Origin of the sequence: Streptomyces sp. NBC_00637, assembly GCF_045161545.1 — a bacterium.
In the GTDB taxonomy this organism is placed as follows: domain Bacteria; phylum Actinomycetota; class Actinomycetes; order Streptomycetales; family Streptomycetaceae; genus Streptomyces.
In genome coordinates this window covers 1-57,671 of record NZ_CP109046.1, presented here as the reverse complement: position 1 = coordinate 57,671, position 57,671 = coordinate 1, and the positions used below count along the sequence as shown (strand labels likewise).

The 57,671-nt window shown below is 72.9% G+C and carries 44 protein-coding genes and 1 pseudogene (1 of these 45 running past the window's edge); 27 read left to right on the top strand and 18 right to left on the bottom strand.

What is annotated here, in order from left to right; genetic code table 11:
- From OG440_RS00225 to OG440_RS00215, 3 genes are all read right to left on the bottom strand, one after another.
- A protein-coding gene (locus OG440_RS00225; protein WP_406004766.1) for an FAD-dependent monooxygenase crosses the window boundary here: on the bottom strand, nucleotides 1-359 show its beginning. It extends 901 nt beyond the left edge of the window; 359 of the gene's 1,260 nt are visible here — the first part of the coding sequence; its start codon is at nucleotides 357-359; its stop codon lies beyond the left edge, outside the window.
- A 129-nt stretch (nucleotides 360-488) separates the two neighbouring features.
- Nucleotides 489-2,006: an FAD-binding oxidoreductase gene (locus OG440_RS00220; RefSeq protein ID WP_406004765.1), complete on the bottom strand. Its 1,518-nt coding sequence runs from the start codon at nucleotides 2,004-2,006 to the stop codon at nucleotides 489-491.
- An 840-nt stretch (nucleotides 2,007-2,846) separates the two neighbouring features.
- Nucleotides 2,847-4,367, bottom strand: a complete 1,521-nt coding sequence (locus OG440_RS00215; protein WP_406004764.1) for an MFS transporter — start codon at nucleotides 4,365-4,367, stop codon at nucleotides 2,847-2,849.
- Between the two features lie 903 nt (nucleotides 4,368-5,270).
- On the opposite strand from OG440_RS00215, the gene OG440_RS00210 reads away from it, so the two are divergent.
- Nucleotides 5,271-7,385 carry an MMPL family transporter gene (locus OG440_RS00210; RefSeq protein ID WP_406004763.1) on the top strand — a complete coding sequence of 705 codons (2,115 nt, stop codon included), beginning with the start codon at nucleotides 5,271-5,273 and terminating at the stop codon, nucleotides 7,383-7,385.
- A gap of 79 nt (nucleotides 7,386-7,464) precedes the next feature.
- On the opposite strand, the gene OG440_RS00205 is transcribed toward OG440_RS00210, so the two are convergent.
- From OG440_RS00205 to OG440_RS00190, 4 genes are all read right to left on the bottom strand, one after another.
- Nucleotides 7,465-8,580 (bottom strand): BTAD domain-containing putative transcriptional regulator, encoded by a 1,116-nt coding sequence (locus tag OG440_RS00205; RefSeq protein WP_406004762.1) that lies wholly within the window; start codon nucleotides 8,578-8,580, stop codon nucleotides 7,465-7,467.
- Between the two features lie 831 nt (nucleotides 8,581-9,411).
- Nucleotides 9,412-10,503 carry a polyprenyl synthetase family protein gene (locus OG440_RS00200; RefSeq protein ID WP_406004761.1) on the bottom strand — a complete coding sequence of 364 codons (1,092 nt, stop codon included), beginning with the start codon at nucleotides 10,501-10,503 and terminating at the stop codon, nucleotides 9,412-9,414.
- 488 nt (nucleotides 10,504-10,991) lie between these two features.
- The gene (locus tag OG440_RS00195; protein WP_406004760.1) at nucleotides 10,992-12,041 is read right to left on the bottom strand and encodes a BTAD domain-containing putative transcriptional regulator; all 1,050 of its coding nucleotides are present in this window, start codon (nucleotides 12,039-12,041) and stop codon (nucleotides 10,992-10,994) included.
- A gap of 547 nt (nucleotides 12,042-12,588) precedes the next feature.
- Nucleotides 12,589-13,539 carry a sigma-70 family RNA polymerase sigma factor gene (locus OG440_RS00190; protein ID WP_406004759.1) on the bottom strand — a complete coding sequence of 317 codons (951 nt, stop codon included), beginning with the start codon at nucleotides 13,537-13,539 and terminating at the stop codon, nucleotides 12,589-12,591.
- A 1,279-nt stretch (nucleotides 13,540-14,818) separates the two neighbouring features.
- Between OG440_RS00190 and OG440_RS00185 the strand changes: the two genes are divergently transcribed.
- The 9 genes from OG440_RS00185 (at nucleotide 14,819) to OG440_RS00145 (ending at nucleotide 24,833) form a co-directional block, all read left to right on the top strand.
- Complete coding sequence (locus tag OG440_RS00185; RefSeq protein WP_406004758.1) at nucleotides 14,819-15,886, top strand: type III polyketide synthase; 1,068 nt, start codon at nucleotides 14,819-14,821, stop codon at nucleotides 15,884-15,886.
- Between the two features lie 31 nt (nucleotides 15,887-15,917).
- Nucleotides 15,918-16,490: a cupin domain-containing protein gene (locus OG440_RS00180; protein ID WP_406004757.1), complete on the top strand. Its 573-nt coding sequence runs from the start codon at nucleotides 15,918-15,920 to the stop codon at nucleotides 16,488-16,490.
- A 5-nt stretch (nucleotides 16,491-16,495) separates the two neighbouring features.
- Nucleotides 16,496-17,650 (top strand): DegT/DnrJ/EryC1/StrS family aminotransferase, encoded by a 1,155-nt coding sequence (locus tag OG440_RS00175; protein WP_406004756.1) that lies wholly within the window; start codon nucleotides 16,496-16,498, stop codon nucleotides 17,648-17,650.
- Nucleotides 17,647-18,642 (top strand): methyltransferase dimerization domain-containing protein, encoded by a 996-nt coding sequence (locus OG440_RS00170; RefSeq protein ID WP_406004755.1) that lies wholly within the window; start codon nucleotides 17,647-17,649, stop codon nucleotides 18,640-18,642. Before OG440_RS00175 ends, OG440_RS00170 begins: the two co-directional genes overlap by 4 nt.
- Before the next feature lie 13 nt (nucleotides 18,643-18,655).
- Nucleotides 18,656-19,276, top strand: coding sequence for an NAD(P)H:quinone oxidoreductase (gene wrbA / locus OG440_RS00165; RefSeq protein ID WP_406004754.1), 621 nt, complete (start codon nucleotides 18,656-18,658; stop codon nucleotides 19,274-19,276).
- Nucleotides 19,277-19,572: 296 nt separating this feature from the next.
- The gene (locus OG440_RS00160) at nucleotides 19,573-21,156 is read left to right on the top strand and encodes a class I adenylate-forming enzyme family protein (RefSeq protein ID WP_406004753.1); all 1,584 of its coding nucleotides are present in this window, start codon (nucleotides 19,573-19,575) and stop codon (nucleotides 21,154-21,156) included.
- 173 nt (nucleotides 21,157-21,329) lie between these two features.
- Nucleotides 21,330-22,553 (top strand): methionine adenosyltransferase, encoded by a 1,224-nt coding sequence (metK, locus tag OG440_RS00155; RefSeq protein ID WP_406004752.1) that lies wholly within the window; start codon nucleotides 21,330-21,332, stop codon nucleotides 22,551-22,553.
- 112 nt (nucleotides 22,554-22,665) lie between these two features.
- Complete coding sequence (locus tag OG440_RS00150; RefSeq protein ID WP_406004751.1) at nucleotides 22,666-23,646, top strand: carbohydrate kinase family protein; 981 nt, start codon at nucleotides 22,666-22,668, stop codon at nucleotides 23,644-23,646.
- A 176-nt stretch (nucleotides 23,647-23,822) separates the two neighbouring features.
- Nucleotides 23,823-24,833, top strand: a complete 1,011-nt coding sequence (locus tag OG440_RS00145; protein ID WP_406004750.1) for a methyltransferase — start codon at nucleotides 23,823-23,825, stop codon at nucleotides 24,831-24,833.
- 140 nt (nucleotides 24,834-24,973) lie between these two features.
- On the opposite strand, the gene OG440_RS00140 is transcribed toward OG440_RS00145, so the two are convergent.
- Together OG440_RS00140 and OG440_RS00135 are read right to left on the bottom strand one after the other, a co-directional pair.
- Nucleotides 24,974-25,999 carry a cytochrome d ubiquinol oxidase subunit II gene (locus OG440_RS00140; RefSeq protein WP_406004749.1) on the bottom strand — a complete coding sequence of 342 codons (1,026 nt, stop codon included), beginning with the start codon at nucleotides 25,997-25,999 and terminating at the stop codon, nucleotides 24,974-24,976.
- Between the two features lie 31 nt (nucleotides 26,000-26,030).
- A complete protein-coding gene (locus OG440_RS00135; protein ID WP_406004748.1) occupies nucleotides 26,031-27,332 on the bottom strand; it encodes a cytochrome ubiquinol oxidase subunit I in 1,302 nt (433 codons plus the stop codon).
- Nucleotides 27,333-27,516: 184 nt separating this feature from the next.
- Here OG440_RS00135 and OG440_RS00130 point away from each other — a divergent pair, with 184 nt between their 5' ends.
- Together OG440_RS00130 and OG440_RS00125 are read left to right on the top strand one after the other, a co-directional pair.
- Complete coding sequence (locus OG440_RS00130) at nucleotides 27,517-28,515, top strand: LysR family transcriptional regulator (RefSeq protein WP_406004747.1); 999 nt, start codon at nucleotides 27,517-27,519, stop codon at nucleotides 28,513-28,515.
- A 202-nt stretch (nucleotides 28,516-28,717) separates the two neighbouring features.
- Nucleotides 28,718-29,614, top strand: a complete 897-nt coding sequence (locus OG440_RS00125) for an aromatic prenyltransferase (RefSeq protein WP_406004746.1) — start codon at nucleotides 28,718-28,720, stop codon at nucleotides 29,612-29,614.
- A 90-nt stretch (nucleotides 29,615-29,704) separates the two neighbouring features.
- Here OG440_RS00125 and OG440_RS00120 read toward each other — a convergent pair whose 3' ends face one another.
- Nucleotides 29,705-31,729, bottom strand: coding sequence for a hypothetical protein (locus OG440_RS00120; protein WP_406004745.1), 2,025 nt, complete (start codon nucleotides 31,727-31,729; stop codon nucleotides 29,705-29,707).
- Between the two features lie 593 nt (nucleotides 31,730-32,322).
- Here OG440_RS00120 and OG440_RS00115 point away from each other — a divergent pair.
- On the top strand, nucleotides 32,323-32,796 hold the full coding sequence (locus OG440_RS00115) for a carboxymuconolactone decarboxylase family protein (RefSeq protein WP_406004744.1): 474 nt from the start codon (nucleotides 32,323-32,325) through the stop codon (nucleotides 32,794-32,796).
- 231 nt (nucleotides 32,797-33,027) lie between these two features.
- On the opposite strand, the gene OG440_RS00110 is transcribed toward OG440_RS00115, so the two are convergent.
- From OG440_RS00110 to OG440_RS00090, 5 genes are all read right to left on the bottom strand, one after another.
- Complete coding sequence (locus OG440_RS00110; RefSeq protein WP_406004743.1) at nucleotides 33,028-33,570, bottom strand: DUF1707 domain-containing protein; 543 nt, start codon at nucleotides 33,568-33,570, stop codon at nucleotides 33,028-33,030.
- A gap of 137 nt (nucleotides 33,571-33,707) precedes the next feature.
- Nucleotides 33,708-34,844, bottom strand: a complete 1,137-nt coding sequence (locus tag OG440_RS00105) for an NlpC/P60 family protein (protein WP_406004742.1) — start codon at nucleotides 34,842-34,844, stop codon at nucleotides 33,708-33,710.
- A 262-nt stretch (nucleotides 34,845-35,106) separates the two neighbouring features.
- On the bottom strand, nucleotides 35,107-35,787 hold the full coding sequence (locus tag OG440_RS00100) for a M15 family metallopeptidase (RefSeq protein WP_406004741.1): 681 nt from the start codon (nucleotides 35,785-35,787) through the stop codon (nucleotides 35,107-35,109).
- 249 nt (nucleotides 35,788-36,036) lie between these two features.
- Complete coding sequence (locus tag OG440_RS00095) at nucleotides 36,037-39,222, bottom strand: AfsR/SARP family transcriptional regulator (RefSeq protein ID WP_406004740.1); 3,186 nt, start codon at nucleotides 39,220-39,222, stop codon at nucleotides 36,037-36,039.
- A 290-nt stretch (nucleotides 39,223-39,512) separates the two neighbouring features.
- Nucleotides 39,513-40,193, bottom strand: a complete 681-nt coding sequence (locus OG440_RS00090; RefSeq protein WP_406004739.1) for a class I SAM-dependent methyltransferase — start codon at nucleotides 40,191-40,193, stop codon at nucleotides 39,513-39,515.
- Nucleotides 40,194-40,441: 248 nt separating this feature from the next.
- On the opposite strand from OG440_RS00090, the gene OG440_RS00085 reads away from it, so the two are divergent.
- From OG440_RS00085 to OG440_RS00065, 5 genes are read left to right on the top strand one after another with little or no spacing between them, the layout of a single operon-like run.
- Nucleotides 40,442-40,990 carry an RNA polymerase sigma factor gene (locus OG440_RS00085; RefSeq protein WP_406004738.1) on the top strand — a complete coding sequence of 183 codons (549 nt, stop codon included), beginning with the start codon at nucleotides 40,442-40,444 and terminating at the stop codon, nucleotides 40,988-40,990.
- Nucleotides 40,987-41,787: a zf-HC2 domain-containing protein gene (locus OG440_RS00080; RefSeq protein ID WP_406004737.1), complete on the top strand. Its 801-nt coding sequence runs from the start codon at nucleotides 40,987-40,989 to the stop codon at nucleotides 41,785-41,787. The genes OG440_RS00085 and OG440_RS00080 overlap by 4 nt, the downstream gene beginning before the upstream one ends.
- A 24-nt stretch (nucleotides 41,788-41,811) precedes the next feature.
- On the top strand, nucleotides 41,812-42,606 hold the full coding sequence (locus tag OG440_RS00075; protein ID WP_406004736.1) for an ATP-binding cassette domain-containing protein: 795 nt from the start codon (nucleotides 41,812-41,814) through the stop codon (nucleotides 42,604-42,606).
- Nucleotides 42,603-43,913 carry a hypothetical protein gene (locus tag OG440_RS00070; RefSeq protein WP_406004735.1) on the top strand — a complete coding sequence of 437 codons (1,311 nt, stop codon included), beginning with the start codon at nucleotides 42,603-42,605 and terminating at the stop codon, nucleotides 43,911-43,913. Before OG440_RS00075 ends, OG440_RS00070 begins: the two co-directional genes overlap by 4 nt.
- Complete coding sequence (locus OG440_RS00065; protein ID WP_406004734.1) at nucleotides 43,910-44,506, top strand: hypothetical protein; 597 nt, start codon at nucleotides 43,910-43,912, stop codon at nucleotides 44,504-44,506. The genes OG440_RS00070 and OG440_RS00065 overlap by 4 nt, the downstream gene beginning before the upstream one ends.
- 68 nt (nucleotides 44,507-44,574) lie before the next feature.
- On the opposite strand, the gene OG440_RS00060 is transcribed toward OG440_RS00065, so the two are convergent.
- A complete protein-coding gene (locus tag OG440_RS00060) occupies nucleotides 44,575-44,994 on the bottom strand; it encodes an FKBP-type peptidyl-prolyl cis-trans isomerase (protein WP_406004733.1) in 420 nt (139 codons plus the stop codon).
- A gap of 295 nt (nucleotides 44,995-45,289) precedes the next feature.
- Between OG440_RS00060 and OG440_RS00055 the strand changes: the two genes are divergently transcribed.
- From OG440_RS00055 to OG440_RS00045, 3 genes are all read left to right on the top strand, one after another.
- On the top strand, nucleotides 45,290-45,685 hold the full coding sequence (locus OG440_RS00055; RefSeq protein ID WP_406004732.1) for a PPOX class F420-dependent oxidoreductase: 396 nt from the start codon (nucleotides 45,290-45,292) through the stop codon (nucleotides 45,683-45,685).
- Nucleotides 45,686-45,733: 48 nt separating this feature from the next.
- On the top strand, nucleotides 45,734-46,231 hold the full coding sequence (locus tag OG440_RS00050; protein WP_406004731.1) for a GNAT family N-acetyltransferase: 498 nt from the start codon (nucleotides 45,734-45,736) through the stop codon (nucleotides 46,229-46,231).
- A gap of 731 nt (nucleotides 46,232-46,962) precedes the next feature.
- Complete coding sequence (locus OG440_RS00045) at nucleotides 46,963-48,177, top strand: MFS transporter (protein WP_406004730.1); 1,215 nt, start codon at nucleotides 46,963-46,965, stop codon at nucleotides 48,175-48,177.
- Nucleotides 48,178-48,263: 86 nt separating this feature from the next.
- On the opposite strand, the gene OG440_RS00040 is transcribed toward OG440_RS00045, so the two are convergent.
- A complete protein-coding gene (locus OG440_RS00040) occupies nucleotides 48,264-48,629 on the bottom strand; it encodes an STAS domain-containing protein (protein WP_406004729.1) in 366 nt (121 codons plus the stop codon).
- A 170-nt stretch (nucleotides 48,630-48,799) separates the two neighbouring features.
- Between OG440_RS00040 and OG440_RS00035 the strand changes: the two genes are divergently transcribed.
- The 3 genes from OG440_RS00035 to OG440_RS00025 all read left to right on the top strand — a co-directional run bounded on the left by OG440_RS00035 (nucleotide 48,800) and on the right by OG440_RS00025 (nucleotide 51,144).
- Nucleotides 48,800-49,285, top strand: coding sequence for an ATP-binding protein (locus OG440_RS00035; protein WP_406004728.1), 486 nt, complete (start codon nucleotides 48,800-48,802; stop codon nucleotides 49,283-49,285).
- Between the two features lie 637 nt (nucleotides 49,286-49,922).
- Complete coding sequence (locus tag OG440_RS00030; RefSeq protein WP_406004727.1) at nucleotides 49,923-50,255, top strand: MerR family transcriptional regulator; 333 nt, start codon at nucleotides 49,923-49,925, stop codon at nucleotides 50,253-50,255.
- Between the two features lie 64 nt (nucleotides 50,256-50,319).
- Entirely contained in the window at nucleotides 50,320-51,144 is an 825-nt protein-coding gene (locus OG440_RS00025) for a hemolysin III family protein (RefSeq protein ID WP_406004726.1), read from the top strand.
- Nucleotides 51,145-51,257: 113 nt separating this feature from the next.
- On the opposite strand, the gene OG440_RS00020 is transcribed toward OG440_RS00025, so the two are convergent.
- Complete coding sequence (locus OG440_RS00020) at nucleotides 51,258-51,488, bottom strand: hypothetical protein (RefSeq protein ID WP_406004725.1); 231 nt, start codon at nucleotides 51,486-51,488, stop codon at nucleotides 51,258-51,260.
- Between the two features lie 165 nt (nucleotides 51,489-51,653).
- Here OG440_RS00020 and OG440_RS00015 point away from each other — a divergent pair.
- The 3 genes and pseudogenes from OG440_RS00015 (at nucleotide 51,654) to OG440_RS00005 (ending at nucleotide 57,137) form a co-directional block, all read left to right on the top strand.
- Nucleotides 51,654-53,589, top strand: a pseudogene (locus OG440_RS00015) (SMI1/KNR4 family protein).
- A 551-nt stretch (nucleotides 53,590-54,140) separates the two neighbouring features.
- Entirely contained in the window at nucleotides 54,141-55,748 is a 1,608-nt protein-coding gene (locus OG440_RS00010) for a S8 family peptidase (protein ID WP_406004724.1), read from the top strand.
- Nucleotides 55,749-55,766: 18 nt separating this feature from the next.
- A complete protein-coding gene (locus tag OG440_RS00005) occupies nucleotides 55,767-57,137 on the top strand; it encodes a hypothetical protein (protein WP_406004723.1) in 1,371 nt (456 codons plus the stop codon).
- The last annotated feature ends 534 nt before the right edge of the window (nucleotides 57,138-57,671 follow it).

Here is a 57,671-nt window from a genome sequence, read left to right as displayed (position 1 = left end):
TCGCGGACCCGCTCGAGCAGCAGCTGCTGCAACTCACCGCGGTGGATGGAGTACTGCGGCCAGTGGTAGCCCACGGACTTCCCCCGAGGCTCGGTGAAGAGCCGCTCGCCCGCGCTGTCGCAGAACACGTGCTCGGCCGTGGCCACGCCGAGGGCGGCGAGGTCGTCGCCGAGGCCGAGTTCGATCAGCTCGCGGACCCCGTGCGGCAGCAGGTTCATCCCGACGCCGAGCGGGCGGATGTCGCGGGAGCTCTCCAGCACGACCGCGTCGATGCCCGCGGCGTGCAGGCTCAGCGCCGCCGTCAGTCCGCCGATCCCGGCGCCGGCTATGAGAACAGGCGCCTTGGTCATGTCGTTCATTTCGCCCCCAGGGGTCGGGAATGGCTCAGGCCGGATCCGGCGACGGCACGGGCCTCCCGGGCACGCGGGGATTCTTCGGTGTCCCGCCATGCTCCGGGAGGCCCTGCTCGCAGCCCTGTTACGTGCGGATCACCGCACGCTCTGCGCGTGGCTGAACAGGTTGTGCGGGTCGTACTTGTCCTTGATCTGCATCAGTCGGGGATAGTTCTCGGCGTAGTAGGACCTCTCCCAGTTCGGGTCGCGCGGGTCGTAGAAGTTCAGATAGGTCTCGCCGTTGGAATAGGGGTCGATCACCTCGAAGCCGGTGTCGGCGAACCGTTCCGCGGAGGCCACGCTCTCCTCGGGAACGGGCCCCGTGTAGTTCGCGGCGAGGAAGGCGATCGAGAAGATGGTGTCGCGGTGCACGAACGCGGTGGCGTCGCGCGGCACGGTGTTGGCCTTGCCGCCCATGGTGACGAGCTGCAACTGGCGCATCTGCCCGGGATGCCGTTCGTTGTCGAAGACCGAGAGCACCTTCGACCATCCCTCGTGCGGCAGCGGCTCGCTGAACAGGCGGCTGCGCCAGATCCCGTACTCCATCCTGGGGACCAGGCCGCCGGGCACCGTGCCCGTGCGGTGGCACTCGTCGACCGTCTTGTCGTCGCACTGGTAGAAGCCCATCATGACCTGCTGATACGGCGCCTTGAGCGGCTTGCGCGACGCCGGGGGGCGGCCGACCAGGGAGATGAGCCGCTCGACCTCGCCGGCCAGGATGCCGCTGGTGTCCACGGAGCCCATGAAGACGGACACCACCGGCACCTTGCCGGGCGCTGCGTCCATGAGCGTGATGAGCAGCGCGCTGCCGATCGCCCACGGCGCGTCGGCCTGCCACTTCGACCAGCCGTCGAACAGCTCCAGCGCCTGGTCGTAGGGCCACAGCAGGGTGCAGGTGTCGAGGTCGGTGAGAGGTTCCGGAGTGATCGTGTACGAGGTCACGACACCGAAGTTGCCGCCGCCGCCACCGCGTACGGCCCAGTAGAGGTCGCTGTGCTCGTGCGGCGAGGCGGTGACGACCCTGCCGTCGGCGAGCACCACCTGTGCCTTGGTCACACTGTCCGTGGCCATGCCCATGGCCCGGGTGAACGGGCCCGCGCCGCCGCCCTGGAGGAATCCGCCGGCCGCGACGGTCGGACAGTAGCCGTCGGCGATCGTCAGCCCGGCCCGGCCGAGCCGGTCGGTGATGTCGACGAGTTGCGCCCCGGGGCCGAGCCTCGCGGACTCGGGGCCGAGGGAGATGCCGTTCATCTTGGACACGTCGATGACGAGAGCGTCCGGCTTCGTGGAGTAGCCGCCCGCGCAGTTGCCGCCGCTGCGCACGGCGATGGGCACGCCGTGATGCTCGGCGAAACCGAGGCACAGCGCCACGTCGGCGGGCGAGGTGCAGTAGGCGATCGCCTGGGGGTGGATGTCGTCGAACTGGGCGAGGTACAGCTGCTTGGCGGTCGGATAGGCCGCGTTCGACGGCAGTACCAGCCGCCCCCGCAGGTGGTGGCGCAGCCGGTGCCACTTGCTCCCGGGCGAGGAGCGGGCGAACGCGGGGCCGGAGACCCCGGCCACGGCCAGCGCCGCCCCGCCCGCGCCGACGAGGAAGGATCGCCGATTGACCATGCGCTGTTCCTTTCATGGGGGGATGTCTCGGGCCGGGGCACGCCGGCTTGGCGCATCGTGCCGGTGAACCGCCCGGCCGCCGCGGGGCCGCGTGCGGGCACATGACATACGCCCTGCGCGGACCCCGTTGATACCGTCGAGAGCGTAGGGGCACCGGCTTGGCGGCGACTTGGTCCAGGCCCGGACGCCGCCCGGACGGCCACGGGGACCCACGCCGCCCGGCCGACCCCGCATCGGACGCCCCCCCCCGAGCCCCCCGAGCGCGCGCCCCCGAGCGCACTACCAGGAGCGGGCCCCAGGACCAGGCCGGGACCAGGCCGGGAGCAGGCCCCCGGGAGCAGACCCCCCGAGCGTGGCCGCGCCCCGGCCCGGGCTCCCGCCACGCGTCGCACCGCGGGCAGCCCCCGCCCGCAGGACCCGCTCCTTGCGGGCACCGACGCGCAGACGCCGTCGTACGGGACGTACGCCCGCAGTGGCCGGGGAGGGCGCGGTCCGGGGGAGGCCGAGGCGGTTGGGGTGAGGGGGAGGGCACGGCCGGGGGAGGGGGCGGCGGGTACGGCTGCCGGGCTTCGCTCACGGCGGCCGGCGCCGCGGCGCGGGACGAAGACGACCGGGGCCCCGGTCGCGGGCGACGACCGGGGCGGGTCGCCGTCCGCGACCGGAGCCCCGGTCGGGTGTGTTGCCGCCTTCGCCGGCGGCCGGCCGGCAAAAGGCGGGTCAGAAGAGCCGGTAGGAGCCGACGGGGGTCAGCTGCTCCATGGTCAGCGGCTCGGCGATCCAGTCGTTGTCGCCGGTGCACGGGACGGGGACTGCTCGCCGGGCGGGCCGGCGGCGTAGGGGTCAGGCCCGGGCCGCCTCGGGCTCCGACGGTTTCCCGGCGGGCGCGGCGGCGGGCGCCTGCAGCGGGCCGCGGCGCATCAGCGTGCCGCAGACGACGGCGCCGACCGTGAAGATGCCGGCGCACCACCAGAACGCCGTGGTGTAGCCGTGGACCGTCGCGAGGTGGATCAGCGGCAGCGTCGGCCGGCCCTGGGCGTGGTCCTCGACGTAGTGGGTCGTGGAGCTGGTCGCCATCGTGTTGAGCAGCGCGAGACCGATCGCGCCGCCGATCTGCTGTCCGGTCTGGATGCTCGCCGAGGCGATCCCCGCGTCGTACGGCGCCACCCCGGAGGTGCCGGTGCGGAACGCCGAGGCGAAGATGAGGCCCATGCCGCCACCGGCGATCATGAGCGGGCCCAGCAGGGCGGACGCGTAACCGGAATCGACGTCGATCCCCGTCAGCCAGACCATGCCGGCCGCGCCGAGCAGCAGCCCGACGGTGACCAGCGGCTTGGGCCCGAACCGCGGCATCAGCTTGATGTTGCCCACGTTGGCCCCCACCGCGGTGACCGCCACCATCGGCAGCAGGGCGACACCCGAGCGGATCGCCGAATACCCCAGGGTGCTCTGCATGTAGTAGATGACGAACAGGAAGATGCCGTACATCGCGGCGCCGACGATCAGCATGGTCAGGTACGCGGCGCCCCGGTTGCGGTCCAGGACGATGCGCGGCGGCAGCAGCGGATGCGCGGCACGGGTCTGCCAGCCCGCGAAGACGGCCAGCAGCACGGCCCCGGCGATCAGGAAGCCCCACGTCGAGGGGGTGCCCCAGCGGTGCGTGGAGGCGTTGGAGAAGCCGTAGACCAGGCAGAACATTCCGCTCGACACCAAGACCACGCCGGGAACGTCCAGGCGGGCGCCCGGCGTCTTGGGCTGCTTCTCCATCAGCAGCGCGCTCCCGACCACCGCGATGACGACGAACACCAGGTTGATGTACATGCACCAGCGCCAGGACAGCGAGGAGGTCAGCGAACCGCCGAGGATGAGGCCGAGGCCGCCGCCGCTGGCCGCGACCGCGCTGAAGGCGCCGAACGCCTTGCCGCGTTCCTGCGGATCGGTGAACGTCGTGACCAGCAGCGCCAGGGCGGCCGGCGCCAGCAGCGCGGCGAAGAACCCCTGGCAGGCGCGCGACGCCGCCAGCATCCCGAAGTTGGTCGCGGCGCCGCCGACGGCGGAGGCGCCCGCGAAGCCGATCAGCCCGATGAGGAAGGTCTTCTTACGGCCGATCAGGTCGACCAGGCGCCCGCAGAACAGCAGCAGGCTCCCGAAGGCCAGCAGGTACGCGGTCACGACCCACTGCCGGTCGGCGTTCGTGAACCCCAGGTCCTCCTGCGCGGACGGCAGCGCGAGGTTCATCACCGTCCCGTCGAGGACGACCATGAGCTGCGCGACGCAGATGACGGCGAGGATGAGCCACCGCCGGGGATTCCTCCCCTCGGTTCCGGCCGCCTCGGTAGCGGAGGCTGCGCTCTGTGCTGCCACGGTCTTCTCCTTCTCATCTCGGACCGACGTGAGGTGTCCCTGGTAAGACAGACGGGGCGAGCGGAATGTGACACGGCCCCGGCGGGTGCGGCCCGACCGCGGCGGCCGGCCGGCCCGGAGACCGCCTCCCGGCAGCCACCCGCCCACGTCCGGGACCTCCCGCGCGGCCCTCGCGGCCTGCCGCGGACGCACCCCACCGCCCTCCCGGCCGACCCGGACCGGCCGGGAGGGCCGGGCGGGGCGGGCCCGGGGCGCGGCGCGGTACACGTCGGACACCGGCCCGCGCGGCGGCGGCAGAACACCGCCGGCCGCCGGCCGGAACAGCGCCCCTCGGGTCAGGGCGAGGTACGCGCCGCTCCACCGCCGGCCGGCAGCCCGTGTTCCGGCGGTGCCGCACACGGGTGCGGAGCCACAGCGTCACCCCTGCGCCTTGGCCGGGACTGTACGGCTGGTTGGCGCCGGCTTGACGGCCGACCGCTCGGGGTGATGTACGCCACACCGGGCGGGATCGGTGTCACATTTGCGGGTTCCGGACGGGTCTCCCTTCGCCACGCATCGGCAAAGGAGAGGCCCGCAGATGTCCCACCGCCCGTCACAGGCAAGGACGGCCCCGCCCCGGGGCAGCCCCCGAGAGGCGGCGTCGAATCCGCGGCAAGGGCTGCGACGACGACGTTCACCGGCCACCGCGACCTGCTCTCGTCCACCGTCCGCACCCTGCTCGCCGACGTCACCGACGCCCAGGACGAAGCGCGAGGAGACCTCGCTGTCGTCGACGGCCCGCAACCGGCCACCGCACGCGCAGCCGATCCACCTCACCTCGGACAGCCGTCAGGGGTGCGGGATCCGCAGCGTCGCCCGTCCCGACCGGCCATCCCCCATCGAGTGATCACTCAGGAGTGACACATGTTCCGCACCATGGCTTCCCTGCCCAGCGGCAGGGTGGCGAAATGGGTCGTCCTCGCCCTCTGGGTGGCCCTGCTGGTCCCGGCCCTGATGCTCGCCGGCAAGCTCGGCGACGTCCAGAAGAACGACAGCTCGGCCTGGCTGCCCGCGAACGCGGAGTCGACCAAGGTCGTCGAACGGTCCGAGAAGTTCCAGCGCTCCGACACCATGCCCGCGATCGTCATCTACGACCGGCCCGAAGGCATCACCCCCGCCGACATGGCCAAGGCCCGAGCGGACGCCGACGCCTTCGCGGACAGCGAGAACGTCGCGGGCCGGCCACAGGGCCCGGTGAAGTCCCAGGACGGCAAGGCCATCCAGACCGTGGTCCAGGTACAGAAGGACAAGACGGGCTGGAACGGCATCAGCGAGGTCGTCACCGCACTGACCGACATCGGCGAGAAGAACGCCGACGGCCTCGGATTCCACGTCACCGGCCCAGCCGGGCACGCCTCCGACTCGGTCGAGGCCTTCGGCGGCGGAGGCAGCCTGACGGCCATCACCGCGCTGGTCGTGGTCGTCATCCTGCTGCTCACCTACCGCAGCCCGACCCTGCCGCTGGTGCCCCTGCTGACCGCGGGCGTCGCCCTGTCCGCCTCGGAAGCGGTGATCTACCTCCTGGCGAAGAACGCCGGACTCACCGTCAACTCGCAGACCAGCTTCATCCTGACCGTCCTGGTGTTCGGCGCCGCCACCGACTACGCGCTCCTGCTCACCTCGCGCTACCGAGAAGAACTGCGGCTGCACGAGGACCGGCACGAGGCGATGGCGCAGGCGCTGCGCCGCTGCAGCCCGGCGATCATCGCCAGCGCCGCGACCGTCGCGGTCAGCCTGACCCTGCTGATGCTCGCCACCCTGCGCTCCACCCAGGGGCTCGGACCGGCCTGCGCCATCGGCATCGTCGTCGGACTGCTCGCCATGATCACCCTGATGCCCGCGCTCCTGGTCATCTTCGGCCGCTGGATCTTCTGGCCCGTCAAGCCGGCCTACGCGGCGCCCCAGGCGGCCACGGAAGGCATCTGGACCCGGGTCGGCACCGCCATCTCCGGCCGGCCGCGCACGGTGTGGATCGGGACCGCGGTCATTCTGGGTGCCATGGCCGTCGCCGTGGTCGGGCTCAAGGCCGACGGGCTCTCCAGCAAGGACCAGTTCACCGACAAACCGCAGATGGCCGTCGGCCAGGAAATCCAGGCCAGGCACTTCCCGGCCGGCTCGGGCGACCCCATCTACGTCGTCACCACCGCCGACGCGGCCCAGCGGGTGAGCGCGGCACTGGCCGACATTCCGGGGATCGCCGACGTCTCACCACCGGTGATCAAGGGCGGCGACGCCCTCCTGGCCGGAGAACTCGAGGACGCCCCCAGCAGCTCGGCCGCCCTGGACACCGTCGAGCAGGCCAGAACCGCCGTCCACGACATCGAGGCGGCACACGCCCAGGTCGGCGGCAACGCGGCGATCACTCTCGACACACGGGACGCGGCCACCCGCGACTCCAAGGTGATCATCCCCATCGTGCTCCTCGTGGTCTTCCTCATCCTCATGCTGCTGCTCCGGGCGGTCGTCGCCCCCCTGCTGCTGATGGCGACCGTGGTGCTGTCGTTCGCCGCGGCCCTCGGCGTGAGCAGCCTGGTGTTCAACCACGTGTTCCACTTCGCCGGGGCGGACGCCTCCTTCCCGCTGCTGTCGTTCGTGTTCCTCGTCGCCCTGGGCGTCGACTACAACATCTTCCTGGTCACCCGGGTACGCGAGATCACCGAACAGCACGGCACCCGGCGCGGCGCCCTGGAGGGCCTGTCCGCCACCGGCGGCGTGATCACCTCGGCGGGCCTGGTACTGGCCGGCACCTTCGCGGCGATGGCCTCGCTGCCGCTGCTGTTCGCGGCCGAACTCGGCTTCACGGTGGCCTTCGGCGTGCTGCTGGACACCCTGATCGTCCGCTCGGTGCTGGTCACCGCACTGACCCTGGACCTGGGCCGGTGGATGTGGTGGCCCGGCAAACTGTTCGCACGACACGACGACACCCCCACCACACCGGCCGCCGAACCCGACCTCGAACCCGCGCTCGACGGCAGGTGAGCACCCCGCACGCGGGCCCTGCGGCATCCGCCGACAGGCCCCCCGCCAAGGACGACACCACCCGGACCCCGCCCCGGCCTCAGCCCAACGCCGGGGCCTGGCGCAGGATCTCACCCTCGAGGTGCTGAAGCGCCGGACTCGGGTCGATGCCCAGCTCCTGCGCCATCCGCCGGTGATGAGTGCGCAGCACCGCCAGGGCATCGGCCTGCCGTCCGGCCCGGTACAACGCCAGACTCAGCAGCTCACAACCGTATTCGCGCAGCGGATGGGCGCGCGTGAAGGCCGCCAGCTCGGACACGGCGACCTCATGCGCGCCCACGGAGATCAGCGCCGCGCAGCGGCCCTCGGTGGCCGACAACCGCAACTCCTCCAGCCGGACCCGCTCCGGAGCCACCTGCGCGGTATCGGCCACCTCCGCGTAGGCCTGCCCGCGCCACAACGCCAGCCCCGCCTCGAACGCGCTCAGAGCCCGCCGCGGATCACCCCCGTCCAGTGCCTGCCACCCGGCGGTCGCCCGCTCACCGAAGCGGCGGGCGTCGACCTCCGCGACACGGCCGTCCAGCAGATACCCCCGGCCGTGCGTACGCAGCACCGTCGCCGGCTTGCGCGGTGCCCGCCCAGGCTCCAGCACCCTGCGCAGATTGGCCACGTACGCGTGCAACGACGTCACCGCCGACTGCGGCGGCCGCCCCTCCCACAGCTCTTCCAGCATCACATCGACCGACACCGGCCGGCCCACCTGGCTGACCAGCAGCGCCAGCGCGGCACGCTGCTTGGGCGCTCCCAGATCCACCGCCCGCCCGCCGACAGCCGCCTCCATCGGACCCAGCACCCGGAACTCCACCCCGGCCCCGGCCACCCCCGCGGCCTCCGGCGGCCGCCCCCCACCCCGTCCCGGGGCGTCGGGCGGCGCGCCCCGGGAAGCGGCATCGACCTGAGCACCCACACGGTGGCCCTGCGCCTCGCGGACCGCGCCGCAGACCGGCAGGTCGAGGTCGAGAGCCTTCGCGACATACCTCTTCAGCGTCTCGTTCACCCGCCGCAGTTCCCGCACTTCGCGCTCCAGCTCGGCGATACGGCGCGCCTGACCGGGACCGCCCGCCGGCCGCCGCCCGGGAATCACGTACACCCCCGGCCCGCCGCCCGCCGTGCGGCGGTCGGATTCCTCGTCCGTCAGCTCTGGGCCTTTCAGCATGTCACTCCTCTGATCACGAAGCCGGGGCCGACCCGACGCCAAGCCGGCGGCAAGCGGGACACGGGATATTGGGCCACCGGCACAGACCGCGCGGGCAGCAGCGGACTCCCCGCACGGAGGGGAAAGCCTCGAAGCACGCCGACACCGGGCACGACACCGGGCACGACACCGGGCACGACGTCGGCGAGCGGGCCGAACGGTGTCCAGAAGAGCCGGAGACTCTGGTGCGCGGCGCGGGCGCGTGCGCGGCTGATCGGCGTCACGGCGCGCCACGGCGGCCGATTCGGCATGCGGTGGTTTGCGCCCGAGCGGCACGGCGGGGCGTCGGCGCTCTCGCGGACGGCCGTGAACAGGCGGCGTACGGCGGCTCGTTCGGCGTAGGGCGGTGTTCCGCGCCGAGAGCGGCACGAGCGTCGGGGGCCGGAGCGCATCCCGCGCTCCTCGGGTGGACCGGCGGCCCCCGCACCTCCCGCCGGCGTACAGCCGATTGTGGGCAGGGGAGGCGTGCCCGCAGTGTGACACGGCCGTCATCACCGCGCCAAGGGTCCCCGCCAGGTGACCTGGCCCACGCCGGCCGGCGACGCGCCGGCGTCGGCGCCGGTCACCACGGCACGCCGGCACCCACCATCACCCGTCTCCTCACCGCGGCTCAACGGCCATGTCAGACAGCCGTGTTGGGCATGCGCCGGGGTGCCACGCGCTGACGCCTGGGTGCGGGCCACGACCCGTCGCGCCGAAACCCGGCGGCCGGGGGCGGGGGACAACCGCCGCAGGAGGGCGGCGGCCCCGACTCCACCGAGCCGGGGACCGGCGCCGGGCCGACCGCATGGTTCATGAGGTTCGTTGGGTGGCGTGGACGGCCATGGTGGTGAGTTGTTGTTTGGCGTGGTCGGTGGCGGTGCTGGCGTGCAGGGTGGCCAGGGCGCGTCGGGTGCGGCGGGTGATGTCGGCTTCGACGTGGTCGACGGCTCCGGTGCTGGTGATGAGGGTGCGCAGGGTGGTGAGTTCGTCGTCGTCGAGGGGGTGGCCGATGCCGGCGCGCAGGAGGGTGGCGGTGTGGGGGTCGTGTGTGTCGGCGTGGGTGAGGGCGGCGGCGAGCAGGACGGTGCGTTTGCCCTGGACGAGGTCGCCGCCGGAGGGTTTGCCGGTTTCCTCGGGGGTGCCGAAGACGCCGAGGAGGTCGTCGCGCAGTTGGAAGGCGATGCCGATGTCGCGTCCGAAGGCGCGGTAGGCGGTGATGAGGTTGTCGTCGGCGCCGGCGATCGCGGCGCCGAGGTGCAGGGGCCGCTCGACGGTGTAGGAGGCGGTCTTGTACCGGTTGACGCGTCGGGGGGTGTCGAGGTCTTCGGCGCCGGCGGCTTCGGCGGTGATGTCGAGGAGTTGTCCGCACAGGACTTCGGTGCGCAGTGCGGACCAGACGGGGGTGATGCGGGCGTGGGCCGCGGCGGGCAGGCCGCAGCGGCGTACGAGGTCGTCGGCCCAGCCCTGGGCGAGGTCGCCGGCCAGGATCGCGGTGCCGGTGCCGAACAGCTCGGGCTCGCCGTTCCAGCCCCGTTCACGGTGACGGTCGGCGAACAGCACATGCGCGGCCGGCGCCCCCCGGCGCGTCGGAGACGCGTCGATGACGTCGTCGTGGATGAGGCCGTACGCGTGGAACAGCTCCAGTGCGGCCCCGATGTGGACCACGGCTTCTGCGGTGGGGCCGTCCTCGTCGCCGCCGGCGCCGAGCCAGCCCAGCCAGGCGAAGGTGGGGCGTACGCGTTTGCCGCCGCGCAGCACGTAGTTCTCCAGGTCGTCGACCACGTCGGCGCAAGGAGCGCCGATCCCCTCGGCCTCGGTGCGGCGCTCGGCGAAGAAGCGGCGCAGCGCCTCCTCGACGGCCTGCCCGGGACTGATGCGGGTGCGGGTGCGGATGCTGGTCATGAGGTCAACTTCCCTGGTCGTCATCGACAGCGGCATAACGGCATAGCGGCATCCGCCCCACCAGCCCCAAGTGTTCGGGCCGCACGAGCGGCCCGGACGGTCGGCCCAAGTGGATGGCCCGGATTGACACTTCGGGGGAACGGCATGGGGATCGGTGTCTTCCGGGAGCGCAAAGCGCTGTTCGGCATCACCCGGGCAGTGGCCCCGCCACCCCGGCACGGAGCGGACCTCGCCCCGCGAGCAGGGAGTTTCCGCACAGCCCGGACGATCCTGCGAAGGCCGGGCGGCACTTTGCCGACTCGGCGTTTTTCGAGGTTCCGGCTTGCGTGGGCCCGCGCCGTCCCGGAGACCGAGTATCGGCCGACAGACTCGAGGTCCGGTCGAGCCCGGCCCCCGCGCCGTCACCCCGTGCACCGCCCGGCCGCGAACGCGCGGGCTCCGCCGACAAGGGACGGGCCGCCGCCCCCTGTTCGCCGACTCGGCTGACGTCAGGCGGACTTCGCGACCGTCCGGGGATGCGGCCGCCAGTCCAGTGACGGTGCCTGGTTGAGTATCCGGCGCTCCAGCAGTTGCAGCGCCGGCCGCGGATCGACCCCCAGCTCGTCCGCCAGCCGCTTCTTGTTCGTGCGCAGTACCGCCAGCGCGCCGGCCTGCCGGCCCGCCCGGTAGAGGGCCAGGCTCAGCAGCTCGCAGCCGTATTCGCGCAAGGGGTGGGCCTGGATGAACGCCTCGAGTTCGGCCACCGCGATCTCGTGGGCGCCGGCCGCGAGCAGGGCCGCGCAGCGCCCCTCGACCACGGACAGCCGCAGCTCCTCCAGCCGTGCCACGTCCGGCCGCACACAGCCGGTGTCGGCCACCTCGGCGTAGGCCTGCCCGCGCCACAGCGCCAGCGCCGCCTCGAACTCCTCGACCGCGCACTGCGGATCGCCCCAGTCCAGCGCCTGCCAGCCGGCGACCGCCCGCTCGCTGAAGCGGTGCACGTCGACCTCGACGACCCCGCTGTCCAGCAGATAGCCGCGTCCATAGGTGCGCAGCACCGCCGGCGGGGTCCGGGGGGCGCGGCCGGGCTCCAACACCCGCCGCAGGTTGGCGACATACGCCTGGAGCGAGGCGATCGCCGACGGCGGCGGCTTCCCGGCCCACAGCTCCTCGACGATCACGTCCACGGCCACCGGCTCGCCCACCCTGCTGACCAGCAGCGCCAGCAGGGCGCGCTGCTTGGGTGCTCCCAGGTCGACACGGCGGCCGCCGACGACGGCCTCGATCGGGCCCAGCGCGCGGAACCCGACCAGGGGACGGGCCGCTTCGGGGATCAGCGGTGACCGCTGCGGCGCCCACCGGGCGTCCTGCGCGTGCCCGGCCGGCGTGGCCGTGACGCGGCCGGCGCCGTGCGGGACGTCCTCGGTGACGCCGCGCGGGAGTTCGGGCTCTCTGGCCGCATATCCGCGCAGTGCCTCGTTGGTGCGGCGCAGGTCCCGCACCTCGCGCTCCAACTCCGCGATGCGCCACGCATCCGGATACCCGGGCTCGTTCGCCATCCGTGAACTCCCCATGTCATGGCCTGGTGTGGTCGCCCGGCCGCACCGGACGGGCGCCCGGCCGACTGCCGGGCTGCGGCCCTGCCGAGGCCTTGTTCAGGCCGTGTCCGGTCACCGAACGCCCCTGGTGAGACGACTCTTTCGAACCGCCCGCCGGTATCTCCTGCACGGCGTCGGGCAGACAGTGCCTCAGTCACTGAGCGCGACCCTACGAGCCGAAGGACCGCGGGCCAAGCGGCCACCATGCGGGACCGAGCCATCGCCCATCGATCCTCCAGCCACCCTCAGGGGCGCGGCGGCACCGGAGCGCGGCGACGCCGCCACCCAGGGCAGGACAGGAGCAGGAGCAGGAGCAGGGGAGGGGAGGGGAAAGAGGAAAGGGAGGGGGGGGTCCCGTGCGGGACCGCCCCCTACGCGCTGCCGGGTACCTGCCCCGGCGGTTCGGTGTGATCCACCTCCGAGCCCGGCCCTCCGAGCCCGGCCCTCCGAGCCCGGCCCTCCGAGTCCGGCCCTCCGAGCCCGGCCCTTCGGGGCCGGGCCAGGATGGCTACAGGACGATGACGTCCAGTCCGGTCAGGTCGGCCTGCAGGTCGATGCCGGTGATCAGGCCGCCGGCGACGTGGAAGCGGAACACTCCCTGCGGCACGCCGTCCAGGACGTAGGCCAGCCCGGCGGACCCGTTGATGAGGGCGGGCACCGGGGCCAGGGTGAAGCTGGTGAAGGCGCGGCTGACGGCGTCGGCGCCGCGGATCTCCGCGGGCACGGCCCTGCCCGTGGCCAGGCCCATCTGCACGGCCGCCCGGTCGGCGCGCACCACGATGTCCGGGGCGAGCACGGCCAGCAGCGCCTCGAAGTCGCCCTGGCGCGAGGCGGTGAGGAAGGCGCGGATGGAATCGGCCTTGTCGGCCTGGGCGGTGTCGGCGCCCTCGTCCTGGACCGGAACGTCCCGCGGGCCGGTGCCGGGAGAGTGCGGGGCGGTGTCCCGATCCTGCGGGGCGACGCCCTGCCGCTGGAAGCGCCGGCGGGCGCGGCTGGCCAGCTGCCGGGCCGCGGCCGGAGTGCGGTCCACGATCGGCGCGATCTCCTCGAAGGGCACCGCGAACATGTCGTGCAGGACGAACGCCAGCCGCTCGGCGGGCGTGAGCGTGTCGAGGATGAGGAACATCGCGGCCCCGACCGACTCGGCGAGCAACGCCTCCTGCTCCGGGTCGGCGGCCGTGCCCAGGCGGTGCGAGCCGTCGTCCTCGGGGGCGTCCACCAGGTCCTCGCGGCGCGACTTGCGCGACTGGAGCATGTTCAGCGACACGCGGGCCACGATGGTGGTGAGCCAGCCGCTCATGTTCTCCACCGCGTCGGCGTCGGAGCGGGTGACCCGCAGCCAGGCCTCCTGCACGGCGTCGTCCGCCTCGGTCAGCGAGCCGAGCACCCGGTATGCCACCGCCCGCAGACGGGGGCGGTCGGTCTCGAATCGAGCCGCCAGCCATTCGTTCTCGTTCATCGGGTCACACCCTCCCACCAGTGCCTCGCGTGTCTGACAGACCAAAGCCGGCGAATGTGACAGACGGGGGACCGGCAACGGGACGTGCCCGGGCGGGCCCGGCGTCCTTCCCGGGTGCCGCGCCCGGCAGGGCGGACCCGGGGCGGCCGGGTCCTGACCGGCTCCCCGTGAACGGCCGGCCGGCGCCTACCGTCACGGCGCCGAGACGGTAGGCCTCGCGGCACGCTACCAGGGCCGTGCCCGCCCCCGGCCGCCCGCCCGCCGGTGAAGAGGCCACCGGAGCAGGCCGGTTGGGGGCTTCGCACCACAGGTGGGCGTGCGGGGCGCCCGGCGGGGCCGTGCGTCCGGACCGGCCCCTGGCGGGCGGTCGCCCGGGCGGGGCGCCCCGGCCCGCGTGCGCCGGGTACTTCGCCGTGCCGGGCGGAAAACGGCCCACCAGGCCTGTGACTTGGGTCACTTGGGGAAGCGCTTGGCGGGGGTCCGCTGCCTGTGTCACGATTCCGGCATCTATCCCCTGCCCAAAAACAGCCGCGAGGCCATGGGTTGAGCGCTGTCCGCCGGTTCGCGCAGGCGAGACCGGGGCGCTCTGGGATCCGGTGAAGCCGGAGAAACCCCGGCGGGCCCCGTCAACTCCCGGCACATCCGGGCAGCTTCCGGCGGATCCCGTCGAACGGCCGCCTTCGGCCCGAAGGCCGTCGGCACGGTCCCGGCGTACGTCGGACCGGCCGGGCCGGGCAGGGTGACGGACCCGCCGCCGGCCACGTGGAGCGCGAACGCGCCGTGTGTGTGCGTCGCGTGGGGCGTGAGCGGTGCTGCCGAGGCCGGCCGTGAGACGCGGACAGCCCCGCCCTCGCCGGCCCGTGTGTGCGGGCGGCCCCACCACCCGCCGGTCCGACGGTTCACCGCGGGCCCCGCCCGGCCCCGCCCGGCCCCGCGTACCTCGCCGTCCCGGCAGTCCCGCAAGGGCGCCGCCGGGGGAGCCCGGTGGGAGCCGGGGGCCGGACCGTCCTCGGGCCCGGACCATTCACCGGGCCCGTCACGCCGTCCGCCGTCGCGGCCGCCTTCCGTGCCGATCCGCCAACCGGCAACCGGCCGACCCCGCAGCCCGCCAACCGGCCGCCCCGCCAGCCGGCCGTACCGCCGAGGAGGGCGGCGCGGCCCGGTGCCACCCGCCCCGGCCGCGCGTCAACGCGCCGACCGGCCAGCGATGGTGACCCTTCGTCAGCTCGACGTCCTACTGCCCTTGCTGTCGAGACTCCAAGAGAAGTGGATTCCGGATATGCCCAGGCTATGCAAACCGGCGATGAGCGCGCCGGAATATGTCATCACGGTGGAAGAGACTCTGGAATTTGCGGAAAAAGCGCATGCCGGCAAGCCGCAGCTTCCCTTGGCCCTCCGCCTGATCCGCAACACCGGCGTGAAGAAGCGGCACATCGTCCAGCCCATCGAGCAGACGCTCCGCCACCCGGGCTTCGAAGAGCGCAACCGCATCTACGAGATCGAGTCGAAGAAGCGCACCCCCCAGGTCATCGAGGAGGCCCTGGCCAACGCCGAGCTGACGGCCCCCTACATCGACGCGATCATCTACGTGTCGTGCACCGGCTTCCTGATGCCGTCGCTGACGGCCTGGCTGATCAACAAGATGGGCTTCCGCTCGGACACCCGGCAGATACCCATCTCCCAGCTGGGCTGCGCGGCGGGCGGAGCGGCGATCAACCGGGCCCACGACTTCTGCGTGGCCCACCCCGGCAGCAACGTCCTGATCGTCTCCTGCGAGCTGTGCTCCCTGTGCTACCAGCCCGAGGCCGACGACATCGGCTCGCTGCTGTCCGACGGCCTGTTCGGTGACGCGGTCGCCGCCGCCGTCGTACGCGGCGCCGGCGGCACCGGCATCGAGCTGGAGCGCAACGCCTCCTACCTCATCCCCGACACCGAGGACTGGATCTCCTACGCCGTCAAGGACACGGGCTTCCACTTCCAGCTGGACCGCCGCGTGCCCGGCACGATGGAGCCGCTCGCCCCGGTCCTGCGCGAGCTGGCCAAGGACCACAGCTGGGACGCCGGCAAGCTCGACTTCTACATCATCCACGCCGGCGGACCGCGCATCCTCGACGACCTCGCCAAGTTCCTCGACGTCGACCGCGACGTGTTCCGGCACAGCTGGTCGACCCTGAGCGAGTACGGGAACATCGCCAGCGCCGTCGTACTCGAAGCCGCCCGCCGGCTGTTCGAGGAGGACACCCCGACCCCCGGCGCCACCGGTCTGATCGCGGGTTTCGGCCCCGGCATCACCGCCGAGATGGCGCTCGGCACCTGGGCCGCCGACGTCCCCCAGACCGTGGCCTGAGCCCCGTGCACGGACGAAGGAAGCGAAGCCCATGACCGACCTCATCCTCCCGGCGGGTGCCGGGCGCAAGCTGATCACCCCGGCGCAGGAGGTGACGTTCAAGGCCACGAAGGAGATGGGATCCGCCCTGTCGGTGTTCGAGGTGGTCGTCCCGCCCGGCTTCGATGTCGGGGCCCATGTGCACGAACGAGGCCAGGAGTTCTTCTACGTCCTGGAAGGCGAGCTGGACCTGCTGTGCTTCGAGCCGACCGAGCGCACCAAGGACACCTGGCACCACTGGGAGTCCGCCACGGGCGACCGCGTCGTCCGCGCGGGGGAGGGCAGCTGCATGTTCGTGCCGCCCGGCACCCCGCACGCGTTCCGCAACGCCACGGACAAGCCGGTGAAGATGCTCTTCCAGAGCTTCCCCTCGCCCGATCACGAGGACTACTTCGAGGAGATCGCGCAGATCTGGTCGCGCGGCGGCGCGGTGGACCCCGCGGCCGTGGCGGAGATGCGCCGGCGCTACGACGTCAGCCAGCTCACCCCGCTGCGCTACGAACCACCCGCCACCGCCGTCCCCGCCGCCGGCCGGCACACACACGCGCAGCAGAGGGGGAGGTGACCTCGATGGAACCGATATCGCTGGTCCACGCGAGTCTGGGCGAACGCGAACTGGCCGCCGTCGCCGAGGTGTTCGCCTCCGGCTGGCCCGCCGGCCAGGGCCCCCAGGGCAAGGCGCTGGAGACCGAACTGGCCGAGAGGTACGGCGTCGGCGACGCCGTCGCGGTCAGCAACTGCGGCGCCGCGCTGCACCTGGCCATGCTCGCGCTCGGCGTCGGGCCGGGCGACGAGGTGATCGTCGCCGACTACGGGTTCCCCGCGCCCGCACAGGCCGCGCTCTACGTCGGCGCCACCCCCGTCTTCGCCGACGTACGCCCCGACACCTACACCATCGACCCGCAGGCGGTGGCCGACCTGGTCACCGCGCGCACCGTCGGGATCGTCGCGGTGGACACGGTCGGCATGCCCGCCGACTACACCGAACTGCAGGCGATCGCCGACCGCCACGGCCTGTTCCTCGTCGAGGACGCCGCCTGCGCGGTCGGCGCGACCTACCAGGGCCGCCAGGCCGGCGCGCTCGCCGAGGTGGGCTGTCTGTCCTTCCACGGACGCAAGGGCGCCTCCAGCGGGGAGGGCGGCGCGCTCCTCGCCCGCGACCCGCGCATCGGCAAGGACGCGCGGCTGCGCTCCTCCTTCGGCATCGGCAGCATCTTCGACATGGGCAACGTCGTCGGCCTGCCCATCCCGACGTTCACCGGCATCGGCTACAACTTCAAGCTCTCCGACATCGCCGCGGCGATCCTGCGCGTGCAGCTCGGCCGGATCGGTGAACTCCTCGAACGCCGCAGCGCCATCGCCGCGCAGTACGGCGAACTCCTGGCCGGCGAGGAGCTCCTGACGGTCCCGTCCGTCCCGCGGGACCGCACCCACGCCTGGCAGACCTACATGGTGACGCTGGACGCGGGCGTGGACCGCGCCGCGGTCGCCGCCGAACTGCGCGGCCAGGGCATCGGCTGCGGACACGGCACGTTCGCCGCCCACGTGCAGCCGGTGTTCGAGGCACAGCAGAAGTGCCCGGTCTCGGCGGACCTCTTCGCACGCCAGCTCGCCGTCCCCATGCACGCGGAACTCGCACCGCACCAGGTCGAACGGGTCGTGGACGCCCTGCGCGGCGCGGTACGCACCCACGCCACCACCCGGGTCCTCGGAGGAACAGCATGACGAACGACCGCCCCTCGCCCGTCGGCATCATGCGGCTGATCAACGGCTACTGGGCCACCGCGGTCCTCGCCGCGGCCGCCACCCACTCGCTCTTCACCCACCTCGACGACGGCGCCGGCTCGGCCGCCGAGATCGCCGGGCGCGCCGCCATCTCCGAGCGGGGCGCCCAGACCCTCCTCGACGGGCTCGTCAGCGTCGGCCTGGTCGAACTCGACGGGGGCCGCTACCGCAACACCCCCGAGACGTCCGCCTACCTGGTCGACGACACCCCCGTCTCCCTGGCCCCCTTCGCCCGGCTCAAGCTCACGCACATGAGCGCCCTGAGCGACCTGGCCGAAGTGGTCCGCGTCGGCGGACCGGTCAAGGACGTGGTGGTCGAGGTCGCCAACAACCCGCACTGGGAAGGCATCGTCACGGCCATCGCCGCGCAGTCGGTGCCCGCCGCCTCGATCGCCGCCGAGGTCCTCGGCCTCGCCGGCGCCGGCGAGATCTCCATCCTCGACGTGGGCGGCGGCTCGGGCATCTACTCGGGCATCTGGCTTCAGGCCAACCCCGCCGCCCGCGCCGTGCAGCTCGACTGGGCGCCCATCAACGAGATCGCCCGCCGGCTGCTGGACGAACGCGGCGTCGGAGACCGCTTCACCACCCTCGACGGCGACTTCCACACCACCGACTTCGGCACCGCGCGGTACGACGTCGCCGTCTACTCCCACATCGCCCACCAGGAGGGCCCGGAGAGCAACATCGAGGTCTTCACCAGACTGCGCCAGGCCCTCAAACCCGGCGGCACCCTGGTCGTCAACGACTACGTCGTCGACGACGACCGCGGCGGCCCGGCCTTCCCCCTCATCTTCGCCTCGGAGATGCTGCTCAAGACCCGGCAGGGCAGCACCTGGCGGCGCGGCGACTACCGCGACTGGCTCCTCAAGGCCGGCTTCGAGGACGTCTCGTTCCACACCGCCGAGCCCGCCACCCTGGTCGTCGCCCGGTAGCGAGGAAACCCCCATGGCATCCGTGAACGTCTGCGTCATCTACTACAGCGCCACCGGAAACCTGCACACCATGGCGCTGGCCGCGGCCGAGGGCGCGCACCGGGCCGGCGCGAGCGTACGCGTGCGCAAGGTCCGCGAGCTGGCCCCGCCGGAGGCGGTCGAATCCGTCCCGGCCTGGGCCCGCCACCTCCAGGACACCGCCGACATCGAGGAGGCCGCCCTGGACGACCTGAGCTGGGCGGACGCGCTGCTGTTCGGCACCCCCACCCGCTTCGGCAACGTGTGCAGCCAGCTCAAGGCCTTCATCGACACCACGGGCGGCCTGTGGCAGGCCGGCGCCCTGGCCGACAAGGTCGTCTCTGCGTTCACCGCCACCGGCACCGCCCACGGCGGCCAGGAGTCCACCATCCTGGCGCTGAGCAACACCTTCTACCACTGGGGCGCCATCATCGTCCCGCCGGGCTACACCGACCCGGTCCAGTTCCGCACGGGCAACCCGTACGGCACCTCGCACGTCACCGGCGTCGGCGGCAGCGCCGGCGGCCCCACCGAGACGGTGCTCCAGGCGGCCCGCCACCAGGCCCGCCGTGTCACCGAGACGGCGGCGGCGCTCAAAGCCGGCCGCGCGGCCTGACAACCCTCCAAAGCGAGCGCACCCCGCACGACACGAGCGCGGCGCCCGCGCACGATACGAGCGCGGTGCCCGCGCGCCACCGACGCGGTGCCCGCGCGCCACCGACACGCCGCGCGGCCCGCACCGTCCCCACCGGCCGGCCACCGCACCCGCCCGCGTGCGCAAACCCCTCGGCCCGCGACAGACGGACCTCGACCCGCCCCCCGGGCGGGGTCCGCCGTGCGCGTCCCGGCATCCCGCACCGAGCCGGCGAACAGCCCGAACACCCATCGCCCACCGTAAAGGAGACAGACCCGATGAAGGGCTCTGTGGCCTATCAATCGATACAGAAGCGCGGTCTTCACATCGGCCTGCTGCCGGCCATGGCCGCGGCCGTCAACGCGTCCACGCCGATCACCCTCGACCACGATCTGGACGTCCTGCCCGAAGCCGGCCGGCACCTGACGACGGCCCACCTCGCCGACCTCGTGGACGACCTCGCGGCCCGGCTGTGGGCGGCGGGTGTACGGCCCGACGAGCACATCGTGCTCCACAAGAGGGCCAACGCCGATGTGTGGATGCTGGCCTGCGCCGCTTCCCGGATCGGCGCGGTGCCGGTGATGCTCTCGCCCGGCCTGGACGCCAGGACGGTGGGCGCCCTGCTCGAACGCATCGACCGGCCCAACCTGCTCACCGACACACACAAGCTCGACGTGCTGGCCGAGGTACCGGTCGCGCGACTGACCCGGCGGGTGCTCATCGTCTGCGGCGAGCGGGCGGACGCGGTGTCGCTCGGCGCCCTCGCCGGCGCGCCGCGGGTGCGGCCGGTGGTGCGGCCCCTCGACGAGGCCGCCGTGATCACCCACACCTCCGGCACCACCGGACTGCCCAAGCTGGTCGTGCACACCCCCCGCACCCAGGGCATCCGCCTCAGGCCGCAGTGGCGCCTGCTGTCGCTCATGCGGAAGAAGGAGACCGCCGCGATCGCCATCCCCTTCGTGCACTCCCGCAACGTCGCGGCGATGGCCCTGGCCCTCCTCAAGGAGATGCCGGTGGTGCTCGTGAACGAGTCGGACCCGGACGCGGTCGCCGAGGTGTTCCTCGAGAACCGGCCCGGACTCGTCGAGGCGCTGCCCAACGCGCTGATGGCGTGGGAGACACTGGCCGACGACCCCCGCCGGCCCTTCGCCTCGGTGAAGTACTTCAGCAGCACCTTCGACGCGATCCACCCCGCGACGATGAGCCGGCTGCTGAAGTCCTCCCGGCGGCGCGGCGCGCTGTTCTTCCAGATCTACGGGCAGAGCGAGGTCGGACCCGCCGTCGGACGCGCCTACTTCCCCCGCACCGCCCACAAGGCCAACGGCCGCTGCGTCGGCTGGCAGATGCCCCTGGGATCGGCGAAGGTCCGCGTCGTCAGCCGCGACGGCAAGCGGCCCACCGCGCACCACCCCGGCCGCATCGAGGTCGCCTGGCCGGGCCTGGCCAAGACCTACTTCGCCGAGCAGGACCGCTACGACGACAACCGCGACGGCCCGTGGTGGGGTACCGGCGACGTCGGCTACTTCACCAGGTTCGGCTGCCTGCACATGCTCGACCGCGAGGTCGACATGATCCCCGGCGTGCGCAGCTCCCTCGAGGTCGAGGACACCGTCCTGGCCGAACTGCACGAACTGAGCGAGCTGGTCGTCGTCCAGGGCCCCCACGCCGAAGCGGTCCCGGTGGTCTGCACCCACGGCGACGAGCCGCTGGACCCCGCCCGCTGGCGCGCCGCCGTGGCCGGCTTCCCGCAGCTGGCCGACCCCATCCAGATCCCCGAGGCCGAACTGCCGCGCACCGCCACGCTGAAGGTGCAGCGCCTCGCGCTCGCCGCCCGGCTCAAGGACCGGCTGGCGAACCCCTAGGCCGTCTCCGCGAAGTCCCGCCTGGCTCGCGGCGGACACGACCTGGCGGACGCGGCCGGCCGGGCGCCGCCCCTCGGCCGGCCGCGAGGGGCGAGCCGGGCCGGCCCGCCGCCCGGCCGGCCGCGTCCGCGTTCGCCGCCCCTGTCCGCCCACCCACCGCCCCCTGGAGCGCCATGTCCCGCCGCCTGTTCACCTCGGAGTCCGTGACCGAGGGACATCCCGACAAGATCGCCGACCAGATCAGCGACACCGTCCTGGACGCCCTGCTGCGCCAGGACCCCGCCTCCCGCGTCGCGGTCGAAACCCTCATCACCACCGGTCAGGTGCACATCGCGGGCGAGGTGACCACCTCCGCCTACGCCGACATCGCCTCGCTGGTACGGGAGAAGATCCTCGAGATCGGCTACGACTCCTCGGCCAAGGGCTTCGACGGCGCCTCCTGCGGCGTCTCGGTGTCCATCGGCGCGCAGTCCCCCGACATCGCCCAGGGCGTCGACACCGCCTACGAGTCCCGCGTCCGGCCGGCCGCAGCCGCGGCAGCGGACGAACTGGACCGGCAGGGCGCGGGCGACCAGGGCCTGATGTTCGGCTACGCGAGCGACGAGACGCCCACCTTGATGCCGCTGCCGATCGAAGTGGCCCACCGCCTCGCGCGCCGCCTGACCGAGGTCCGCAAGGACGGCACGGTCGCCTACCTGCGCCCGGACGGCAAGACCCAGGTCACCATCGAGTACGACGGCGACAAGGCCGTCCGTCTCGACACGGTCGTCGTCTCCTCGCAGCACGCGAGCGACATCGACCTGGACTCCCTGCTCACCCCCGACATCCGCCGCCACGTCGTCGAACCCGTCCTCGACCGGCTCGCCGACGACGGCATCAAACTGGAGACCGGGGACCACCGCCTCCTGGTCAACCCGACCGGACGCTTCGAGATCGGCGGTCCGATGGGTGACGCCGGCCTGACCGGCCGCAAGATCATCATCGACACCTACGGCGGCATGGCCCGCCACGGCGGCGGCGCCTTCTCCGGCAAGGACCCCTCCAAGGTCGACCGCAGCGCGGCCTACGCGATGCGCTGGGTCGCCAAGAACGTCGTCGCCGCCGGCCTCGCCTCCCGCTGCGAGGTGCAGGTGGCGTACGCGATCGGCAAGGCCGAACCGGTCGGCCTGTTCGTGGAGACCTTCGCCACCCACACCGTCGCCGTCGAGCGGATCGAAGCCGCCATCACCGACGTCTTCGACCTGCGCCCGGCCGCGATCATCCGCGACCTCGACCTGCTGCGCCCGATCTACGCCCCGACCGCCGCCTACGGCCACTTCGGCCGGGAGCTGCCCGACTTCACCTGGGAGCGCACCGACCGCGTCGACGCCCTGCGCAGGGCGGCCGGCGCGAACTGACCGCCACCGGCCGAGAACCCCGACACGGCGGCGCCCCCTCTTCCCGCCACCCCGGCCCTTCCCCCGGCCGCCGCCCGGACCGCCCCGACCCCAGGCACAAGGAGCACTTCTCGTGCGTATCGCCGTGACCGGATCGATAGCCACCGACCATCTGATGGTGTTCCCCGGCCGCTTCGCCGAGCAGCTGATCGCCGGGCAGCTGGAGCGGATCTCCCTGTCCTTCCTCACCGACCGGCTCGAAGTGCGCCGCGGCGGCGTCGCCGCCAACATCGCCTTCGGCCTCGGCCTGCTGGGACTCGACCCGGTCCTGGTCGGCGCGGCGGGCGCGGACTTCGCCGACTACGGCGCCTGGCTGCGGGCGAACGGCGTCGACACGTCCGCGGTGCGGGTCAGCGACACCCTGCACACCGCGCGTTTCGTCTGCACCACCGACCAGGACCACCACCAGATCGCCACCTTCTACGCCGGCGCCATGGCCGAGGCCCCCCGCATCGACCTGGCCGAGATCGCCGGCCGCACCGGCGGCCTGCGCCTGGTCCTGGTCGGCGCCGACGACCCGGCGGCCATGCTGCGCCACACCGCCACCGCCCACCGCCTCGGCATCCCCGTGGCGGCCGACCCCTCCCAGCAACTCGCCCGCCTCGGCCGCGCACAGGCCCGCCGGCTGGTCGAGGGGGCGAGGTGGCTGTTCACCAACGCGTACGAGGCCGCCCTGCTGATGAAGCGCACCGGCTGGAGCGAGGACGAAGTCCTCGGCCGGGTCGGCACCTGGATCACCACGCGGGGCGCGGACGGAGTGGTGCTGACCCGCCGCGGCGCCGACCGGCTGACCGTCCCGGCCGTGCCCACCGACAAGATCGCCGACCCCACCGGCGCGGGCGACGCCTTCCGGTCCGGTTTCCTCGCCGGCCTCGCCCGGCAGTGGCCGCCGCAGCAGGCCGCCCGCCTGGGCTGCGCGCTGGCCGCCACCGCGCTGGAGACGGTCGGCACCCAGGAGTACCAGCTGCTCCCGGCGGACCTGACCGCCCGCATCGCCCGGACGTACGGCGCCGACGCGGCCCGCTGCATCGAGCTCCGCCCGGCAGACGCGTGACGAGCACACCACAGACCCCCGGACCCCGGACCCCGGCCCCCCGCACCTGCCCCGGCGCCCCCGGCGGCACGGCCACGACCCGCGCCACCCCCGCTACGGAAAAGAGGTCAGCTGCAATGACACCGGAAGCGACACTCCGCCGGTTTCGCGACTACATGGTCGGACCCTCCCGCTTCATGACCTTGCTGTCGTGCTTCGAGCTGGGCATCATCGACGCGCTGCGCGACAGGCCGGGCCTGACGGCGGCCGAGCTGGGCGAGAGGGCCGGCGTCAGGCCGGACGCCGTCGAACAGCTCCTGCTGCTGCCGGTCAAGGAGGGCTTCGTCGCCCACGACGAGGCCGGCGGCGGCTACCGCCTGGACGGCCTCGCGGGCGTCTCCGACACACTGCTCGAGCAGGCGCTCGCCGACCTGAACATGATCAAGGCGGTCACGCTGCGGCAGCTGTTCTACCTCACCGAGAGCGTGCGCACCGGCACGGTCGCCGGCCTGAAGGAACTGTACGGCTACGACGGTGACCTCTACGGCGCGCTGGGCGAGCTGCCCGAACTGCGCAAGCCGTGGGCCACGTTGATGAACACCGTCACCGCCCACGTCGACCCCTGGTTCTTCGCCAACGTCGACATCCCGGCCGGCGCCAACGTCCTCGACCTCGCCGGGAACACCGGCCTGGGAGCTGTCAACACCCTCCGGCTGAAGGGCTCGCCCGGCCTGCGGGTGACCAACTTCGACCTGCCCGAGAAGGAGAAGGAGAGCCTGGACAACTTCCGCGCCCACGGCGTCCAGGACCAGTGCGCGTTCATCGGCGGTGACGTCTTCGAGGAAGTCCCCAAGGGCTTCGACGTCGTACTGATCAAGCACTTCCTGCCCATGTTCGACAAGAGCGACGTGCTGCGGATCCTCCAAGGCGTCCACGACTCCCTCGAAGCCGGCGCACAGGTCCACGTGCTGGTTCCGGTGTTCCCCGAGGACCTCACCGACACCGACAACTACACCGTCGACTTCTACCCCAGCTTCTTCATCGGCTGCACCATGGGACAGGGCGGCCCGCAGAAGCTCTCGACGTGGCGGAAGTGGCTCGAGGAAGCCGGCTTCCAGGTCACCAAGGCGATCACCGACGACCCGGCCAATCTGCCCCCGCACGCCCTCACCGTGGAGGCGGTGCTGTCCGCGACGAAGACCGCCTGACCCACCGGTCCACCCCACCCACCGCCCGCCCCCGCACGACCGACGGCCCTGGTCCCCAGGGCCGTCCTTTCGCATGTGCGCCCCCTGCGCAAGAGGGCCGCGCCGCACGCCGAGTGCGCCGGCGGCGGCGGTCGCGCCGCTCAGAAGTAGCCGGTGTGACGGCGTCCCGTGCGCCCCCTGAAGGCCCACCAGCTCCATGCCTGGTAGGCGAGGATCGTGGGGACGACGAGGACGCCGAACACGCCGAGGATCCTCAGCGTGGCGTCGTCCGCGGCGGCGTGCTCGATGTCCAGGCCGCGGCCCGCCGAGCTGATCAGCAGGTAGGGGTAGTGGCCCGCGCCCACCAGCGCCACGGGCAGCGCGCTCGCCACACCGGTGGCCGCGAACGCCCGGGCGTGGTGCCCGGCGCGCAAGAACCACCAGGCGGCACCGAACGCGGCGGCCAGTACCACGGCGACGGCCGCCGCGGCCGCACGGTTGGTCATCGAGGCGCCCGCGCCGGACAGGGTGAGCACCAGCGCCACCGCGGCGGCCGCCCCGCTCGCGGCGATCAGCGTGGCGCCCGCCCGCCGCGCCCGCCCGGCCGGCCCGGGCGCGCTGCGCAGGGCGACGAAACCCGCGCCGTGCGCCGCGAACAGCAGCACCGTGGCGGCACCGCAGGCCAGGACGAACGGCGCGAACACCTCGCCGGCACCGATGTGGAAGCTTCCGTCGGCGCGGCGGGGTACCCCGTGCAGCAGCAGGCCCACCACGAGCCCCCAGCCCACGGCGGGCACCGCGCCACCGGTCACGATCAGCACGTCCCACACCGCCCGCCCGCGCCCGCCGCGGGCACGCCGGCGCAGCTGCACGGCGGCGTTGCCCAGGACCACAGCGGCGACGATCGCCACGATCAGCGGGTACAGGCCGGGCAGCAGGGTGCCCTCCAGATGCGGAAAGGCCCCGAACAGCACACCCGCGAAGGCGACCAGCCAGACCTCGTTGCCGAGGAAGAACGGCGCGATGGCCTCCAGCGCGGCGTCGCGGCCGCCGGGTTCGGCCTCCCGCTCCTCGCGGCCGCCGAGGAAGGGGTGCAGCATCTGCGCGCCGTAGTCGTAACCGCCGAGCACGAAGTACCCGGCGAGCAGCAGACCGAGCAGGGCCAGCCAGGCCGTCTCCAGACTCACGTCGATCAACTCCCGTCGTTCGAAAAGCGGTTCAGTAGGCCGGGGCGGACCGCCGGTCGCCGGCGCCGCCCGCGGGCTCCTCCGGCGGGCCGTCGGGCAGCGGCTCGCTCACGCCGAGCTGCGCGGCCCGCGGGCCGCGCACGGCGAAGCGCGCGATCAGGGTCCAGTTCGTCACCGCCAGGGCCAGCAGGATCGTCACGAACAGGGCGCACGAGACGGCCAGCGAGGTCCTGCCGACCCGTGAGACGGCGTCCTCGACCGTCAACTCGCCGTACACCAGCCAGGGCTGACGTCCCATCTCCCGCACCACCCAGCCGCCGACGGAGGCGACGAAGGTGAACGGGATCATCGCGGTCATCACATAGGCCGGCGCACGCCGGCGCACCAGCCGGTCCTTCCACAGCAGGACGACGGCGACCAGGGTGAGGGTGGAGACGGCGTTGCCGATGACCGTCATCGCGTTCATCGACAGATGGATCCACCCCTGGGGCGGCACGTAGTCGCCGGGCCCGTACTGCTCGGCCAGCCGGCGCCGCGCCTCGGCGACGCCGGAGCCCTCCAGCACGGCGTGCTTCATCGGCTGGGTCCGTTCGATGACCGGCCTTTGCATCTCGCCGACGACGATGACGAAGAACGAGGAGAGCATCGCCACCCACGCGCCCAGCCGCAGCGAACCGCGCAGCAGCGCGCTCTCCTCGGTGCCCCGGGCCAGGTGCCACGCGCTGACGCCGAGCAGGAAGACACCGCCGGTGGTGAGCGCGGCCAGCGTGAGGTGAGCGAAGGCCATCAGCGCGCCGGAATTGGTCAGCAGCGCCCCGAAGTCGGTCAAGTAGGCGACCCCGTCGCGGACTTCGTAGCCGACGGGATGCTGCATGAAGCCGTTGGCGACGAGGATCCAGTAACCCGAGGCGTAGGCGGTCAGCGCGACCAGCCAGATCAGCGTGACGTGCACACCGCGGCGCAGCCGGCCCCAGCCGAAGATCCACATGCCGAGAAAGGTGGACTCGGCGAAGAAGGCGACGAGGGTCTCCAGCGCCAGCGGGGCGCCGAAGACGTTGCCCGCGAACCTGCTCAGCCCGCTCCAGCTGAGCCCGAACTGGAACTCCATGACCAGACCCGTGACGATGCCGACCGCGTAGTTGATGACGTACAGCTGACCCCAGAAGCGGGTCACGCGCTCGCGCACCACCTTCTCGGCGGGGTCGCGGGTGTACGCGGCCCGGGTGTGCAGCAACGCCACGAGCGGCACGAGCCCCATGGTGAGGATCACGAACAGCCAGTGGATACCGGTGGTGGCCGCGAACTGGAGCCGGGCCAGATCCACAGCGCTCACGGCGGGACCTTCCTTGCAGGACGGATACGCGGAGCCCCGCTGCGCACGTACGGACACCGGGCACCACGGCCCGCCACCCGTGCGGTGACCCCCTGACCGAGACCGTAGAGACAAACACTCATGCAGTTCCAAGACCGGTTCTGCCATGTGATGATGACCCGCCGGGCATGAGTGAAGGTGGAGCGTGGATCTGCTGCAGTTGCGTTACTTCCAGACCGTCGCCCGTTTCGAGCACATCAGCCGCGCCGCGGAGGAACTGGGCATCGCCCAGCCCTCGCTCAGCCGCACCATCGCGCGCCTGGAGGCCGAACTCGGCTCCCCCCTGTTCGAGCGGCGCGGGCGCGGCATCAGACTCAACGAGTACGGGGCGAAGTTCCTGCGCCACGTCGACCGCACCCTCAGCGAGCTGGACGACGGCATCAGATCCGTACGCGAGGCGGGCGACCTGGGGCTCGGCCGGCTCGCCATCGCCTGCGAGACCCTGCTGACCATCACCACCGTCCTGGGCGGCTTCCGCACCGTCCAACCCCGCGCCGACGTACGGCTCTACCAGTCCAACGCCGAGGAGATGCACCGCCAACTGCGCGTCGGCGAAGTCGACTTCTGTGTCGCCTCACAGCCGCTGAGCGGCCCGCACCTGGAATCGGCCGAACTCGTCCGCGAAGAGGTGCTGCTCGCCGTACCGCGCGGCCACCGCCTGGACGGGCGCGAGAGCGTGACGATCCCCGAACTCGCCGACGAGCCCTTCGTCACCACCCGCAAGGGCCACTGGCAACGCGCCCTCCTGGACCGCCTGTTCGCGGCCGAGGGACTCACCCCCCTGCTGTCCTGCGAGGGCGACGAGCCGGGCGCGAGCCAGATCCTGATCAGCGCCGGCCTCGGCATCGGTCTGATCCCGGCGATGTCCCGCGAGGCCGGCACCGGGACACGTGTCCCGGTGGCCTGGGTGCACCTGGAGGCCCCGGCCTGCCACCGGATCCTCACCCTCGTCTGGCGCCGCGACGCCTACCTGTCCGAAGCCGCCCTGAAATTCCGGGAGTTCATCACCACCGGCCCCTTCATGGCCCACCGACTGCCCACCCCGCCCGGCCCGGGCACCCAGCACCCGCCCGACTCACCGCCCGACTCACCGCCCGACTCACCGCCCGACTCCTCGGCCGGCCCCGCTGCCGCAGCAGGCTGACCGAAGACGAGGAACACCCGACCCACCCCCGGCCCCGCCGAACGGCGCAGCTGATCCCCCCGTCCCACCCGGCCCGCGCCCGCCGCCCCGGCAGGCCGCCAAGTCGGCGCCAACTCGCCGTTCAGCCCCGGCCAAGCCCCCCGGCCCATGCTCTGCCCCACGAGCGGCGAGCAGACGTGCCATATCGACACCTGGGGGACCGATGTCCGGAAAAGCTGATACGGAACGCCTGTACGCGGCCGCCGCGAAAGCGGCCGGGCTGCTGGACATGGCCGGCTCCCGCGACCGGATGCGGCCGGTGCTGACCGCCTTCCAGGACGTGCTCACCGACCCCGTCGTCTTCAACATGGTGACCAAGGGCGGCCGGATCGCGGACCTCTCCTTCGACTTCACCCTGCCCGCGAGCGCCGGCGACCCCTACGAGATCGCCCTGGCACACGGCCTCGTCGAAGAAACCGACCACCCCGTGCGCACCCTCTTCTCCGACCTGCACGCGCGGCTGCCCGTCCAGGGCTACGGCGTCGACTACGGCCTCGGCGCCGGCTTCAACAAGACCTACGCCTTCTTCCCGCTCGGCGACCTGCGCTCTCTGGCCGAACTCGCCGCCCTGCCCTCCATGCCGCCCGGCCTGTCCGCACACCTGCACTCCTTCACCGACCACGGCCTGGACGGCAAGGTGTCGGCCATCGCGATCGACTACGCGCACCGGACGTGGAACGTGTACTTCAACGGACTGCCCGCCGAGTCCGTCCGGCGCGAGGCCGTCCTGCCGATGCTGCACGCCTTCGGGCTGCCGGAACCGAGCGGACACCTGCTCGACTTCATCGCTACCTCGTCGGCGCTGTACCCCACCTTCGGCTGGGACTCCTCGAAGATCGAGCGGATCAGCTTCTCCACGAGGACCACGGACCCCCAGGCCCTGCCCGCCCATATCGAGCCCAGGCTCGGGGAATTCGCCCGAAACGCGCCCTACGCCTACGAGGGCGAGCGGGTACTCGTCTACGCGGGCGCGCTGTCACCCGGCGAGGAGTACTACAAACTCGCCACCTACTACCGGATGACCTCCGCGGCACACGACCGGGTCCGCTCCGCGAGCTGACCCCCTGCCGCGGACACACCGACACGCCGGCCCGCCCTCGCCCCGCCCCCCGGAGGCGAAGGCGGGCCGGCGGACGGCGTGGGGACCGGCTCAGGAGGCGGTGCCCAAACGGTGGATGGTGATGGGGACCTTGGTGCGGTTGCCGGTGGTGTCGATGCCGAAACGGCCGGTGGCGGCGGGCACCGCGCCGTCGGTCAGCGCGTAGAGGTGGTTGAGGACGGCGTAACGGTTGGGACGCGTGAGGGAGGGCGTGGTGGCGTTGCGGATGGCGGTGGTGGCGGTGAGAACCGCGTCGTGGGCGAGGACGGGCCAGTAACCGCGCGTGGCGTGTGCGGCGGGGAACTTCCGCCCGTGATGGTCGCCCGCGAAGGCGTCCACGAACTTGCCGTACAGGGCGTGGTCGCTGTTGCCGGGACCCCGCAGCGCCGTGGCGTCGGGCAGGGACGCGTACCGGACGGCGATGGGCGCCTCGCCCTCCTGGTTCACGGCGGTGAGGGTCTTGGGGTCCAGGGCCGCCGTGTCGGATCCGGAGACGACGGTGATGGGCCGGCGGTGGCAGCTGCGCCGGCTGAGCGCGTCGAGGAAGTCGGGCAGGTACTTCTCCCGGGCCGCGAAGTACACGGTGTCGACGGGATGCCCGGTGCCGCCGCACAGGTTCTGGCCGATGGTGTCCAGGATCGACGCCGCCCCGCCGCGGGGGTCGAAGAAGAAGTCCGCCGCGGGGTCGAGATGCTTCTTCAGCCCGCTCACCGTGCGGAAGCCCTGGTAGAGGGAGTCGGTGTAGAAGTCGCGGGTTCCGTTCGGCGTCACGTCGGTGCGCACCAGCGCGGCGGTGCGGGTGTCGCCCTCGAGTTCCTCGCCGAGCGCCTCCAGCTGGGCCGCGTTGGTCAGGGTGACGCGGACCAGCCCGTTGATGCGCTGCGCTGACGCCTTCGGGCTGTCGATGGCGCCGGTGGTGTCGAAGCCGTCGGCGGTGATGAGGTCGGCGACCATGGGGATGTCCTTCTCGCTGAGCGCCCGGGCGGCCTCGACGGACTCCTGCTGGCTCAGCCCCATCCCGGTGACGGCGACCAGGTTCTCGACCCTGTCCAGCGCGCCGACGGCGTCCTTCCAGTGCAGTTCGCCGCTGCCCATGTTGGCCAGGACCAGGCGGATCTTCAGCGGGCCCTCGTCGGTGTTGGCCCGTTCGACGGCCGTGTAGGCGCCCTCGACCTCCCCGACGAACTGTTCGAGCGTCAGGTCCTTGGTCTTGCCGGCCTTGCCCACCGAGGTCAGCGGCGCCAGGAACGCGATGGTGACGTACTGGCCGTCGCGCGTGGCCCGGTGGTTCTCCGCGCCGATGGCCGTCAGCACGGGCTCCAGAGCGGAACCGAACACCGCGGAACCGTCGCCCCCGTCGGTCACCCCCGTGCACTCCCCGCCGGCCCGGGTCACCAGCGCCGGGTTCAGCGTCCCGCAGTGCGCCTCGCGGAACTCCGCCAGCCGCCGGCGTTCGTCGTCCACCGCCTTGGCGCGCCGCACGTTCTGATCGTGCTGGTCGACGGCGTACACGCCGGCCGCCGCCGCGACCGCGAGGGAGGCACAGACCGCCACGGCGGCACGGTGCCGTACCAGAGCGGCCCGCCATGCCCCCCGGCGGCCGCCGTCCGCGGGCGGGGTGACGGCCGGTGGCTCCTCCGGCGCCTTGCCGGGAGGCACCGGAGGCGGGGAGGGAGCCGGAGGCGGCCCGGCGGCCGGGGCAGGGGAGGGATCCGGGGGAGGGGGCGCGGCTGCCGCCCCGGCAGGAACGGGGGCGGGGGCCGGGGGCATCGCGGCCACCTCCTGCCAGGCCTGCCGCCAGGGCCCGCGCTGCGCCTCGCTCAGACCGCACGCGGCCAGGAAATCGGCGACGAACTCCCACTCCGGGAGCCGGTCGCGCGACAGCACATCGGACACGGTGGCCGGCGCAAGCCCCCTGCCCCGCCCCTGGCCGGCCCGCTCGAGCTGGGTGAGCGACACACCGAGCCCGGTGCGCAGCCGCGTCAGTTCCTCACGGAACTGCTGCCGGCTGCCGATCCGCGGCGGCACGGTGTCGTGCTCGGCCTGACGGCTGCCGGGCACCTGGTCCCACGTCATCCCACACCCCCCGCGACGGCGGCACCGGCGGCCGTCACGATGCCGGACACGCCGGCCGGGGACCGCCGCCCCGAGCGAAAGCTGTATCGATGCGGCATGAACGAATTCCCGTCTTCCTGGGCGCGGCGCCCATACGCCGCCCGGAGCACCCCGTGTCCGGCCACCGGCCGGAACACGAGACGTGGTGGAGTTTCCCGGTCCTTCGGGCGAGACGTTCCGCGGCAAGGCTGGTATGCGGGCGGAACTCGACGGGCAGCGGGGTAACTCCTGCCGCGTCAGGATTCCGCTTTTCCGTTTACCGGCTGACGGGTACTCCGATTTATTTCCGAAGTCTTCGCTCCGTGCCGCATCCTGAACGGCTTCTTACCGCCGCCGCCGGCACACCCGGCCGCAGCCCCGACCCCCAGCCCCGGCCTGCACCACGACGACCTGCATGAACGGCGTTCCGTAACGCCGCTCGCCCGTTCCGAAGGCGCCCGAAGAGGCCCTTCTGCGCGCGCGGAGACACGGTTCGCGGGCGGCCGTGTCACACGGTGCCGGGCTGTCTCGTCCCCAGAGGTACAGCCACCCGACACCGCATCGAGGAGCACACCATGGACGCGCGCCTGAACTACTTCGCCGACCCGACCGCCGCCAAAGCCCTCAAGCACCTCATGGCGGCGGGCAGGACGCTCAAGGAATCGCCGCTGCCCGCCGCGACACAAGAACTCGTGGCCCTGCGCGTGAGCCAGATCAACGGCTGCGCCGTCTGCGTCGACATGCACACCAAGGAGGCCGCCGCGGCCGGCGAGACCTCGGTACGGCTGCACCTGGTGGCGGCGTGGCGGGAGGCCACCGTCTTCACCGGCGCCGAGCGCGCCGCGCTGGAGCTGGCGGAGCAGGCGACCCGGGTCGCGGACGCGGCCGGCGGGGTCGACGACGAGGTCTGGGCACGCGCCGCACAGCACTACGACGAGGAGCAGCTCACCGCCCTGGCCCTTCTGATCTGCTTCATGAACACGGCGAACCGGATGAACATCATCGCCCGGCAGCCCGCCGGCGACTACGAGGCCGGCCAGTTCCACTGACCGGCCGTCAACCACCCCCCGGGGCCCTGCCGCAGGCCCCGGGCACGCAGACGCCGCCCGGCCCGGAGGCACCCGGAGCGGCGGGAGCGGCGGGGGAGCGGTCGGGGTGGCAGGAGAACGGCGACGCCGTTCCTCCCGCCGTTCCTCCCGCCGCGACGCCCGCCGCGAAAAGGAGGCCGACGACCCCGTGGGCCGGGTCCCGCGAGATTCCTCAGGTTCCCGCAGGAGGCCTCAGCGCCGCGCGTGGCGGATCTTCAACCGTCCGAACCCCATGGTCCCGCCGATCCGGATCGTCGGGGCGCCGGGGCGCACGCTGCGCGGTGCCTTGTAGCGCGTGTCCTTCCATCCGGTGTGCAGACCCTCGTAGTCGACGATCGCGTCCCGCGGCACGGTGATCCGGGCCCCGCCGGTGCCGAGTTGCAGCTCGACGTCGACCACCGGATGCTCGATGACCGCCCGGGACAGATCCAGACGCACCCTCGCGAACGCGGACTCGACCTTGAGGAACCGAGGCACCCGCCATGCGCCGCCCCGCCGAATCCGCCCGCCGGCGGCGGCGATCGTGGACGAGGTGGCGGCGTTCTCCGCCGGGAGCGAGGCCAGAGCCGACGCGAGCTCGCCGCGCGTCGTGACGGTGAGCACCCGGTGGAGGCGTTCGTCCAGTTCCCCGTGCGAGAGGTGACCTTCGGCGTACGCCTCCCGCAGACGCCGCACGGCCGCGTCGCGGTCGTCCTCGCCGATCGGCGGCGGCCGGTCCTCCGGCAGAGCGGTCACCTGTGCAGCCTACCGCCGTGCCGCCGGCACGCCCCCCAACGCCCGTACCGGGCAGGGCGTCCGCCGGGCAGGGGCCGGCAACGACGGACCCCTGCGGCGGACGCCCCGCCCGGCGTGACGCACGCGCGGGGGCTGGTTCAGCAGGTGGGGACGCCGGGCAACCAGGCCGGCCCTTTGAGGTAGATGTTGGTCAGCCAGGAGCCGTCGGTCAGCCGGGACCAGGCGTCGTTGGTGTAGCCCTCCGCGGTCACCTCCTGGGCGTGGGCCTGGCACACCACGTTGACCGTGGTCGGCTGCGCGAAGTAGCCGACCACCGCGGCGTTCACGCTCGGCTCGCCGTGCGTGCGCACACCGGTGCCCCACGTCTGGTGCGCCGTGCTGCCGGCGGCCGGCGGCGGGACGTCGGTGCCGCCGCAGTCCGCGACCCCGGGCAGCCAGGCCGGGCCCTTGACGTAGATGTTCGTCAGCCAGGAGCCGTCGGCCAGCCGGGACCAGACGTCGTTGGTGTAGCCCTCGGCGGACACCGATTCCGCGTGCTCCTGGCACTGGACCGACACCTGGGTCGGACCGGCGAAGGTGTCCACCACCGAAGCGCGCACACTCGGCGCCGAACGGGTCCGCACGCCGGTGCCCCAGGTCTCGAACGTCGCACCGCCGCCCGCGGGCGGGGGAGTCGGGGTGCCGGAGCCGTCGACCCGGATCGCTCCCGCGTAGTCGCCGCCGGTGCGCACCGGCGCCACCCGGATACGGGTACCCGACTCGTACGCCTCGACCATCTGCCCGTCGCCCAGGTACAGGGCGACATGGTGGATGTGCCCGCTGCCCCAGAACATCAGGTCGCCCGGCAGCAGCGGTCCGGTGCCCTGCGCGGCGGAGAACCGGGCGGAGGACTGCGAGCTGTGGAACTGGTCGTCGGACGTGCCGTTGAGCAGGTCCTTGCCGGTCGCCTGGTAGTACGCGTGACGCACCAGGCCGGAGCAGTCGAAGCCCATGCGCTCGTCGTCGTGCAGGCTGTCCGGGTCCGAGCCGTCGTAGTAGCCGTAGGTGGCGCCCGGGGTGGCCCCGTGGCCGCCGCCCCAGCTGTACCAGACGCCGATCTGGGCGCAGGCCGCGGACACGGCGGCCTGCGCGGTGGCCGAGGCGCCCGGCGCGAGTGCGGCGCAGGAGGCGTCCGGCGCGGCGTGGGCGGGCACGCCGCACCACGCGGACAGGGCCAGCACACCGGCGCCCAGGAGCGCGCCGCCCGTCCGGCGGCGCGTACGGATGTTCTTCAAGGGACTCTTCCTTCGTCGACGTGAGGTCACCGCAACACCGGTGACGTGACGGCCATGACGGCCATGACGGCCTGAACGCACGGACCCGGGTCGCACCCCACCCCCGTGGAGGTGCGACACCGTTCAGTGGGTGAACGCGGCCGGGTCACCGGCGCGGTGCGGGCGGCGGTCCGTCAGCGCCCGGCATCGTTCGCGCGGCCCGGGCCGGCCGGTCCCGAAGGACGTGTTGCCGATCTGCACTTCTTCCCCCTCGGTTCAGCGGTCAGGCCGTCGGGCGGGTCAGGCCGTCGGGCGGGGCGGCGGGGCCGTAGCGGGCGGCCGGAGCCTTGCGCAGCAGGGCCCAGTACCGGTCGCCGTACGACCAGTGCCACCACTCGGTCGGGTAGTTGACGAAACCGGCCGCCGTCAGAGCCCAGGCCATCAGCGCCCGGTTCGCCCGCGCCTCGGCGCCGATGTTGCCCGCCCCGGTACGGCAGGCACCCCTGCTCTCCTGCGGGGTCGCGTTGACCTCCGTGCCCAGCGGCAGCTCGCGGCCGTCCTGGTTGCACAGCGTCAGGTCGACCGCTCCGCCGCTCACGTGCGGGGCGACCTCCGGCGGGGAGATGTAGGCACTGGCCAGCTCCCGTATCCGCTCGGGTGTCGCGTCCGGATGCGCCCGCCGCATCGTCGCCGCGTACTGCTCGAAATAGCGCCGCTGCAGGCCCGGCGGCCGGTACCCCTCCACCACCAGGAACCGCACACCGGCCGGCAGCAGGCGCTGCGCCCGCACCAGCCGGCGCAGCGCGCCCGACCTCAGATGGGCGTAGCTGCCGTCGTCGTCGGCCTGCCGGTGGTCGAGCCACACGGAGCCGCACCCGCGCAGATCGGCCAGGGGCTCACCGCATTCGTCCTGCGCGACGGCGGCGACCCTGGGGTCCGAGAGCGTGATGATGTCGTCTGTCACGGCAACAGCGTCACCGGCCCCTCTGCAAATGCTCTGCAGGTTGCCTGCAAGCAGCCGCCCGCCCGCGCGCCCCGGTGCCCGGGCTTCCACGCGCGGCGGCCGCGTCGCGGACGGCGCACGCGCGAGGGCGCACGGCTGTCCACGAGGGCGGAACCGGCCCCGCCGAGCGCTCTCCAGGGCTACCTCGCACGCTCGCGCAGCCCGCCGTGCTCGCGCCCCCGCCACGCACGCGCACCCCGCCTCGGGCTATCACCCGTCCCCGTCCCCGTCCCCGTCTCCCTCCCCTTCCTGCGCCTCCCGGCAGCCCAACTCCGCGAAGACGGCGGCCGCTTCCTCCCGGGCCGCCCGCGCCCGGGCCCGGTCCCCGTCCGCCGCCCACACCTGGGCCAGGTCCCGGACCGTACGTGCCCGCCACAGCGGCAGCCGCAGCGCCTCCCAGCCCGCCAGCGCCGCCTCCAGCGGCTCGCGGGCCCCACCCGGCTCACCGGCCGCCAGATGCCACTCGCCCCAGGTGCGCAGGACCAGCGCTTCCCCGAACCGGTCCTGGCGCTCGCGGGCCACCTCCAGGCACCGGCGCAGCCGGCCGGCCGCCTCCTCCAGCCGGCCCTCCCGCAGCTCCACCTTGGCCAGCGACTGCTCGGTGTACATCACGCCGAACGTGTCGCCGAGACCGGCGAAGATCCGCAGCGCGTCGTGCAGCAGCCGCCCGGCCTGCGCCCGCGCGCCCTCCGCCCGGTGGCACAGGGCCAGCGACCGCAGCGTGAGCGCCTCGCCGTGCCGGTCGGCCTCCGCCCGGTACAGCTCGAGCGCCCGCCCCAGAGCCTCCGCTGCCTGCTCACCGCGCCCCTGCTCCCGGTGCACGTACCCGATGCCGTACAGCACGCGGGCCCGGGCGCCGCGGTCGGCGCGGGGCCCGAACCGCTCCAGCGCCGCGTCGAGCAGCCGGAGCGCCTCGGCGTAGCGGGCCTGCTCGCGCCGGGCCGTGCCCATCCCCGCCAGCGCCGTCGCCGCCCCCGCCGCGGGGCCCCCGCGCTCCTCGAACAGCCGCAGGGCGTCACCGAACCGGGCGTAGGACTCCTCGAACTCGTCCTGTTCGTAGCGCAGTTGGCCCAGACCGGCGAGCAGCCACGCCTCACCCTCACCGTCCCGGCCGCGCCGCACCGCCGCCATGGCCGCGGCATGCGAACGCGACCAGGCGTCGAACTGGTTGTACAGCGCGGCCGAACCGGCCATCAGCGCCCCGGCGAGATCCCGGGCGGGCCGTTCCATGCCGTGTCCGGCGCAGTACTCCACCGCCGCCAGCAGGCACCCCTGTTCGGCGGCGAACCAGGCCGCCGGGCGCTCCAGCAGCGCCTCCTCGGTCGGGACGCCGAGGGGGCGTACGCAGGCCGGCTCCGGGAAGTACCTGGCCGCACCGCCCGGACCCCGGGCGGCGGCCTTCTGGGCGAGCCCCAGCCAGCAGGCCACCAACCGCAGCACAGCCGCCTCGCGTTGCTCGATGCTCTCCTCCGACAGGCAGCGCTCACGGGCGTGTTCGCGGGCCAGGTCGTGGATGCGGTAGCGGTTGCGGCCGGTGTCGTCCACGCCGATCACGTCGACGAAGTGGCAGTCCGCCAGGCGTTCGACCGCCTCCTCGGCCTCCTCGCCGTCGATGTCCAGCAAGGGGGCGGCGATCCAGCCCGCGAAGTCGGGCAGGTCGAGCAGCGCCAGCCGGCGCAGCGCCCGGCGCTCCTGCGGATCGAGGTCGGCGTAGCCGAGCTCCAGACTGGTGCGCAACTCCAGGTCCCCGGCGCGCAGTTCGTTGAGCCGGCGGCGTTCGTCGCGCAGCCGGCGCGCGAGCTGCCCCGGCGCCCAGTGCGGGCGGGCCGCCAGCCGCGCCCCGGCGATCCGCACGGCCAGCGGCAGCCGTCCGCACAGCGCGACGATCTCGGCCGCCCGCTCCGGTTCCGCGCCCGTACGGTCCCCGCCCGCCACGCGCCGCAGCAGCTCCAGCGCCTCCTCCCCGCCCGGCACGGCCAGATCCAGATGGACGGCCCCCTCCAGTGCCACCAGCCGGCGGCGGCTGGTCACCAGCACCGCCGAGCCGGGACCGGGCGGCAGCAGCGGCCGTACGTGCGCCTCCCCGGCCGCGTTGTCGAGGATCAGCAGGACGCGCCGGTGCCCGATGTGCGTGCGGTACAGCCCCGTCAGCTCCTCGACGGAGCCGGGCAGCGTCTCGGGATCGGCCCCCATCGCGCGCAGCAGCCGGGCCAGCGCGTCGGCCGGCTGGAGCGGCGCGGTGTCGGCGGCCCGCAGATCCACGAACAGGCGGCCGTCGGGGAAGAGCGCGGCGCTGCGGTGACCGACATGCACGGCCAGCGCCGTCTTGCCGGTCCCCGAACGCCCGGAGATCACCCCGATCGGCGGCGCGGTACGGCCGGCCTCGCCGGCCCCGTGCAGCAGCGCGGTGGCCCAGCCGATCTGTTCCGCGCGGCCCACGAAGTCGGCGATGTCGGGCGGCACATGGGACGGCGCGGGGCCCGCCCGCACCCCCGCCCGCGGTCCGGCCTGCGCCCCTGTCCGCGCCGTCGTTCCCGTCCGGGTCCCCGGTCCGGTCCCGAAGGCCGGTGCGGCACCGCCGGCGGCCTCCCGCACCCCGCCGGCGGCGTCCGGTGCCGGGGGCGGCGGCGGGGGGTCCACGCCCAGCAGCGCGGTGTCGCCGGTCAGCACCGCCCGGTGCAGCGCCCGCAGTTCGGGGCCGGCGTCGATGCCCAGTTCGTCGCGCAGGGCCGTGCGCCCCTGCTGATACGTGCGCAGGGCGTCGGAGACCCTGCCCGTGCGGAACAGGGCGGTCATCAGCAGCCCGCACGGCCGTTCCCTGAGCGGATGGGCGGCCACGTGCGCGAGCAGCGGCGCGATCGTACGGTCCGCGCGACCGAGCTCCAGCTCGAGACCGAAGCGCTCCTCCTGGGTGATCAGCCGCAGCTCCGCCAGCCGCGCCGCCTCGATCCGGGCGAACGACTGGCCGAGCCCTTCGAGGGCCTGCTGGCCCCGCCACAGGCCCAGCGCCGTGGCCAGCAGGTCGGTGGCCTCCTGCGGGCGCCCGCGCCCGGCCGAGGCCCGGCCCGCCGCGAGCAGCTGCTCGAAGCGGCGGGCGTCGACCTGGCAGGGGTCGAGTTCGGCGAGGTAGCCGGGCGGCCGGGTCCGGATCGCCCCGGCCCCGCCGACGCGGGCCAGCGCCCGGCGTACGGCGGAGACATGGGTGGCGACCAGGGCGCCGGCGGTCGCGGGAACCTGTTCGTCCCAGACGAAGTCCACGAGACGCTCGGTGGAGAGCACCTGGCCGAGATGGACGACCAGCGCGGACAGCACGGCCAGGGGCCTGACCCCACCGAGCGGCGCCCGCCGGTCCCCTTCCCACACCTCGACCGGACCGAGCAGACGCACCTCGAGCATGAGTCCCCGATCGCTGTACCGTTCCCGCACCCCGGAGCGCGACAACGATATCGGCGGGCGCCGCCCGCGCGACGCCGCCGAGCGGCCCGCCTGGCCGGATCCCACCGGTGCCCCGGCCCGGACACACCCGCCCCCGCACGCCCGCCCCGGCCCCGCCTGCCGCCCGCACGGCCACGCCCTCCCGCGCACCTGGCCGGATCCCGGCGGCGGGACGGGGGACGGGCCCGCCCGAGAACCGCGCACGCGCGACACCCCCACGCGCGACACCCGCACGCGGTACCGGCCCTCGGTCAGCGCAGCCGGCGCACGCGCAGCACCAGGTCGTCGGTGTGGTGCGCGCCGGCGCCACCGTCCGGTGCCACGCGGGGCCGTTGCTCGTCCACCTCCACCTCCCAGCCGTCGTCGAGACGGTCGGCGACCATCGAGGGCCAGACGTAGTCGGCCGGGTCGAAGCCGCTGTCGTGCGCCTGCCGGGTGTCCATCCCCGCGTGGTGCACGAGCAGCAGCACACCGCCGGGCGCCACGGCCGCGAGCAGCGCTCGCTCGGCCGCGGCGTCGGGGGTGCGCAGCAGGGCCGGGTACTGCGCGGACACCAGGTCGAAGGAGGCCGGCGGGAGCGCCGCCTCGGTGAGTTCGGCGTGTACCCAGCGAACGGCGAGGCCGGCGTCGCGGGCGTGGGCGGCCGCGCGCTCCAGCGCCACGCCCGAGACCTCGAGCGCGGTCACGTCCCAGCCGCCGCCCGCGAGCCAGAGGGCGTCCGCGCCCTCGCCGCAGCCGACGTCGAGCACCCGGCCGGGCGTGAGCCCGGCGACCTCGGCCACGAGCGCGCCGTTGGGCCGGCCGCTCCACAACTGCTGCCGTTCGGCGTACCGGTTGTCCCACTGCGCCCGCACCGCGGGGTCGCCGGCGTATCCGCCGGCGGGCGAGGGGATGGCGGACGCGGGCGGTTGCGCTGCGATGTTGTCGGTCACCGGCCCACCGTCGCCCACCGCGTCCCGGCCTGCCACTTTTGTTGCCGGTCCGGCAAACGGCACCGTGCCGCCGCTCCCGCCCCTCCCACCCCGCCCGGCCGACCGGCGCACGAAGCGCCAGGATCCACCGTCCGGCGTGATCGGCGTGGCCCGACCTGATCAATCGCCGGATGCGGGCCGGCCGGTGGTGAAGCCCGCCGCCGGACCGCTCGAGAACCTGAATCGAGACTCGCGTCGTCTTCCTGAGCGTGAAAGGCAAGACAGACCTCGACGAGGCAGAACTCGTGCGCCGTGTCGCCGGCGGCGACCGGGCGGCGTTCGACGAGCTGTACCGGCGTACCTCGCCGTGGTTGGCGGTGCGCCTGCGCCGCCGCTGCGCTGACGACGACGTCGTCGCCGACGTGCTCCAGGACACCGACCTGGCCGTCTGGCGGGCAGCCGGCAGCTACGCCGGCTCCGCGACCGACGGCAGCGCGGTCGGCTGGCTCTGGACGATCGCCGCGAACCGTCTCGTCGACGCGTTCCGCCGGCGCGACCGCCAGGAGCGGGTGCCGGCCGCCGCCCCGCCGGAGACGACCGCGCCGGCCGCCGAGGACGAGGTGATGGCCCACCGCGTCGACCAGAACCTCGAACAGGCGCTGCTGGGCCTGCCACCGGAGTTGCGGCAGGTGCTGCAGGCGATGGTCCTCGACGACCTGTCGGTCCGTCAGACGGCGGTGCTGCTCAGCCTGCCGGAGGGCACGGTGAAGACCCGCGCACGGCGGGCCCGGATCGCGCTGCGGGAGGCACTGTCATGACGCACCCCACCACCACGCTCCTGGCCCGCTACGCGGACGGCGGACACGGGCTCGACGACGCCGCGCTCTGGTCGATCGAAGTCCACCTCGACACGTGCGCCGGCTGCCGCGGGCAACTCGCCGCACACGCCACCCCCGCCACGACGGACCTCCTCGACCGCGTCGCCGCCTCGCTCGACCGGGCGATCGGCACGAGCCCGCCACCGGCCCGGCACCGCACCCGGGCCGCGGCCGTGCACCGGCGCTGGCTCGCCTGGACGCTGCTGCCCTGGCTCGCGGTGACCGTCACGGTGCTGGGCTGCGGCGTGCTCCTCGACGTCGCCGAACCCAGCCTGCCCTCACTCGTGCTGCTGCTGGCCCCGGTGGCTCCGCTGCCCGGTGTGGCGGTGGCCTGGAGCCGGCGGATCGACCCGGCATGGGAACAGATCGCCACCACCCCCGCGGCCGGCCTGGCCATGGTGCTGCGGCGCACGCTCGCCGTACTCGCCGTCGTGCTTCCGGCGTTGCTGGTGGCGGGCGCGAGCACCGGAACCTCACTGGCCCTCACCCTGCTGCCGTGCCTGGTGTTCACCGCCGCCACCCTCGCGCTCGGCGCCCGCATCGGCGTACGGCGCGCGGCGATCGCCCTCGCCGTGGCCTGGTCCGCGGCCGTCCTGCTGCCGAGCGTGGCCACCCGGTCGCTGTCCCCGGTACTGCAGCCGGGCAGCACCGCAGTGTGGGCGGTCGCCGCCGTGGCCCTCGCCGCGCTCACCCCGCTCACCGCCCCCTCCTTGCGCCGCCTGACCAGCGGCAACTGACCCCCTATCCACAGGAGAGACCCCATGCGAGCGGTGCGTGCTGCCGAAACGGCCCCCACCCTTCATCCCTGGCTCGTCCACGCGGAGGAACTGCGTGTCCGGGCCGGCCGGCACCTGGCCGTCGACGGCCTCGACCTGGCCCTGAAAGCCGGCGTCCACGGCTTGCTCGGCCCCAACGGCGCCGGCAAGACCACGCTGATACGCGCACTTTCCACCGCCGTCACACCCGCCGGCGGCTCGCTGACACTGCTCGGCACCCAGGCCGACGGCCGCACCGACCTGCGCACGGTGCGCCGCAAACTGGGCTACCTGCCGCAGCAGTTCGGCTTCTATCCGCGGTTCACCGTCCGCGAGTTCGTCGCCTACATGGCCTGGCTCAGGGAAATGCCCGAAACCGCGGTACCCGACGCCGTCCAACGCGCGATCGACCGGGTGGGCCTGACCACCCAGGCCGACACCAGGATGAAGACGCTCTCCGGAGGCATGCTGCGCCGGGCCGGCATCGCGCAGGCCATCGTGAACGACCCCGAACTGCTGCTGCTCGACGAGCCCACCGTCGGCCTCGACCCCGAACAGCGCCTCGACTTCCGCGACCTGCTGCGTGACCTCGGCGCCGGCACCTGTGTGCTGGTCTGCACCCATCTCGTCGAGGACGTCGTGGCCGCCTGCACCGATGTCCTCGTCATCAACGAAGGCCGGCTCCTCTTCCAGGGCACCCCCGACGATCTCATCGCCCGCGGCGGACAGGGCGACGCGGGCGACAGCCCGGCCGAGCGCGGCTACTCCGCACTCCTGCGCCGGCACCGGAGCAACGCGTGAACCGCATCCTCGCCATCGAACTGCGGCGGTCGGCCGCTCTCGGCGCCGCGCTCGTGATCGCCGCCGCCGGCACCCTCGTGCTCCACGCCACCGCCGGACGATGGTCCGGCGGCTGGATGGCACTGGTCATGACCCAGCGCGAATACCTCGCGGTCCTCTCGCCCCTCGCGATGGCCGCCGGCGCCTGGCAGTCCTACCGCGAACACCGGGCGAACGTCGCCGAACTCTTCGCCGGCACGCCCCGCCCGCGACCGCAGCGCATCGTGCCGATCCTGGTCACGACCGGCCTGACCGTTCTCGCCGCCTACCTGCTCACACTCCTCGCGGCGGCGCCACGGATCGCCGACACGGCACGCTACCTGCCGCCGGCGGCGGGTGCCGTCGTGGCCGTCGGACTCATCGCGATGATCGCCTCGGTCTGGCTCGGCCTGGCCGTCGGACGCCTGATACCGGCACTCGCCACCGCCCCCGCACTGGCCGTGACCGGCTTCGTACTGCTCGTCCTGGCGCCGCACACCCTGCCGGACGGCGGAGTCACGGCGGCGTTCTCCCCGGCCATGGGGATGAGCATGTTCAGCGACTACGACACCGTCGACGGCGAAGTCAGCCTCGCCCAGGCGCTCTGGACGGCCGCCGTCGCGGCGGCCGGCGTCGTACTCCTGGCCGTCCGACACCGCAGGTCCGCGTTCGCCGCGCTGGTGCCGCTGGCCCTCGGGGCGACGGCCACCCTCCTGGTCGTGCCGACCGGCGACGCCTACGCCCGAGGGACGCTCGACCCGGCCGCCCAGGAACTGGTGTGCACCCACGACGCCCCACGGGTCTGCGTCAGCCGGGCGCACGAAGGGCTGCTGCCCGAGGTGACCCCCAAAGCCCGCCACGCACTGGAACTGCTGTCGAACACCTCGCTCGTCACGGCACACGAGGACACCACCACGTTCTCCCCTCCCACCGCACCGAGGCCGCGGGCCGACACCGCGCTGATGAGGATCACGGTCGACCGGCACGGCCGCCTCGCCCACCCGGGCCGCCTCGAACCGGCGATGCTCACCGCCGTGTTCACCGGCCCTCCCGGCTGCGCGGACACCTGGAACTTCCAGGTCGCCACCGCCGCCGCCTACTGGCTGCTCGACCGCGAGCCGGCCACCGGCCCCGAGGGCCTCGAATCCGACGACCCCGAGGCCGCCAAGCTCTGGAGGCAACTGAAGACATTGCCACCGGCCGAGGCCGGCGCCCGGGTGCGCGCCGTCTACCAGGCCGCCCGCACCTGCCAGGACACCACCGACCTCCTGACCAGGAGCGCCCGATGAGAGCACTGACGCTCTACGCCCGCTCGCGCCGGGTGCCGGCGGCGCTCGGCGCGGCGGCCGCGGCCACCGCCCTCGCGCGGCTGACGGCGCCGGCCCTCGGCGACAGCGGCGAGACGGGCGCCACCGTCCCCGTCCTGACGGTGCTCCTCCTCGTGACCGTCGTCTCCGCCACGCTCGGCGGCCCGGACGACACCCTGGACCGCACGGCGGCGAGGCCGTGGGGATGGCTGCGGATGTCCCACCTGGCCACGGCCCTGGCCTGCGTGCTGGTGCTCCTGCTGGCCACGTCGGCGACCGGCACGCGGTTGGGGCCGTTCGGCTGCGTCGTCCGCGACGCGGCCGGCCTCCTGGGCCTGACCGCCGCGGGAACGGCCGCGGCCGGCACGGCCCGTTCGTGGTTCCTGCCTCTGGGATGGACGCTCGGCGCGGTGACACTCCCCGCCACGGGCATGGCCGGGGAGGCGCTGACCTGGCAGGCCCAGACACCCGACAGCCGCCCCGCGGCCGTGGTCGCCGCCGTGCTCGCCGCCGCCGGGACCGCCGCCTACGTCAGCCGGGGCCCACGCCCGCGAACGTCGTCGGAGAACATCTGAGCCGCCTGCGCCGGCAGGGCAGGACACCACGATGGTCGCCCCGGGGGCACCTACCCCGACGTCCCCGCCTACGCGGGGGGTGCTTCGCCGGGGCTCGTCCTGGCGGGCCCGCCCACGACTGTCAGCAGGTCCACGACGAAGATCAGCGTCGAGCCCGCCGGGATCAGCGCGGAGGGCGACTGTCTGCCGTAGGCGAGACGCGGGGGAACGATGATCTCGCGCCGGCCGCCGACCCTCATCCCCCTCACTCCCCGGTCCCAGCCCTTGATGACCTTGCCCCCGCCCACGGCGAACTTGTACGGCCGGCCCTGTTCCCAGGACGAGTCGAACTCTCGTCCGGACGCGAAGGTGACGCCCACGTAGTGAACCTGGACGACCCTGCCCGGCCGTGCCTCGGGTCCGTCCCCGACCACGAGGTCCCGGATCGCCAGCTCGGTGGGCGCGGCACCCTCCGGAACCTCGATCCTGGGCTTGGCCAGTTCGCTCATCACGCTCCCCTTGCTCGCCGCCCGCAATCCCCTGCACGGGCCGGCCGGACACATGGACCTTCCACGCGGCAGGCGATCACGCTACCGGCAACGCCCACATCCGCTCGGCCACACACTGGAGCGGATCACGGCGTCGGCCACCTTCTGCCGTACGCACACACGCCACGCCGCCCCGCCGCGCTGCCGGAGGGACCGGGCAGCCCGCTCCCTTCCCGAGGCCGGACCCGGGCTCAGCCCCCGGACCTAGGTCGGTGACCCGATGCGCACCCGGCCCGGGACCTGCTTGGCTGCTTTCATGACCGAATTCAGCGCGGCCGAACGCGCGTACCTGGTGTCGCAGCGGCTGGGGCGCCTCGCGACGGTCGACCCGTCGGGGCAGCCGCAGGCCAATCCCGTGGGGTTCTTCCTCCAGGACGACGGCACGATCCTCATCGGCGGATTCGCGATGGGGCGGACGAAGAAGTGGCGCAATCTCCGCGAGAACCCGAAGGCCGCGCTCGTCGTGGACGACGTCGTGAGCCTTCGGCCCTGGACGGTGCGCGGCGTGGACATCCGAGGCGAGGCCGAACTCCTCACCGGACCGCACGAGTTGGGCCCGCACTTCAGCGAGGAGGTGATCCGCGTCCACCCGAGGCGGATCCACAGCTGGGGACTCCGGGAGCAGCCGGCCTCGGGCGCCGCCGGCTCGTGACCACGGGCTCCCTCCGGTCTGCGGCACAGACCGTGTGATGCTGGCGCGGTGACCGATCGACACGAGGTTGTCATCGTCCGCCGGCCGGGTCAGGGCCCCGCGACGGACCGGCTGGCCGCGTTGCTGACCGCCTACCACCTGCGGACGGAGGCCGAGAAGGGCGTCGCCGTCACCGATGCGGACGGGCTGGCGGACCGCTACCGGGCAGAGATCTCGGACCCGGGGACCGCGTTCGCCGGCGATGCCGTGCTGATGGCCCTGAGCGGTGACACAGCCGTGGGCTGCCTCGTGCTGACCGCTCCCGCCGACGGACGCTCGGAGATCAAAAGACTCTGGACCGACCCGGCCTTCCGGAACCGGGGCATCGCCTCCGGCCTCATCCGCGCCGCGCTCGCGCACGCCGCGGAAACCGGCGTCGCCACGGTACGGCTGTCGGTGTGGAAATGGCGGACAGACGCCATCGCCCTGTACGAGCGGCTCGGCTTCACCGCCGCCGACTCATGGGAGACACGGGACCAACTGCTCTGCATGGAACGCACCGTATGAAGCCACAGCCACAGCCACTCGCCGGCGGCTGCGCGGCTGCGTCGGCACGGCGACGGACGCGGCGCACACCGCCGGCTTCGACAGCTGCGGCGCACACCGTCGGCCGTGAGGCCGGCACGGCGGGTCCGCAGCCTCTCCAGCCACGGCCCGGTGACGCCTGGAGCCGGTGCGGTCCGGTCCGGTCCCGCCGAGCGCGGCACGTCTGACGCATCCGTACGGCCGCCTGGCAGGGAAGACGACGGTAGGGCTCCCGTCCCGTTCCCCCCGAGCCGGGACGGGAGCCCGCCCACCCGGGAGCCCGGCCGGTGGGCGGGGCGGGAATGCCGCCGTGGCCGGCCGTGTTGTCCGGGGCGTGGTCGTGAAGGGGACAGTGTCCCCGGGCCTCACCTATAGCCTGCGGGGACGATCGTCCGGCTGAAGCCCCGCAGAGCCTTTCGCCGCGTAGGCGACCGCCCCTTCACGACTGCTTCTTCACGACCGCTTCTTCACCGGCCCCTGCCCCGCCGGCGGCCGGCCCACGGCTCCCGGCGTGTGACGCAGGCCATGATTCCTGTCGGCCGATCTTGGAATGCGTGAGCCTGCGCCGCCGCTGCACTGCTTGTGGGCCTTCCCTGTCCCGGGGGGCGCACCGGGCGACGGTGGCCGGCGCGACTGGCCACAGGAGCGGCACGGACCCTGGTCCCGCCTGCTCCGTCGTTCGGACCGCCGCCCGTGAAAGGTACTTCCGCTCCATGCCACTGGCCCTGCTGGCCCTTGCCCTCGTCGCGTTCGGTATCGGTACGACCGAGTTCGCCACGATGGGGCTGCTGCCCCAGATCGCCGACGGGGTCGGCGTGTCCGTGCCGCACGCCGGCAACATCGTCTCGGCCTACGCGCTCGGCGTCGTCGTCGGCGCCCCTGTACTGACCGGCATCGGCGCGCGCATCAGCCACAAACGGCTCCTGCTCCTGCTGTCCGCCCTGTTCGTGACCGGCAATGTCGCCTCCGCCCTGGCTCCCGGTTTCGGACTGCTGTTCGCCGCGCGGTTCCTGGCGGGCCTGCCCCACGGAGCGCTGTTCGGGGTGGGCGCGGTCGTGGCCTCCCGGCTGGTGGCCCCCGAGCGGGCCGGGCGGGCCGTGTCGAGGATGTTCCTCGGTCTGACCATCGCCAACATCGTCGGGGTTCCGGCCGGTACGGCTCTGGGACAGCAGCTGGGCTGGCGGTACGCCTACTGCGCCGTCGCCGTCATCGGTCTCGTCGCGCTGGCGGCGCTGGCGGCCTTCGTCCCCGAGCAGCCCCGCGGCAGCCGGGCCGGCATCCGGCACGAGCTGCGGGCGATGGGCAACAGGCAGGTCGCCCTGGGCCTGGCCACGGCCGTCGTGGGGTTCGGCGGTTTCTTCGCCGTCTACAGCTACCTGGTGCCGATCCTGACCCATCTGACGGGCTTCTCCGACTCCTCCACCACCTGGGTCCTGGCCCTCTACGGCGCGGGGATGACGCTGGGCACGCTGATCGCGGGCCCGCTGACGGACCGTGCCCTGCGCCCGACGCTGTACGGGGGACTGGCCCTGCTGGGCGCGTCGCTCGTGACGTTCTACTTCACGGTCCACAGCCCCGTCGCCGCCCTGGTGACCCTCGCCGTCATGGGCGCGATGGGCGCCCTGGTCACCACGCCCGTGCAGATGCTGCTCATGGCCAAGGCGAAGAACGCCCCGACGATGGCGGCGGCCTCCAACCACTCCGCCTTCAACCTGGCCAACGCCGGCGGTGCCTGGCTCGGCGGTCTGGCCATCTCGGCCGGCTGGGGCTGGGCCTCGCCCGCCCTGGTCGGCGCGGCTCTCGCCGCCGCAGGCCTCGGCCTGGCCCTCCTCGCAGGCCTCACGGACCGCGGAGACGCGGGCGGCGGACCGCTCACCGCACCGCAGGCCGAAACCCCGGCGCAAGCCCGCCGGGTCCCGACGGCCTGACCCCGCTCACTCCGGAAAGCCCGGGCGCAGAGCCGCAGAGCCGCAGGGCCGAACGGCGCCGCACCCGGGCCCGGGTGGGGGCGGGGCTAGGCGTTCAGGGCCTGCTCGATGGTGGGGTGGCAGGTGATGATCTCGTCGATCCCGACCAGGTGCAGCAGATGCACGACGGACTCCTGCGCACCGGCGATGCGCAGCCACCCCTGGGCGTCGCTCACCCGCCGGTGGGCGTTGACGAAGACGTTGATGCCGCTGGAGTCCATGAAGGTCACGTTGCTGAGGTCCGCCACGATCCGGGGCGGCGTGGTGTCGTCCTCGGGCATCAGCGCCTGGCCGAGGACTGCCTTGACGTCGTGGTCGATCTCGCCGCGTACGGTCACGATGAGGACGCCGTCGACCACTTCGGGCCGGACGGAGAACCGGCCGGGCCGGTCTTCCTTGTGGATGTTGCTCATGTCTCCTCGGCTACGCCTAGGCTTGCCCGCACAGGGCGTGTCCGGACGATGGTGTTCCACCGCTGTGCCGTCAGGGGCCAGGACGGCTGCGGCGGACGGTGTCCCCGGTGGCATGCATGACGCCGTCGAGGGTAGTGGCGCGCGTGAACGGGCGGAGTGAGGGCGAACACGTGGGATCTCATGCCGACGGTGACGGCTGTACGGCGGCGGCGGACGACCACCTGCTGCGCGCCGGCTACGCCCTGGGCGGAGACGACGCCTGCATCGCCACCGCCCGCCACCACGCCGTGGCCTTCCTCGACCGGGCCCACACCGAGCATCACCTGCCGGTGACGGCCCGGGCGCGGGACCTCACCCAGCTGGTGGTCAGCGAGCTGGTCACCAACGCCCGCAAGTACGCTCCCGGCCCCGTCCTGCTGGAACTGCGCATCAACGCTCACGCCGTGGACGTCGTCGTGCGCGACAGCGCTCCCGCCGTGCCCGCCGTCCGGGCCGCGGATCCCGGCAGGATCGGCCAGCACGGCCTGGAGATCGTCAAGGCCGTCGCCGAGGAACTGCTCATCGAGCGGGAACCGGGCGGCAAGCGCATCACGGCCCGCATCACCCTGTCCGACGACGGCCCCGCAGGACACGTCACCGCCCGCCGTCCCCGGTAGCAGCAGGGGCAGGGCCGCGGCATCCGCGCCGCGCGTGCGCCAACCGGTGTCCATCGCCCCCTCCCAGTTCTTCCTCGGTCCCGGCCCGCAGGGCTTCGTCCGACGCCGCCCTCCAGCACATCGCCCGAGACCATACCTCACTACCCTGTATCCGAAAATCTATGGTGACGAGAGTAGACATTGGTTGTTGGCTTGGTTATGGTTTCTCTCGTAGCCCACAGAGGACGAAAGGCCCGGCAGACACGAACTGCCGGGCGGCACCACCGCGGTAGCCCTACCCGTAAGGGAAGTCCGCAAGACCCGGCGGCGACGTCGGGTGAGCAGTACGCGGTACCAGCAGTACGCAGTCCCCGTCAGGCAAGCAGTCGATCACCGAGGGAAGAACGGAGGAACCGAAACGCCATCAGGATCGCCCGGGCGAAAGCCTTCAACCCGGGTACCGCAGGACATCGACAGCACAGCGAGGTGGTCTCCGGTCACGCAACCGCGATCCCGGCATCCCCGGCAGCAGTCCACTCGGAGATGCGGAAACACAAGGCCGGCGCAGTAACAGGGCCGGCAGATGGTGGAACAGTTCCTTCGGGCCCTGGCGCCGCACGGCGCCAGGGCCCCTCTACGCGTTCACAGAGAGGTGCAAGTGACAGCAGACGACTCCTACGGCCGTCTCGACGACGACGACTACCCCGCCTACACCATGGGCCGGGCCGCCGAGATACTCGGCACCACACAGGGCTTCCTCCGAGCCATCGGCGAAGCCCGCCTCATCACCCCGCTGCGCTCCGCCGGCGGCCACCGCCGCTACTCCCGCTACCAACTACGCATCGCCGCCCGCGCCCGCGAACTCGTCGACCACGGCACCCCCATCGAGGCCGCCTGCCGCATCATCATCCTCGAAGACCAGCTCGAAGAAGCCCAGCGCCTCAACGCCGAACACCGCCGCGCCGCCGACCGCCCCACGGCAGGCATCTGACCCACGGTCCGTCCCCCGGCGACGCGCCGGGCCGCCACTCCAGCCGACCTCAGAATAAGAGCGCATGATCGCCGAAGACACCCAGCCGCCGGTCCACGGACGCGACCCCCAGCCCGAAACCCGGCCGGGCCCCAGCCCCGACCACGGCACCCCGCCCGACACCCCCCACCCCCCGGCGGCCGACCCAACCGCCGCAACCGGCCGGCCGGCCGCCGCACAGACGGCCACCGGCCCGGAAGGCGGGATGGAACGCGCGGCGGCCGCGCTGAAACCACGGATGCGCGGCTGGCTGCACGCCGGCGTGTTCCCCCTCGCCCTGGCCGGCGGCATCGTCCTGATCGCCGTCTCACGCTCGGCCGCGGCAGTGGCGGCCTGCTCGGTGTACGCACTGTCGGCCTGCCTGCTGTTCGGCACCAGCGCGGTCTACCACCGCGGCACATGGGGCCCACGCGGGGAAGCCGTCCTGCGCCGCCTCGACCACGCGAACATCTTCCTGATCATCGCCGGCACCTACACCCCCCTGGCGGTGCTGCTGCTCCCCGCCAACCGGCAACCGGTCCTGCTGGCCATGGTGTGGGCAGGCGCGCTGGCCGGCATCGCCTTCCGCATCCTGTGGATCGGAGCCCCGAGGTGGCTGTACACCCCCTGCTACCTCGCCCTGGGCTGGGTGGCCGTCTTCTACCTGCCCGACTTCGCGCACGCCGGCGGCACCGCGGTCCTCGTACTCGTCATCGCCGGCGGCCTGCTCTACACCGCGGGCGCCGTCGTCTACGGCCTCAAACGCCCCGACCCCTCACCGGCCTGGTTCGGCTTCCACGAGGTCTTCCACGCCCTGACCATCGCCGCCTTCACCGCCCACTACACAGCCATCCTCCTGGCAGCCACCTGACCACATCGACGGCCCGCCACAGTGGCAGCACCCACCTCGGCCCCGACCACCGCACGGGGCCCCGGTGGGGCCGCCCGGCTCCGCCGCCACGGACACGTCTCCCATCCGGCGACTCAGCGACGCCGCTCCTCGGGCCACGGCCGGAACCTGCGACGCCCCCATTCCTGCGCCTGCTCCCTCATGCGGCGGCGCAACCACACCATCCACAGCACCAGCGGCGTAGCCACCACAGCAGCCGCCAGCGGCCAGCCCCAGCCGATCCCACCGCCCGCGAACCGGATCATCAAAGCCAACAGCCCGTACAACACCAGTACAAGGCCCGCATTCCTCATCCACTTCGGCATACCGCCCCGGGTACCCCCGATGCCGTCGGACACGAGGCACACATGCGCACGCCGGTCACCCGGCGGGCCGAGCACGCAGGCACGAACGATGGTGGCGGCAGCGGGAGTTCACCGGTGAGCCCGGGGGAGAGCGCCGTTGTCGGTGCCGGGTGACAGCATCCGGCCATGAGTGGCGAATCTTTCGACTGGCACGAGTTCCTGGGACGTTGGCAGGCGGAGTGGCTCCCGCGCACGGACGCGGACGAGGAAGCGCACGCGGACCCGCACGCGGACGTGGACGACGGCGGGCAGGTGGCCGTCCGCCCCGGCCCGGGCCCGGCAAGGCCCGGAGCGAAGGAGCCGGCGATCGCCGCCGCCGAGGAACGGCTGGGCCGCCGACTGCCGCCCTCCTACCGGCAGTTCCTGGCCCTGAGCGACGGATGGCACGTCGACCAGACGGCCGGGGTCTACCGACTCGGCGGCGCCGCGGACATCGACTGGTTCAAGGACCCGTACGACATGAGCGCGCTCTACGAGCAGAATCTGGGCGACCACCCGCGCGAGGAGGACGTCGTACTGGCCGGCATGTGGCAGCGGGCGCTACGGCTGGAGACGGACTCCGACATGTCGCACGCCCTGCTCGACCCGGGCGACAGCGACACGGACGGCGAGTGGGCGCTCTACGTCTACAAAGGCTGGAGCGGCGAATTCCCCGACCGCTACCCCTCGTTCCGCGCGTACATGGAGGCCATGTACCGCGGCTTCCACCGCGACCGGGCGGACCGGGACGACTTCGTCAACGCGACCACGCGCGCTCAGGACGCCCATGTGGACGATGCCCGCCTGCTGGCCCTGCGCGGACGGCACGAAGAGGCCCTGCCCCTGCTCGAGGAGGCGCTGTCCTTCGGACGGCCACGCAGCGCCGTCCTGCTGAACCAGCTCCGCCAGCTGCCGGCCCCGCGCGACTACGGCCTCCTGGTGGCCGACCCGCGCTACCTGCCCGAAATCCTGCCCCTGCAGGCCATGTCGCCGGCACGCGGTGAAGGGCGGCTGGGCGACGACGACCACTGGCTGGCGATGATGAGCGCCCGCGGCGTCGCCCGTGAAAGCGCCGAAGCCGTCCTGGACGCGATGCGCGACGGCACCCACCGCTACGCCCCTCCCGGCGCGGTGGGGCCGGGCAGTCGCCGACGCACGTGAGGCGGCCCGATGGGGGGCGACCGACGCCGCCTGGCGGACACTGCGGGACGCGCTCGCGCTCTGGGAGGCACCCGGACCCCTGCTCATCGCCCCGGTCGGCCTGCTCGCCGACCCCGTCCTGGGCCCGCTGATCACCGCGGAACGCGGACGGGAAATCCTCGCGACGCCGCGAGCCGGGGAAAGAGGACCCACCCCCGAGCCGGTGCCCGACCTCGACCCGCCGGGCCTCGCCTGGCTGAGTGAGCCTGCACCAGACCGGCGCCCGCTCGACGGATACCGCTGTGTCTGGGTCGAGGGCATCGACCCCGCCCGCCTGCCCGCCCTGATCGGAGAGGAAGGCGCCGAACTGAGCGCGCCCACTGATCCGCGCGAGACATTCCGGCGCGCGCCCGGACCCCGCGAAGGCGCCCAACTATGGGAGGACCGGGCAGTGGTGGCCGCCGGCCGCACCGCCGAAGGATGGGCCTTCGCCTTCGGCGGCCACTCCCGTCACCTGAACGAGCTGTTCCTTTCCCCGGCCGCGGCCGCCTCCTCGTCCGGCAGCCCGGGCCGCGCGGTGGTGGTGTGGCGCGACCCGAACCACTCGTCGCCGGGCGGCCGCCCGGCCGCGTTCCACCTGTCGGTGGCCGAACAGGGCGAGGAGCTCTACGCGTTCACCGTGCGCGGTCCGCAGATCGAGCGCTCCGGCACGATCCCCGAGGCCCTGGACCCCGCACGGCTGTCGCGCCCGGACGACACCGAAGCGGACCGCGAACGACGTGTCCTGCAGGCCCTGCACACCGAACTCGGGCTTTCGCTGCCCCGCTTCGCGCTGACCCGGGGCAGGCTCCGCACTTTCACCACCGGGTCCTGGACCCGGGCACCGCGCGCGGGCGAGACGTTCGCCTACGCCTACCTCGGCGTCGGGCGGCCCCGGCCCTGAACCCGCCCGCCCCTACGGCGCAAGGCGGCCCCGCCGGCGACCTGCCGGCGCAGTGCCTTCGGAAGGCAGGCGGGCAGTCGGGTGGCCGGCCGGCTGGAGGACGCGTGACGACGTCGGCGCGGGCCTGCAGAGCGCGGGGGCCCGCAATCTCGCGGACCTCGCGGGTGAGGACGGCGCGGGCGCGGCGGGAGAAGCCGTCCTCGTTGCCGCGGGCGGAGTTGAAGGCGATGACGGTGACAAAGAAAGTCACACCGTCAACATTGCTTCAGCCGATTTGCGACGACCATCACCCCGGCCGATAATTCCCATATATATAACATCACCTCGGCGAGTAATAGCCAGGACGCCGACACTCCCTGCGCCGCATCCATCCGGCAGGGAAACCCCGGCTTCACCGGCCCCGGCCCAGCCCGTCCCCCTTCGGGAAGATCACCGCCCCGGGCTCCGTACCGCACTCGCCGCTTTTGCCGCCGCTGCCGCCAGAAAGCGCCAATTCGCTGTAACGTAACGGCATTTCGCCCGCTTCTGGCGTCAGAAGAAAGGGCACCGTCATGATGCACGAGCCCGCGGGCCCGTTCAGATCCCCCATCGTGGGCGACCTCAATCTGCCCTCGACCCCCGACGGCGACACGGCAACTGCCCCGGGCGACCCGCACCAGCGGGTCCCGATGCTGATCGAACTGAACGTGCTGTACCCCGGAGGCCTGCTCGCGGTCCGCGAAGCCTTCTACGGCCTGTGGGAAAGCTACGCGGAGACGGCCGGCGGCTGGTGGCCCGAGGAGATCACGTCGGCCAGCCCCGTCCAGCCACCCGTTCCCCACGGCCTCGCGCTCATCGCACCGAAGCTGTACCAGTGCGTCCTGTCCCGCGTAGTACTGCGTGACCTGGTGGAAAGAGACCGCAGCCTCGCCGAGCACGGCCACCGGCCCCCGGTCATCTTCCGGGTATGGCCCGACTACCCGCTCCACCCCCAGATCGACCGCTCCGCGCCCACGGTGAAAGCCAACGCCGCCTGGCACTCCTACGACGCACGCGGCCACGGCATCGTCTGGGCCGTCATCGACAGCGGAATCGACGCCGGCCACCCCCACTTCTCGCAACTGGAACTCGCCACCGCCGGCCGCGAGGAAAACCCGCAACAGGGACTGACCAGCCAACTGCACCGCGACTTCAGCTTCCTCGTGAACCCCGAAGACCCGAGGGAACCCGACCGACCGGACGACCCGAACCTGCCGCCGTCCCTGACGGACGAGAACGGACACGGCACCCACGTCGCCGGCATCATCTCCGGCTGCACCCCGGACGGCATGACACCACGGGTGGCGGAATCCGACGACCCCGGCAACGGCGGCTACGTCCAGCGGGCCCACGTCGGCACACTGTCCGGAATGGCGCCCGCCTGCGAACTGGTCAGCATCAAGGTCATGCGGCGCAGCCGCCAGGGCACCTGGGTCACCTCCTCCAGCGCCGTCATCCACGCGCTGACCTACCTGCGCAACGAGGTCAACGTCGACCCCGGCGTCCTGCGCGTACACGGCGTCAACATGAGCCTGGGCGCCGAATGGCAGCCCGATCAGTACGCCGCAGGCCAGTCCCCGCTGTGCCAGGCCGTCAACCAACTGGTCGCCACCGGCGTGGTGGTCGTCGTCTCCGCGGGCAATTACGGCGCCCGCACCGCCACCGCGGACCTGGCCAACACCTCCGCCGTCCTGGGCTCGATCACCGAACCGGCGCACGCCGAGGACTGCATCGCCGTCGGCTCCACCCACCGCGACGCGCCGCACACCTTCGGCGTCACCTGGACCTCCAGCAAAGGACCCACCCTCGACGGACGGATGAAACCGGACGTCGTGGCACCCGGCGAATGGATCGCCTCGGCCGCCAGCGGCAAGGTCCGAGCCACAGCCGGACTGAACCCCGCACCAGGAGACCCCCTCCCGCAAAGCCGGCTCACCTACGCCGAACAGTCCGGCACCTCCATGGCAGCGCCGCACGTCTCCGGCGTCATCGCGGCGTTCCTCTCCGCCCGCCCCGAGTTCATCGGCCGGCCCCGGCAGGTCAAACGCCTGCTCACCGACAGCGCCACCGACATCGGCCGGGAACGCTACGCGCAGGGAGCAGGCCTGGTCGACCTGATGCGCATGCTCGCGAACGTCTGACGAAAAGGGGCCAAGACCATGGCGCAGCCGACCACCGCCGCACCGGTGTGGAACCTCGCATTCGACGAAAAGGGCCGGCTCACGGCACCGGCCGAGGACGACTTCCTCGACCAGGTCATCGCCCAAGGCGTGGACGACCTCTTCTGCTTCAGCCACGGCTGGAGCACGTCACAGGAGGCGGCCGGCGAACTCTACGACGCCATGTTCCCCATGATCCAGCACGCCGCGACCGGCGCCGCGAACCTCGGAAAGGCGGGATTCGCCGGCCTCCTGTGGCCCTCCCTGTGGTTCCCACCGACACCGGCCACCCCACCGGCAACAGCCGGCGCCGCACAGGCAGGCAACGGCGCCACGGTAGACCTCGACGCCGGGACGGCAGCACTCACCGGGACACAGATCGCCACCTCCCTCCAACAAGGGTTCACCGACCCGGCGCAGCAGCAGACCGTACAAAAGATCGGCGAACTCATCGACCAGGCGGCGGCAGCCGCCATCGACTCGGACGAATCCGACGCGCAGAAGGAACAACGGCTACGGCAGATCCACCAGCACCTGACATCACTGGTACCGCCGCCACCACCCGATGACGAATTCGAGGACTCGGGCGAGACCGCGCTGCTCCTGACCGACGACCCGACGTCGGGATACCTGGCCGCCGCCGAAGCCTTCGGCACCGCACCGCCCGGTTCCGCTACCCAGGGCATCGGCGACTGGTTCGGCCACGCCGTCAACGGCGCGAAGGACGCCCTGCGCGTCCTCTCCTACACGATCATGAAAGCCCGCGCTGGCGACATCGGCCGCGCCGGACTGGGACCCCTGCTCCAGACCCTGCACACCCGCTCGCCCTCCCTGCGCGTCCACCTGATCGGCCACAGCTTCGGCGCCCGGCTGGTCTCCTTCGCCCTGTCCGGCATCAGCACCCCCCAGAACAGCCCGGTCGCCTCACTGCTGCTCCTGCAAGGGGCCTTCTCCCACTGGTCGTTCGCACACGAGCAGGACAACCCCTTCGGCAGCCCCGGCGCACTGCACACTTTCGCGGACCGGGTACACGGCCCGCTGGTCGCCACCTTCAGCACCTTCGACTGGGCGGTCGGCGTGTGGTACCCGAGAGCCTCCTTCCTGGCCCAGCAGGACACACAGGCCACCACCGCGGGACGCTGGGGCGGCATGGGCGCCGACGGATACCAGGCGGTGAACCCGTCACAGGACCGGACCATGCCGGCCAACGGCAGCACGGACTACGCCTTCACCCCAGGCACCTTCTACCGAGTCGACGCCGACGCCGTCATCAACGACGTAGAGGGCAAACCCTTCCCCGGCGCCCACTCCGACATCCGAAAGCCCCCGGTGGCCGCACTCGCCGCACAAGCCGCCGCAGCCCACGCCTGAGCCTTCCTGGCCCTACGCGCTTTGGTCCCTCACGCGGTTGCCCACGGGCGAAGGCTCTACACAGTTACGACTAGTGATGCATCCCCGTACCCAAACTCCACTCCCGAGAGTGGCACATGGCTCAACTCCACCCACGAACAGCCGGTTTCCCTGTATGCTGGCAGGTCAGTCGTGAACATGTTGGGACAGGTTAGACAGCGGGGGAGGGGTTCAGGGTGGAGCGCAGCGGAACCCGTCACTACAGCGAGGCCGCCCCCTCGTTACGCTGAGAGTCCGTCACATCCGTTGTGGGGTGATGGCTGAGAATCCCAAGCTCTACACAGACTCGCACACGATGCACCCGCCCCTTACTGCCAGCCTCGGGAACCTCGCTTGCGAGATTCCATCAATTCGCGCTTGCGCGAATTGATGCACACTCAGAATTCCGCTTGCGGAATTAGATTCCCCTGCTTGCGGGGGAATCTTGCGGAGCGTCAGCAGGGTAGCCCGAAGCGAAGCGGAGGGCGTCACTATGCAGCGCGCCAGCGCTGCATA

What these genes read in the sequence shown, in the direction of transcription:
- OG440_RS00220 (WP_406004765.1), bottom strand. Translation starts at nt 2,006, where the DNA reads ATGGTCAATCGGCGATCCTTCCTCGTCGGCGCGGGCGGGGCGGCGCTG.
- OG440_RS00210 (WP_406004763.1), top strand. Translation starts at nt 5,271, where the DNA reads ATGTTCCGCACCATGGCTTCCCTGCCCAGCGGCAGGGTGGCGAAATGG.
- OG440_RS00205 (WP_406004762.1), bottom strand. Translation starts at nt 8,580, where the DNA reads ATGCTGAAAGGCCCAGAGCTGACGGACGAGGAATCCGACCGCCGCACG.
- OG440_RS00200 (WP_406004761.1), bottom strand. Translation starts at nt 10,503, where the DNA reads ATGACCAGCATCCGCACCCGCACCCGCATCAGTCCCGGGCAGGCCGTC.
- OG440_RS00195 (WP_406004760.1), bottom strand. Translation starts at nt 12,041, where the DNA reads ATGGCGAACGAGCCCGGGTATCCGGATGCGTGGCGCATCGCGGAGTTG.
- OG440_RS00190 (WP_406004759.1), bottom strand. Translation starts at nt 13,539, where the DNA reads ATGAACGAGAACGAATGGCTGGCGGCTCGATTCGAGACCGACCGCCCC.
- OG440_RS00185 (WP_406004758.1), top strand. Translation starts at nt 14,819, where the DNA reads ATGCCCAGGCTATGCAAACCGGCGATGAGCGCGCCGGAATATGTCATC.
- OG440_RS00180 (WP_406004757.1), top strand. Translation starts at nt 15,918, where the DNA reads ATGACCGACCTCATCCTCCCGGCGGGTGCCGGGCGCAAGCTGATCACC.
- OG440_RS00175 (WP_406004756.1), top strand. Translation starts at nt 16,496, where the DNA reads ATGGAACCGATATCGCTGGTCCACGCGAGTCTGGGCGAACGCGAACTG.
- OG440_RS00170 (WP_406004755.1), top strand. Translation starts at nt 17,647, where the DNA reads ATGACGAACGACCGCCCCTCGCCCGTCGGCATCATGCGGCTGATCAAC.
- wrbA (WP_406004754.1), top strand. Translation starts at nt 18,656, where the DNA reads ATGGCATCCGTGAACGTCTGCGTCATCTACTACAGCGCCACCGGAAAC.
- OG440_RS00160 (WP_406004753.1), top strand. Translation starts at nt 19,573, where the DNA reads ATGAAGGGCTCTGTGGCCTATCAATCGATACAGAAGCGCGGTCTTCAC.
- metK (WP_406004752.1), top strand. Translation starts at nt 21,330, where the DNA reads ATGTCCCGCCGCCTGTTCACCTCGGAGTCCGTGACCGAGGGACATCCC.
- OG440_RS00145 (WP_406004750.1), top strand. Translation starts at nt 23,823, where the DNA reads ATGACCTTGCTGTCGTGCTTCGAGCTGGGCATCATCGACGCGCTGCGC.
- OG440_RS00125 (WP_406004746.1), top strand. Translation starts at nt 28,718, where the DNA reads ATGTCCGGAAAAGCTGATACGGAACGCCTGTACGCGGCCGCCGCGAAA.
- OG440_RS00120 (WP_406004745.1), bottom strand. Translation starts at nt 31,729, where the DNA reads ATGACGTGGGACCAGGTGCCCGGCAGCCGTCAGGCCGAGCACGACACC.
- OG440_RS00115 (WP_406004744.1), top strand. Translation starts at nt 32,323, where the DNA reads ATGGACGCGCGCCTGAACTACTTCGCCGACCCGACCGCCGCCAAAGCC.
- OG440_RS00095 (WP_406004740.1), bottom strand. Translation starts at nt 39,222, where the DNA reads ATGCTCGAGGTGCGTCTGCTCGGTCCGGTCGAGGTGTGGGAAGGGGAC.
- OG440_RS00080 (WP_406004737.1), top strand. Translation starts at nt 40,987, where the DNA reads ATGACGCACCCCACCACCACGCTCCTGGCCCGCTACGCGGACGGCGGA.
- OG440_RS00075 (WP_406004736.1), top strand. Translation starts at nt 41,812, where the DNA reads ATGCGAGCGGTGCGTGCTGCCGAAACGGCCCCCACCCTTCATCCCTGG.
- OG440_RS00065 (WP_406004734.1), top strand. Translation starts at nt 43,910, where the DNA reads ATGAGAGCACTGACGCTCTACGCCCGCTCGCGCCGGGTGCCGGCGGCG.
- OG440_RS00060 (WP_406004733.1), bottom strand. Translation starts at nt 44,994, where the DNA reads ATGAGCGAACTGGCCAAGCCCAGGATCGAGGTTCCGGAGGGTGCCGCG.
- OG440_RS00055 (WP_406004732.1), top strand. Translation starts at nt 45,290, where the DNA reads ATGACCGAATTCAGCGCGGCCGAACGCGCGTACCTGGTGTCGCAGCGG.
- OG440_RS00045 (WP_406004730.1), top strand. Translation starts at nt 46,963, where the DNA reads ATGCCACTGGCCCTGCTGGCCCTTGCCCTCGTCGCGTTCGGTATCGGT.
- OG440_RS00040 (WP_406004729.1), bottom strand. Translation starts at nt 48,629, where the DNA reads ATGAGCAACATCCACAAGGAAGACCGGCCCGGCCGGTTCTCCGTCCGG.
- OG440_RS00025 (WP_406004726.1), top strand. Translation starts at nt 50,320, where the DNA reads ATGATCGCCGAAGACACCCAGCCGCCGGTCCACGGACGCGACCCCCAG.
- OG440_RS00020 (WP_406004725.1), bottom strand. Translation starts at nt 51,488, where the DNA reads ATGCCGAAGTGGATGAGGAATGCGGGCCTTGTACTGGTGTTGTACGGG.
- OG440_RS00010 (WP_406004724.1), top strand. Translation starts at nt 54,141, where the DNA reads ATGATGCACGAGCCCGCGGGCCCGTTCAGATCCCCCATCGTGGGCGAC.
- OG440_RS00005 (WP_406004723.1), top strand. Translation starts at nt 55,767, where the DNA reads ATGGCGCAGCCGACCACCGCCGCACCGGTGTGGAACCTCGCATTCGAC.